Consider the following 54,392-nt stretch of genomic DNA (forward strand, 5'->3'; position numbering starts at 1 on the left):
AAAAACTCTCCTGGTTTCAGCGCCTGCGCGCCGGGCTGGCGCGCACCTCGTCGCAGCTGAGCGGCCAGATCGCCGCACTCTTCACCAAGCGCAAGCTCGACGATCAGACGCTGCAGGATCTGGAGGATTTGCTGATCCAGGCCGATCTCGGCGTCGAGACGGCGATGCGCGTCACCGATACACTGGCCTCCGAGCGCTACGGCAAGGATGTCACCGGCGAAGACGTCGGCCGCATCATGGCGCAGGAAATCGCCAAGGTGCTGAAGCCGGTTGCCAAGCCGCTGCAGCTAGACCTCAGCCACAAGCCGCATGTCATTCTCGTTGTCGGCGTCAACGGCACCGGCAAGACGACGACGATCGGCAAGCTGGCCGCAAAGCTCTCCGGCGCCGGGCTGAAGGTCACAGTCGCCGCCGGCGATACTTTCCGCGCCGCTGCCATTGAGCAGTTGAAGATCTGGGCCGAGCGCACGAAATCGGATTTCATCGGAACCAAGCTCGGCGCGGATGCCGCCGGCCTTGCCTTCGATGCCTTCCAGCAGGCCAAGGCCAACAAGAGCGACGTTTTGATCATCGATACCGCCGGGCGCCTGCAGAACAAGGCGGAGCTAATGGCTGAGCTCGAAAAGATCGTGCGCGTGCTCGGCAAGCTCGATCCGGAAGCGCCGCATACCGTGCTGCAGACGCTGGATGCAACCACCGGCCAGAACGCACTGAACCAGGTGGAAATCTTCCGCAATGTCGCCGGCGTCAACGGATTGATCATGACTAAGCTTGACGGCACGGCCCGCGGCGGCATTCTCGTCGCCATCTCGGCCAAGCATAAGCTGCCGGTCTATTTCATCGGCGTTGGCGAGGGTGTAGATGATCTCGAGCCGTTCGAGGCCGAGGATTTTGCCCACGCCATTGCCGGTACGGGGGCTGTAAACAGCCAATGAATGACAAGAACAAATTCGATGACAAACGTGACGACAGGGAAAGTGCCGCAATGACGACCAGCGACAGCGATCTCACCCCAAGTGCTGCCGACAAACACCACCCCATGCTGAAGCTGGTGCTGGAACTCGGGCCTTTGCTGGTGTTCTTCTTCGGCAATCTGCGCGGCGACTGGCTGGTGCAGCATTTCCCGCAGCTGGCAGCTCTCGGCGGCCCACTCTTCGTCGCCACCGGGCTGTTCATGGCGGCGACGGTAATCTCGCTAATCGTCTCGAAGGTCATGCTCGGTCATCTGCCGCTCATGCCTTTCGTCTCCGGCATCGTGGTGCTGATCTTCGGCGCGCTCGGCATCTACCTGCAGAACGAAACCTTCATCAAGATGAAGCCGACCATCGTCAATGCGCTGTTCGGCATCGTGCTGCTCGGCGGGCTTGCTTTCGGCAAATCGCTGCTCGGCTATGTCTTCAACGCCGCCTTTCAGCTGGATGCCGAAGGTTGGCGCAAGCTGACGCTGCGCTGGGGGATCTTCTTCTTCGTTCTCGCCGTGCTTAACGAAGTCGTCTGGCGCGGCTCGAACTGGCTTTATCTTCCCGATGCCAAGGCCGCAGATAATCTCTGGGTGAATTTCAAGGTCTGGGGAACGATGCCGATCACCATCCTCTTCACCCTGTCGCAGATGCCGCTGATCATGAAGCACACGATCGAACAACCGGCGGAAAACGGTAAATGAGCGAAGCCATCGACGCCCAAAGCCGATACCGGCAACAGAGTTTTTGGTTCATCGCCTGCGCCGTGGTTCTTCTGGTGCAGATCATCACCGAATACATGATGGGCCGCGTGCCGATCTGCACCTGCGGCTACGTGAAGCTGTTCGAGCCGGTGGTGAAATCCAGCGGCAATTCACAGCATATTGCCGACTGGTACACCCCGTCGCACATCATCCATGGCTTTCTCTTCTTCGGGCTCACGCATCTGATCATGCGCGGCAAGCCGCTGTCGATGCGGCTCTTCGTTGCCATGCTGATCGAATCCGGCTGGGAAATCCTTGAAAATTCCCCGATCATCATCAACCGCTACCGCGCCGCGACGATCTCGCTCGATTATGTCGGCGACAGCATTCTCAACTCGTCGATGGATGCGGTGTTCATGGTGGTGGGTTTCCTGTTTGCCTGGCGCGCGCCGGTGGTGGTGACGGTCGTCATCGCCATCTTCTTCGAGCTGCTCACCGGATATTTGATTCGCGATAACCTCACGCTCAACGTGCTGATGCTGGTCTGGCCGGTCGAGGCGGTGAAGACGTGGCAGGGCGGGATCTGATCTTTTAACCCGCGCCCCTGCGGGGTGAGGGTGGCGCGATAGCGCCGGGTGAGGGGGCGTTACCGATCGCTGTCGAACCTCGCCGCTTCACTTCTCGGCCCCCTCATCCGCCCTTCGGGCACCTTCTCCCCGAGGGGAGAAGAAGTTAAAGCGCCGATTTCCCCTGCGCCTTCGCTATTGCTGGATAGAGCCCTTCCTTCAGGCTAGTCGGCGTAAACGGACCGACCTGTTTGTAGAGGATCGTGCCGTCGGGCGAGACGAGATAGGATTCGGGGATGCCGTAGACGCCCCAGTCGATTGCCGCCGAGCCGTTCGGGTCGATGCCGATGGCGTTGTAGGGATTGCCGAGCTCGCCGAGGAAGCGCAGCGCATTCTCGCTCGTATCCTTATAATTGATCGCGACGATATTGAGCTGACCGTCCTTTGCTAGTTCCTTCAGCACGGGATGCTCGTCGCGGCAGGGAATGCACCACGAGGCAAAGACGTTGACGAGTGTCAGCTTGCCCCTGATCGCGTCATCGGTCAGTGCCGGCAGGTTGGAGCCGTCGAGCGGCGCCAGCGCTAATTTCGGTGCCTTGGTGCCGATCAGGGCCGAGGGAATGGCCGATATATCGGTGCCGTGCACTTCCTGGTCGTACATGACCTTGCCGACGGCAAGGGCGATGCAGGCAAAGACGATAAGTGGGACGAGCGCCAGCAGATAGCGTGCGGTGCCGCTGGATTTCGGCTGATCCTTGTTATCGGCATCCGTGGTCATTTCGTCTCGTTTTCCGATGGGCGCTGCGAGCGGCGGCGGATGCCGGAGGCTTCCAATGCGGCAAGTTCGCGGCGGCGCAGGCGTCCGTCGTTCCAAACCCAGGCGATGATGGCGAGGATCATGAAGGCAGCAAAGCCGTAGGAGCCGAAGACGTAGAAGGGATGCGTCATGCTATTCCTCCCGGCTTACCATACGCGCGGCCATACGGCGTTGCGTGGCGATGCGGCGGCGCCAGATCTCGTTGCGGATCGCCATCAGGTGCAGTGTGAAGAACAGCAGCGTGAAGGCGAGCGCCATGGTGAAGAGCGGCCAGAGGAATTCCGCGTCGATGGCAGGACCATCCATGCGCATGATGCTTTCCGACTGATGCAGCGTGTTCCACCAGTCGACAGAGAACTTGATGATAGGGATATTGATGAAGCCGACCAGCGTCAGGATCGAGGCGACGCGAGCGGCCTTCGACGGATCGTCCATGGCGCGGTTGAGCGCAATCAAGCCGAGATACATCAGGAAAAGGATGAAGACCGAGGTCAGGCGCGCATCCCAGACCCAATAGGTGCCCCACATCGGCTTGCCCCAGAGCGAGCCGGTGACCAGCGCGATCAGGGTAAAGGCGGCGCCGAGCGGGGCCGCCGTCTTGCCGGCGACATCGGCCAGCGGATGGCGCCAGACCAGCGTTCCGATCGCCGACATGCTCATGATCGTGTAGCACATCATCGACAGCCAGGCGGCCGGAACGTGAATATACATGATGCGGACGGTATCGCCCTGCTGGTAGTCGCCCTCGGTCGTAAAGGACAGATAGAGGCCGATCGCTAGGAGTATGGCTGTAATCGCCGCCAGCCAGGGAATGATACGCGCCGAAAACGCCAGGAACCGCGTGGGGTTGGCGAGGTCGGAAAATCGGCTGATCGCAGTGATATCGCTCATGCGGCTTGTTTAACCCGATATGGCTTTTCCGGCAATCGACCGCATTGCCTCAGATCGACGAAACAGTATCTCCATCAGAACCTTTCCGCTTTTCTTCGAAATGCGAAAACGCTCTATCCTTTTGATGTTACGCAATTCCGGGCGGAAAACCGCTTCCGACTTTTCCTGGAATTGCTCTGATCAATCCGTCGTGTTCCGCAAGGCAAGGGCGGCGGCCACCGGACCGAGGACGGCGAAGAACAAGGTGAGCGCGATCAGGATCAGGAACGGCGGCAGGAAGGGCTGCGGTCCCTCGACGGCGGCATAGGTGGCGCTGACGCCGAAGATCAGCACGGGAATGGTGAGCGGCAGCACCAGAATGGAGACCAGCAGCCCGCCGCGCGGCAGCGCCACGGCGACGGCGGCACCGACCGCGCCGATGAAGGTGATCGCCGGCGAACCGACGAGCAGGGTCAGGGCCGTCGTGCCGATCGCTGTCTCGTTCATATTCATAAAGAGGCCGAGCAGCGGCGAGGCGATGACAAGCGGCAGGCCGGTCGCCACCCAATGCGCCGTGCATTTGATGAAGACCGTGAGGACCAGCGGCGTTTCCTGCATGACGAGCAGATCGAGCGAGCCGTCGTCACGTTCAGCCTGGAACAGCCGGTCGAGGCCGAGGAGGCTCGCGAGCAGTGCGCCGATCCAGACGATGGCCGGGCCGATGCGCGAGAGAAGCTTCAGGTCAGGCCCGACGCCGAAGGGGATGACGGCGACGACGGTGAGGAAGAAAAGGATGCCGATCAGTGCTCCGCCGCCGGCGCGCACCGAAAGTCTGAGGTCGCGGAGGAAGAGGGCTGTCATGGGGAGACTCTTTCATGCTGAGAGATACCCCGAGTACCCCCCTCTGTCGCTCTCGCGACATCTCCCCCACAAGGGGGGAGATTGGTAACTTGTGGCGTGTACATGCCCCGAACCAATATCGAATGTGTAGAAGCAAAAGCTGGCCTCGCTGGTTTTGCAAGCAGGTGCGGCGAACTCCCAACAATCTCCCCCCTTGTGGGGGAGATGTCCCGAAGGGACAGAGGGGGGTATCGAAGGTGCGGCGTAGGCAAAAGCATCGAACTCACCCCCACACCCCCTCACTCGCCCCGGCAAACCCCGTCATCCGCATCTGCTGTACGTTCTCCAAGCCCAGCGGCTGGTGCGTTGCCGCAAGAACGATGCCGCCGCTCTTCTGATGCGTGGTGATCAGATCGGCGAAGAGCCGGTCGGCGGAGCTGTCGAGCGCTGCCGTCGGTTCGTCGAGGATCCAGATAGGGCGGTAGGCGACCAGAAGTTTGGCGAAGGCGATTCGCCGCTGCTGGCCGGCGGAGAGATAACCGAAGGGCAGATGCGTGATGTCGGCAAGCCCGACGGCATCGGCCGCTTCATCGACATTCAGACGGGAGCCGCCCGGCATATCGTCGAGGAAGGTTTTCCAGAAGATGAGATTTTCGGCCACAGTCAGCTCGGATTTCATCGCATTGCGATGGCCGAGATAGTGGCTGGCTTCGCCCGCCGGCCGGTCCAATTCACCGTTCTTTCCGGTGAATGCGACACGACCCTTTTCCGGCCTGAGAAGGCCTGCCACAACACGCAGCAGCGTCGATTTTCCCGACCCGTTGCGGCCGGTCAGAACGAGTGCATCTCCGCCCGCCAAGTTGAAGGAAACATTCAAGAAAATCAGGTCTTCACCCCGCCTTGCAGCCAGATTTTCAGCGCTTAGATGCATTCGCTCAGGCTTTCCCTATTTTCTTTACCGCAACGCGCAAAAAATTGTCGAAATTTGCGCTTTGTCACTCTGGCAAGTCTTTACGAAATTATCTATAAGACCTGCAACCACGCCAGCGGTCGGCGTGAATTTCATCCTTGCGCCGAACATAAGGTTTTCTGCCTTACGTGCGGACAGCGGAAATGGCCGTACCCGCATCCTGATGTGCATAAAGTGCATAGGCGTTCGCACGACTGTGTTGGCTATCAGAAACGGGGTATCTCGTGTCTAAATCTCTTGACAGTTTCAATTGTCGTTCCACGCTGACCGTGGGCGGAAAAGACTATGTCTATTTCAGCCTGCCCAAGGCTGAGGCGAATGGTCTGCCCGGCGTTTCCAAGTTGCCTTACTCCATGAAGGTGCTTTTGGAAAACCTGCTGCGTTTTGAAGACGGGCAGTCGGTCACGAAAGAACATATCCTTGCCGTCGCCGAATGGCTGACCAACAAGGGCACCGTCGAGAACGAAATCGCCTATCGCCCGGCGCGCGTGCTGATGCAGGACTTCACCGGCGTTCCGGCCGTCGTCGACCTTGCCGCCATGCGCGACGCCATGGTCTCTCTTGGTGGCGATCCGGAAAAGATCAACCCGCTCGTTCCCGTCGACCTCGTCATCGACCACTCCGTCATCGTCGACGAATTCGGCACGCCGCAGGCGTTCGCCAAGAACGTCGAACTGGAATACCAGCGCAACGGCGAGCGCTACCGCTTCCTGAAGTGGGGCCAGCAGGCATTCAAGAACTTCCGCGTCGTCCCTCCCGGCACCGGCATCTGTCACCAGGTGAACCTCGAATATCTCGGCCAGACCGTCTGGACGAAGGAAGAGGACGGCGAAACGATCGCTTATCCCGACACCTGCGTCGGCACCGATTCGCACACGACCATGATCAACGGCCTCGGCGTTCTCGGCTGGGGTGTCGGCGGTATCGAGGCTGAAGCTGCCATGCTCGGCCAGCCGGTCTCCATGCTGCTTCCGGAAGTCATCGGCTTCAAGCTCACCGGCAAGCTCAAGGAAGGCGTTACCGCGACTGACCTCGTGCTGACCGTCGTGCAGATGCTGCGCAAGAAGGGCGTGGTTTCCAAGTTCGTCGAATTCTTCGGCCCCGGCCTCGACAACATGCCGCTCGCCGACCGTGCCACCATCGGCAACATGGGTCCGGAATATGGCGCGACCTGCGGCTTCTTCCCGGTCGACAAGGAAACGCTGAACTACCTCAATATGTCCGGCCGCGCCAAGGACCGTATCGCGCTCGTCGAAGCCTATTCCAAGGCCCAAGGGATGTGGCGCGACAATGACGGTTCCGACCTCGTCTTCACCGACACGCTGGAACTCGACCTTAACGATGTCGTGCCGTCGATGGCTGGCCCCAAGCGCCCGGAAGGCCGTATCGCCCTGGAAAACATCGCTTCCGGCTTCGCGACCTCGCTCGAAACCGAATACAAGAAGCCCGGCCAGCTCTCCAACCGCTATGCGGTCGAAGGCACGGATTTCGACATCGGCCATGGCGACGTTGCCATCGCTGCCATCACCTCCTGCACCAACACCTCCAACCCGTCGGTGCTGATCGCGGCCGGCCTTCTCGCCCGCAACGCCGTTGCCAAGGGTCTGAAGACCAAGCCGTGGGTCAAGACCTCGCTCGCACCGGGATCTCAGGTCGTCGGCGAATATCTTGCCAAGTCCGGCCTGCAGGCAGATCTCGACAAGCTCGGCTTCAACCTGGTCGGCTTCGGCTGCACCACCTGCATCGGCAACTCCGGCCCGCTGCCGGCGCCGATCTCCAAGACGATCAATGACAAGGGCCTGATCGTATCCGGCGTCCTCTCCGGCAACCGCAACTTCGAAGGCCGCATCTCGCCTGACGTCCAGGCGAACTATCTCGCTTCGCCGCCGCTCGTCGTCGCCTACGCGCTCGCCGGCTCGGTGCAGCTCGACCTGACGAAGGAGCCGATCGGCGAAGACCAGAATGGCAAGCCTGTCTATCTCAAGGACATCTGGCCGACCTCGCACGAGGTTCAGGAGTTCATCCAGAAGTACGTCACCCGCGAGCTCTACGAGAGCAAGTATGCCGACGTCTTCAAGGGCGACGCCAACTGGCAGGCCGTGCAGGTTCCTCCGGGCCAGACCTATGCCTGGGACGACAATTCGACCTACGTGCAGAACCCGCCTTACTTCGTGGGTATGGGCAAGAAGGGCGCCGGCGTTTCCGACATCAAGGGCGCCCGCGTTCTCGGCCTGTTCGGCGACAAGATCACCACCGACCACATTTCCCCGGCCGGTTCGATCAAGGCTGCCTCGCCGGCCGGTTCTTACCTCATCGGCCATGGCGTCGGCGTTGCTGACTTCAACCAGTACGGCACGCGCCGCGGCAATCATGAAGTCATGATGCGCGGCACCTTCGCCAACATCCGCATTCGCAACCACATGCTCGGCCCGAACGGCAAGGAAGGTGGCTACACCATCCACTATCCGTCCAAGGAAGAAACGTCGATCTACGATGCGGCCATGCAGTACAAGGCCGAGGGCGTTCCGCTCGTCATCTTCGCCGGTGTCGAATACGGTAACGGCTCGTCGCGCGACTGGGCTGCCAAGGGCACGAACCTGCTCGGCGTGCGCGCCGTGATCGCCCAGTCCTTCGAGCGCATCCACCGCTCGAACCTGGTCGGCATGGGCGTCATCCCGTTCGTCTTCGAGGAAGGCACTACCTGGGCAAGCCTCGGCCTGAAGGGCGACGAACTGGTCACGATCGAAGGCCTGGAAAACATCAAGCCGCGCGAGCGCAAGATCGCCAAGATCACCTATGGCGACGGCTCCGTGAAGGATGTTCCGATCATCTGCCGCATCGATACGCTGGATGAGGTCGTCTACGTCAACAATGGCGGCATCCTGCAGACGGTTCTGCGCGATCTCGCTGCCTGATAGGCATTCAACACTGTTATTGGAGGCCGCCGGAAAACTCTTCCGGCGGCCTCTTGTTTTTCACGGTGATGTGTACGGCGAGACTTCCGCTCACTCCGGCCTCACCCCATCGTGACTTTGCGTCATCGCGTTAAACTATTATCTCTTGTTTCAGATTTTTCGGGCTTGATGTGGCCTGGTCGCCCCAAGAAGCGCGAGTTTTGCAGAGCCCGTATAGGCAGACGGCGCTCGAGATTGGATGCAGAGGTAGAGATAGAAATGCGCCTTCGATTTTTGGTTCCACTTTTGGCAGGCATTGGGCTCGCAAGTTCGCTGCATGCGCAGGAGGCTCCGAAGATCAAGGGCGTCGTCGAACTCTTCACTTCGCAGGGCTGCGCGTCCTGTCCTCCCGCCGACGCGGCCTTTCGCAAGCTGATCCGTCAGGGCGATGTCGTGGCGCTTGCCTACCATGTCGACTATTGGAATTACCTCGGCTGGAACGACACCATGGCGTCAAAGGACAATACGGCGCGCCAGTATGCTTATGCCCGGACGATGGGCCGCAGCGGGGTTTATACGCCACAGGCGATCGTCAATGGCAGGGACCATATGAACGGTGCCGATCTCAGTGGCATCAACGTCAAGCTCGACGAGTTTGAGCGTCTTGGCGAGGGCCTGATGGTTCCGGTCAGTGCCGCCATGAAGGGCGACGAGCTGGAGATCAAGATCGGGGCCGGGCAGGGTAAGGCCAATGTGGTTGCCGTCTATTTCGACAAGGAGCAGATGGTGGCACCTAAGGGCGGCGAAAATACCGGCCAGCAGATTGCCTATATGCATGCCGTCTCCGATGTCGAGACGGTGGGCATGTGGGACGGCAAGGCTATGAGCCTCGTATTGCCCTCTACCGTGCTCGATAAAGCCGGCCGGCGAGGCCTCGCGATTCTGCTGCAGGCATCGACGCCTGCGGGCGATCCGGCCGCCATCCTGGGGGCGACTGTCTTGACTGTGGGCTCGGACGGCTGAGCGGTTTTTCAGCTTCTATTTCTGCTGGGATCGAAAAGGCTTCCTATTTTGGCTAATGCCAAAAAGGGGAGGTGCCCGGCGAGGACGCATTCGGGGCTGGGGTTTAATCGATGCGCCCCGGCCGGGCCGTTTGACGCGGCGGCGCCAAACGGTTCCCTATACTTCTTGTAAATTGGGCGTCGTTTTGGCTGAAATGCGGCGCTGACGAGGTGCTTTCACAGCTGGGAAAGAAATTGTGAGCCGCCAGCCGTCTTGCAATTTGATGTGGCTGAGGCAAACTGTCATTCTCCTGTCATGAGATAGCCCCTGGGGGATTGATGACTGATCAGCCGGATTTGAGACACGGTGAAAGCCGTTCCGTCGAAACCAATTCATCCGTCGTCGTTGATCTCAGAGAATACAAACAGAGCAAGGACCCGCTGCCGGTGACGTTTCATCGCCGGGAGTTGGATGCGATTCTCTGGATCTATGGCCGCATGGTCGGCGAGGGCGAGTGGCGCGACTACGCCATCGACCATTTGAAGGACAAGGCGGTTTTCTCCGTCTTCAAGCGCTCCGGCGAGATGCCGCTCTTCCGTATCGAAAAGAATCCAAAGCTTTCGGCCAAGCAGGGTGCCTTCTCCGTCGTCAATACCAACGGCATGATCCTGAAGCGCGGCCATGAGCTGAGCCAAGTGTTGAAGGTTTTCGACAAGCAGCTGAAGCTGGTGGAGAAGTAGTTTCGCTTCATTGGCTATGTGCTGGTGGATAGTGCGGTACCCCCTCTGTCACTTCGTGACATCTCCCCCACAAGGGGGGAGATTTTTGGGAGTTTGACGTACGCTGCTTGCAAAACAATAGACCACAATTTCAACAGGTCCGATGCCTAGGTGAGGGAGTGCTCTGGGCTGCCGATCTCCCCCCTTGTGGGGGAGATGTCACGAAGTGACGGAGGAGGGTACCAGCGTTTCCGCAGACTGACAGGTCCGATCCTACCCACCGAACAACGTCCCCGGATAAACCGACGGATCCGGATCGGTTTCTGCGCCGTCCCCGAGCGCCTTCTGCATCAGCATCGTATCCAGCCATCGGCCATGCTTGTAGCCGGTGCCTTTCAACAGGCCGGTTTCGGTAAAGCCTGCGGCGCGGTGTACGGCGACGGAGGCGGGATGGGCGCCGCCGATGACGGCGATCATCTGGCGGAAGCCAAGCGTCTGGCAGCTTTCGACGAGCGCATCGAGCAGCAATCGGCCAATGCCGCGCCCTCGAGCCTCCGGCGCCAGATAGATCGAGTCCTCTACCATCCAACGATAGGCTGGCCGCGTGCGGAAGGATGAGGCGTAGGCATAGCCGAGGAACGCGCCGGCATCGTCTTCCGCAACGAGATAGGGATAACCCTTGTCACGGATCGCCTCGAACCTGGCCGTCATTTCCTCCTGGCTCGGCGGCGTGATTTCGTAGCTTGCCGTGCCGTTGAGGACGGAATCTCTGTAGATGGCGGTGATATGGGGAAGGTCGTTTGAGGTTGCACTGCGGAGGCTGACGGACATTGCTTCTATTGCCTGATCTGCGGATTTGTGACAACAGCTATCAAATCGCAAGGCGTGCGATCGAGCAAACAAAAAAGGCGGCTGAAGCCGCCTTTTCATATCTCATTTCACGCTGCGATTAACGGCGGTTGCCCATAAATTGCAGCAGGAACATGAACAGGTTGATGAAGTCCAGGTAGAGCGACAGGGCCCCCATGATCGCCTTGCGGCCAGCCACCGTCGCATCGTCGGCAGTGTAGTACATTTCCTTGATCCGCTGCGTATCGTAGGCGGTGAGGCCTGCGAAGATCAGGACGCCGATCACGGAGATGGCGAACTGCAGGGCGGACGAAGCCAGGAAGATGTTGACGAGCGTAGCGATGATCAGGCCGAAGAGACCCATCATCAGGAACGAGCCCATCGCCGACAGGTCACGCTTGGTCGTGTAGCCGTAGAGCGACAGCGCGCCGAAGGAGGCGGCGGTCACGAAGAAGGTCTGTACGACGCTCTGGCCGGTGTAGATGATGAAGATCGACGACAGCGACAGGCCCACCAGCGCGGCGTAGACCCAGAAGGTCGTCGTCGCGGCGGCCACGCTCATGCGGTTAATCCTGAAGCTCAGGAAGAAGACCATTGCCAGCGGGGCGAGAATGACCACCCACTTCAGCGGGCTGAGATAGATCGCCTGGCCGAAGGCCGTGATCTGTCCGTTTGCGAAAGCGAGCGAGAAGGAGAGATAGGCGGCAACACCCGTGATCGCCAGACCCAGCGCCATCAGGTTATAGACCTTGAGCATATAGGCTCGAAGGCCCTCGTCTATCATCGCACCGGATTGCGCACCGCTCTGCGCCCGGTTTTGGTAATTGCGAAAGTCAGCCATGTTTTCCTCTTTCAAGCTCCGATGTGATTACGGTGTCGGGTCCTTCAGAACCCAGGCGCCGCTGCGGAGCTCCAGCATGCCTGCAGAGAATATGAGGCTTTCGAGCCGCATGCACAAGGGTCAAGCAGCCGGCCCGATGTTAAATCGATGTAACATCGGGCTGTTTTGGCGGCTCTGCGCCGTTGGCGGAGCGGTTAGAGCTCACGCAGAACGGGGGCGGCCTTCTGGCCGAGGATGCGCCAGGTGCCGATGAGGCCAATACCGACCGTCAGCACCAGCGCGATGACGAGCGTCGATAGGGCGACATCGGGCAGGAAGGCCGAGGGCAGGTGCATGATGCGGCTGACGATATACCAGGCGGATGCGGAGCCGGCGATCAGCGCGAAGACGGCGGTCGCCCCACCCAGGATCAGATATTCGTAGCTGAAGGCGCGGATCAGTGTCGCCCGCGTCGCGCCGAGCGTCTTGAGGATGACGGCATCATGCGTGCGAGCGCGGTTTCCGGCGGCGAGCGCGCCGGCCAGCACGAGGATGGATGCGATGAGCGCCACCGAGGCGGCGGAGCGGATGGCAGTGGCAAGCTGTCCCACAAGCGTGTTGACGACATCGAGAGCATCCTTGACGCGGACGCTTGTTATGGTCGGGTAGGTATTCGTGACTTTCCTGAGAATGGCCGCTTCCTGTTCCGAGGTGGCGGACGTGTCGGTCAGGGTCGCGAGCCAGGCATGCGGGGCGCCCTTGAAGGTATTGGGCGAGAAGATCATCACGAAATTGATCGACAGCGACTGCCATTGAACCTTGCGGAAGCTGGCGATCTTGGCGGTGATGTTGCGGCCGAGCACGTTGACGGTGACTTTATCGCCGAGTTTCAGGCCGAGCGCCTTGCCTTCCTCTTCGGAGAAGGAAACCAACGGCTCGCCGCTATAATCCTTGTCCCACCATTTGCCTTCCGTGACCGAGGCATTTTCCGGCACCGTATCGGCATAGGTGATGCCGCGGTCGCCGCGCAGGACCCATTGGCCTGCTGCCGGCACCTTCATCTTGGTGACATCCTCGCCGTTGAAGGCGACGATGCGGCCGCGCAGCATCGGCGCCTCGACGAGCTTGCCCTTGGGGTCGATGTCGAGCACGATCTTGCGAAAGCCTTCCAGCTCCGGCCCCTGAATGTCGACAAAGAAGAAATTCGGCGCCTGTTCGCTCATGCGGCCCATGAGCTCGCGGCGCATATTGCCGTCGATCAGCGTCAGGGTCACCAACAGCGCCAGGCCAAGCCCGAGCGACAGCACGACGGATGAAGTCAGCGCGCCCGGCCGGTGGATATTGCCGATCGCCAGGCGCAGAGCGGGCGAGCGCACGCGCGGGCTGCGGCGGGCAAGCCAGGAAAGCAGGGCCGCCACCAGGCGCAGCACGACGAAGGCGCCGGCGATCGATACGACGAAGACGATGGCGATGAAGCGATCATAGGCGGTGACGATCGCCAAGCCGGCAAGTGCTGCCATCAGCACACCGGCGGCGAGCAGATAAGGCCAGCCGGGAAGGCGTCGCGCTTCGAAGCCCTGCTCGCGAAACAACGCCGTTGCCGGCACTTCGCGGGCATGGCCGAGCGGCGGAATGGCAAAGGCCAGCGTCGTCAGCAGGCCGAAGAGAGTGGCAAGCGTTAGCGCGCCGGGATAGAGCCGCGGTGCGGTGGAAATCGGCAGGAATTCCGCCATGAATTGCGACGCAATCATCGGCGCAATGGCACCGAGGACGAGGCCAATTACTATGCCGGCAAGCGCAATGACAGCGATCTGGATGAGATAGATCAGCACGACGACGAAGGCCGGCGCGCCCAGGCATTTGAAGGTGGCGATGGTCGTGCGTTTCGAATCGAGGAAGGCGCGTACGGCATTGGCAACGCCGACGCCGCCGACGATCAAGGCGGCCAAGCCGACCAGCGTCAGGAATTGCGAGAAACGCGTGACATTGTCGGCGAGCTGGGGAGCAGCGCGATCACTGCTGCGGATCGACCAGCCGGCTTGCGGGAAGGCGGCGTTGGCGCGGTCAGTGAGATTGCGGATGCCGGCTGCGGGGTTGTCCATGCGGATCTTGTAGGATTGCTCGACCAGACTGCCCGTGGTGATCAGGCCGGAGGCGATCAGGGCGTCGCGGCTGGTGAGCAGACGTGGCGCGAAGCCGAAGCCTTCGGAGACGGCGTCCGGCTCGCTTTGGATAGTGCTCGATATGCGCAGCTTCGTATTGCCTAGCAGCAAATCGCTGCCGACCTTGAGGTTCAGGCGTTCCAACAGCAGGGGCGCTACGACGGCGCCATAGGCGCCATCCTTTGCGGCCAGTAACGTCGAGAGCGGCTGATTAGGGTCGGCCTCAAAGGTGCCGTAGAGCGGATAGGCGTCGTCGACGGCCTTCACCTCGACCAGCGCCTGGTCCGAGCCATCGGGCAGCCTCGCCATGGAACGCAGGCCGGTGGAGCGGGAAATTTTGCCCAACCTTTGGAGATAGGCGAATTCTTCCGGTGTCGCCTCGCGATTGCGCAGTTCGAAACGGGCGTCGCCTGATAGCAGCGATTGCCCCTGCGTCGCGATCGCGTCGGTGATCGAACGGGAAACGGAATTGACGGCGGCGATTGCGCCGGTGCCGAGCGCGATGCAGGCGAGGAAGATGTAGAAGCCGCCAAGGCCACCGCGCAATTCGCGCATGGCAAGGCGGAAGGCGAGGGGCAGGCGCAGTCCCGCCGCGCTCATGCAATGGCTGCCTGGTTAGTGCGTGTGCGCATGCTGTCGTTCTCGATTTCGCCGGAACGGACGCGGATCTGCCGCGAGCAGCGGGCGGCAAGTGCGGGATCATGGGTGACGAGGAGCATGGTCGTGCCGCGCTCGGCCTGCTGGGTGAAGAGCAGATCGGCGATCTGCCGGCCGGTATCGGTATCGAGGTTGCCCGTCGGTTCGTCGGCGATCAGGACGGCTGGCGAAGGCGCCAGCGCGCGGGCGATGGCGACACGCTGCTGTTCACCGCCGGAGAGCTGGCCGGGATAGTGCGTGAGCCTCTCGCCCAGCCCCACCGCTTCCAGCTCCCGCCTGGCGATATCGAAGGCATCGCGGACATTCGCAAGTTCCAGCGGCACGGCGACATTTTCGAGCGCCGTCATGTTGGCGATGAGGTGAAAGGATTGGAAGACGATGCCGATGTTGCGGCCGCGGAAATCGGCGATGCGATCTTCACTCAGGCTATGCAGCGGTGTGTCGCGGATCAGAAGTTCGCCGCTGTCGAGCTTTTCGAGGCCGGCCAGCACCATCAGCAAAGTGGACTTGCCGGAACCGGAAGGGCCGACGATGCCCACCGATTCACCCTCCATGATGGTGAGGTCAATGCCCTTCAGCACATGGACTGATGCGGCGGCATTGCCGAGCGTCAAATCCGCCTTCTTCAGCTCGATGATGGTTTTTGCCAATGCGAACGCCCTATATATCAGAGAACATCAGAGACAGTGGCGGGCGCGATTTGGCCCGAGCAGCGAATTTAGGGAATGGATCATGGGTTTTAAAGTTGCCGCGCTTCAATTCGCTGTCATCACTTTCGGTCTTTTGTTTGGCGCGGTTCACTCTGCCAATGCACGGACGATCCAGCTGGTCGGCTTCGGTGACAGCCTGATGGCGGGCTATCAGCTGCCGCCCGGCGACGGATTTCCCGCGAAGCTTGAGGCGGCGCTGAAGGCCAAGGGACTCGATATCGCCGTCGCCGATGCCGGCGTTTCCGGCGATACGACCTCAGGCGGCCTCTCGCGTATCGACTGGTCGGTGCCTGATGGCACTGATGGCGTCATTCTGGAGCTTGGCGCCAACGACGCGCTGCGCGGCATTCCGCCGGAGCAGACCGAAAAGAACCTCGAGACGATGATCGAGCGATTGAAGGGCAGGAATATCCCGATTTTCTTGGTCGGTATGCTGGCGCCGCCGAACATGGGTGGCGACTATGCCGATAAATTCAACCCGATCTACAAGCGGCTGGCCGACAAATATCAGCTTCCGCTCTATCCGTTCTTCCTCGATGGCGTTGCCACCCATGCGGATTTGCAGCTGCCGGACGGCATGCATCCGAACCCCAAGGGGGTCGATGTGATGGTCGAGCATATGTTGCCTGATGTTATGAGTTTTGTAGGGATGATTGACGCAGGTGCGAAATAGATGCTTGCACCGACTGCAAATGCGTGATTCCCTACCTGTACCTGCAAGAGATTCGGGGAGTGCTCGTCATGCCGAGACTTTTTACCGCCCTCGAAATTCCGCGCAATGCGGCCATGAGCCTGTCATTGTTGCGCGGTGGTCTCCCGGGAGCCAGGTGGATCGACGTTGAAAATTATCACATTACCTTGCGCTTCATCGGCGATGTCGATGGCCGCACGGCGGATGAGATCGTCGACCGTCTGGACCGGATAGATCGACCTGAATTCCAGCTTCGGCTGGAGGGCATCGGTTCCTTCGGCTCCAAGAAACCGCATTCGGTTTGGGCCGGGGTCTCGCAGACACCGGATATGTTTGCGCTGCAAGGCGAGATCGAGCGCATCTGCCAGCGGATCGGCCTGCAGCCGGATCCGCGCAAGTTCACGCCGCATGTGACGCTCGCCAGGCTGAAGTCCTCGCGGGTCGACGATGTTGTGCACTATCTCTCCGGCCGCGGCAATTTCTACACCCAGTCCTTCACCGTCGGGCGCTTCGTGCTTCTGTCCTCGCGCGAATCTGTCGGCGGTGGTCCTTATCTCACCGAAGAGATATTCCCGCTTCACGAGCCCCGCAGCGCGTTCCCGACTTTGGGCAACAGCGCGCTGCAGCCGGCCAAGAGCATGGTATAGACAACTTCGAAATCCTCGCGGTCGCCATAGTAGGGATCGGGGATGTCCTTGTTGCTGCCAAGCGCAAGAACATTGAAGAGATGCAGTTTGCCGAGGGAATCGGCGGGCGCTGTCTTGCGCAAGTTCTTCAAATTGTCTTGATCCATTGCCAGGATAAGATCGAACCGGCTGAAATCGGCCGGCTCAATGCGGCGCGCGCGCTGGCCTGAAATATCGATTCCGTGGCCGGCGGCAACCGCAACCGAGCGGCGATCCGGGCGTTCTCCCTGATGCCAGCCGCCGGTGCCGGCCGAATCGATGTCGAACTCGTCGCCACGGCCGGCCTTGCTCACCAGATGCCTGAATATGCCTTCGGCGAGGGGCGAGCGGCAGATATTGCCGGCGCAGACGAAAAGAACCCTGTGACGATCCATGCTATCGTTCAACCGCTGGAGCTTTTCCGCTTGTCTTCGAAATGCGAAAACGCTCCATCCTTTTGCTTTAGAGAGGAGTGATGTGTCATGAAATACGAGAAGCTCGACCGTGCGGCAATCGATGAAAATCTTGCGGAGCTTTCCGGCTGGGCGCTTGCCGCAGACGGGCTTTCCATTTCGAAGACCTTCAAGTTCCGCAACTTCGTCGAAGCCTTCGGCTTCATGACGGAAGCTGCCCTTGCCGCGGAAAAATTCAACCATCACCCGGAATGGTTCAACGTCTATTCCCGCGTCGAGGTGAAGCTGACGACGCATGACGTCGGCGGCCTGACCGATCATGACGTCAAGCTGGCGAAGGCGATGGAGAAGGCAGCCGCCCGCCGGATCGATTGAATCACGCCAGTCGATCACCATATGTTTACACGGCCCGGCCGACAGGCCTCGATTGAGGTGAATGGAATGGATGACATCAAGTATGGGGAAATCCTGATGCCTGGTGACGAAGAGACCCAAAAAGAGCAGGAGAAATCGGTGCGCAGAAAATTCTGGCCGACCTTGCGGAAGGCGGCTCGCCATATCCCGTTTTCACGCGATGTCGTGGCCGCATTCTATTGTGCGCTCGACCCGCAGACGCCGACCCGTGTTCGCGGCATATTGCTGGGCGCGCTCGGCTATTTCGTCATGCCCGTCGATATCATTCCCGATTTCTTTGCCGTCATTGGCTATTCTGACGACGTTGCGGTGCTGACGCTCGCGTTCAGCATGATCAGGGGGCATATCCGCCAGGAGCATTATGATGCCGCCGACCGGGCTCTGCAGAACGAGCCCGAGGCCATGAAGACGGCATAATGGCCGTTTTTCCTGACCGGTTCGAATCTTCTCAGCTTTCCAGAGCTTTATGAGGAGGACCTGATTTTAGCGAGGTCAAATTCTTGCCTGAATCTTTCTGTCTTAAATCGAATCCGTTGGGTGGTACTCCACCATCCGGGTTTTCCAATTCCTTCTTGTGCCTTTCAAGCTTCGTGCGATACCTGGGTTGAAATGACACGGAGCCAGTGGCGGGCGGCTCTCCGTTGACGGTTTGGTAACCTGAATAAAGTCAAAATAAGGCAGCTCACGAGCATAGGCGTGCGTCAAACGATTCGCCATGAGCTCTGGACCGCAAGAAATCGGCAGGAAACCATGTTTGTAAAAAGCTTCGCAATCGCCCTCTCGCTCGTTCTGGCCGGAACCGGCATCGCGTCCGCGCAGACCAAGAAGCAGAAGCAGACGCAGCAGGCACCAGCGGCAGCGGCGGCATCGCCGGCAGCTCCGACGCGCATTCAGCAGTTCGACGCCTGGGGCGCTTACTCTTACCAGTCCGCCGGCGGCAAGGTTTGCTACGTTCTTTCCGTGCCGACGGCCAAGGCGCCGCCGACGGGCATTGACCATGGCGACAATTTCTTCATCGTGTCGCAGCGTCCGGGCCAGAACATCTCGTATGAGCCGCAAGCGATGATGGGGTACCCCCTCAAGGACAACTCCAAGGTCAATGTCACCATCGACAACAAGACCTTCGTCATGTTCACCAAGGAGAAGGCTGCGTGGGTTGAAAACGCCGCGCAGGAGCCGGCATTGGTTGCCGCACTGAAGTCCGGACATTCGCTGAAGGTTTCCGCGACCTCGAAGAAGGGCACCGCGACTTCCTATACCTATTCGTTGAAGGGTGTCAGCGCTGCGCTGAAGCAGATCGAAAACTGCAAATAGTTCGAAGGCCGAGAGATCACGCGAATGTGATCTTCCCGTCGCCGTGACCGTAAGGATGAGGCCGGCCATTATTGACCGGCCTTTTGCTTTTGAAGGCTGGTTTCATGCTTTCGAGGTAAAGGGATGACGCGGGCGGAAATTAATGCTAAAGGCCGCGCCAACGATAGGTGTGCGGCAGATAGATTGCCCCGCCACCGCATGAATCTTCAGATTTCCGTGCCTTGCCCGCATCCGCAGCTTGCGTCAGCTTTTGCGGCATCGCCGATGTGAACCGTTGGAACGATCCTATGTCCGCAACCGATGTCATAACCCCCTCCAGGCTCAAGCCGATGCCCGTGTCGCAGTCCGTCGAGCTTGCGCCGAAGCCGTCGCTCATCGGCATGACGCGCGAAGAAATGGGCGCGGCGCTCAAGGAAAAGGGTGTCGCCGACAAGCAGATCAAGATGCGCGTCAGCCAGCTCTGGAACTGGATCTATGTGCGCGGCGTCTCCGATTTCGATGCCATGGCCAACGTGTCGAAGGACATGCGCGAAATGCTGAAGGCGCATTTCACCATCGCCCGTCCCGAGATCGTCGAGGAGCAGGTCTCCAACGACGGCACCCGCAAGTGGCTACTGCGCTTTCCGCCGCGCGGGGCAGGGCGTCCCGTCGAGATTGAGGCCGTCTACATTCCGGAGGAAGGTCGCGGCACGCTCTGCATTTCCAGCCAGGTCGGCTGTTCGCTCACCTGTTCCTTCTGTCATACCGGAACGCAGCGCCTGGTGCGCAACCTGACGGCGGAAGAGATCCTGTCGCAGCTGCTCTTGGCGCGCGATCGTCTCGGCGATTTCCCGGACCGCGAAGCGCCGCAAGGCACGATCATGCCGGCCGAGGGCCGCAAGGTCAGCAATATCGTCATGATGGGCATGGGCGAGCCGCTCTATAATTTTGACAGCGTCAAAACGGCGCTGCTGATTGCCTCCGACGGCGATGGCCTGTCGCTCTCCAAACGCCGCATCACGCTTTCGACCTCGGGTGTTGTGCCGGAAATCTATCGCACCGGCGACGAGATCGGCGTCATGCTGGCAATCTCGCTGCATGCCGTACGCGATGACCTTCGTGACATGCTGGTGCCGATCAACAAGAAATATCCGCTGAAAGAGCTGATGGACGCCTGCCGTGCCTATCCCGGCCTTTCCAATGCGCGGCGCATCACCTTCGAATATGTGATGCTGAAGGGCGTCAACGACAGCCTCGAGGATGCGAAGGGGCTGATCCAGCTGCTGAAGGGTATTCCGGCCAAGATCAACCTGATCCCCTTCAATCCGTGGCCGGGCACGAACTATCAGTGTTCCGATTGGGAGCAGATCGAAAAGTTCGCCGATTTCATCAATTCGGCCGGCTACGCCTCGCCGATCCGCACGCCGCGTGGGCGGGACATTCTTGCCGCCTGCGGTCAGCTGAAGTCGGAATCCGAGCGCATGCGCAAGACCGAGCGGCTCGCCTTCGAGGCCATGATGATCGCCAATCACGGCGAGGATTGAGATCGATGCTCCTTGGACTGCGCAAGCCGATACGCCTCCTTTGGGGCTATGTCGCCGCTTGCGCTCTAATGGGCTTCGTGCTGGCCTGCGTTGCTGCATGGACCGTGCCGGAGACTGCCGCGCCGGAGCTTTTCGTCCTGACCATTGCTCTGACCAAGGTCGCGATGATCGTCAGTATCCTGCCGTCCTTGGTGGTCATTCCCATTCTCGAATGGCGCGGCATGCGTCGGTGGTATGGCTATGCAATTTTCGGCGCGACCTTGTCGGCGGTCGCGTCCGTCCTGATTTCCGGCGGTATAGAGCGGCCGCAGACGCTCAATCTGATCACTATCGCCGTCTGCTTTGCCTTCCTGGGCGCTGCAAGCGCCACCGTCTATTGGTGGATCGCCGGCCGGTTTGCCGGCCAGTGGTCCACTTTCAACGAGCCTGAGTGAAGAAGATCTTCACCGCGAAGATCGAGAAGACGCCGGCAAAGGCGTAGTCGAGGCCGCGCATTACGCCACGGTTCCTTTGCAGCCAGGACGACAGGCCATCGGCGGCGAGAACGACGAGCGCGTTCACCGGCATGCCGATGACGATGAAGAAGAATCCCAGGAAGAGCAGCTTGTGCGTGACGGCAGGATCACCGGCCGTGACGAATTGCGGAAGAAAGGTCATGAAAAAGATGATGACCTTCGGATTCAGCAGGTTGACCCAGAAACCGTTGGAGATGTTTGCAAGCGGTGTTCCGCCGACGGTATCGACCTTCTTCACCGACAGGCTGGAGCCGAAGCGGATCGCCTGGATGGCGAGCCAGAGCAGATAGGCGGCGCCGCCGGTCTTCAGGACGGTAAAGGCGACAGGCGAGGCGGTGATCAGCGCGGAGATGCCGAAGGCCACGAGGCAGGTATGGACGACAACACCGAGCGTGGTGCCGAGCACGACGAAGAGCGCCGCCTTCTTGCCCTGCGCCAGCGCACGGCTGATCGACAGCGTCATGTCAGGACCTGGCGTCATCGCCAGCAGCAGGCTCGCTGCGGAAAAGGCAAGAAGGGTCGGCAGGTTGGGTATGAAATCCATGAAAGTCGCTCCGAAAGCCGGATGATAGTACTTGGCGTTTTCTTATCCGGCTTTCGGCGGATTGCAAATCAATCCTTCTTTTCGAGGAAGGCCTTGAATTGATCGGCATAGTCCGGGTGCCAGCGCGACAGCGGCGGACGGTTCTCGACGATATCGCCGGCGGCCCAGAGCATGCGGCGTTCATCGACAGGCCTGGCCACGTCGTTGTCGGGGCAGAGAATATAGAAATCGCCGCGTTTCAGGCTTTCCACCATGAAATCGATGGTCTGCTCCGGCGTCCAGGCGCCGGCGGGTTTTTCCCTGCGCTCGCCCTTGGTAAGGCCGGTGAAGACGAAGCCCGGAATGAGGAGGTGAGCCGATATCTTCGCGCCTTGCGTATTGCGCAGCTCATGCTGCAGCGCCTCGGTGAAGACTTTCACGCCGGCCTTCGAGACATTGTAGGCGGGGTTGCCGGGAGGCGTGGTGATGCCCTGCTTCGAACCGGTGTTGATGATGAGGCCGGGTTCACCATGGGCCAACATGCCGGGTCCGAAGGCGCGCGTGCCGTTGATGACGCCGAGCAGGTTGACACCAAGGATGGCATCCCAGCCGGCCTGGGCGCTGAAGATCGAGGTCTCCGGGCCGATGCCGGCATTGTTCATCAAGACATGCACGCGGCCGAAACGCTGCAGGACTGCGCGTTCCAGCGCTTCCAGTGCGTCTTTATTGGCGACATCGGTCTCGATGGCCATGACATGCTCTTCACCTGCGATCGTCTTGAGTTCAGCGCTCGCCTCGGCCAGGCGGTCGCCGCCGAGATCGGCGATAACGACGCTCATGCCGAGCGAAGCGAAATATTTCGCTGCGGCAAAGCCGATGCCGGAAGCGCCTCCGGTGATGACGGCAACATTGGATTTCTTGAAAATGTCTTGAATATCGGTCACGAGCGGCGCCCTCCTGTATTGCATGCTCGCCGCCGAATATGGTGCTTTCAGGAAACCTGTCAAACCGCTTGAGCCGCCGTTGCAGCGCTTCCCCTTGCGCCGCACGATAATCTCGCTAAAAGTTCCGCGATACAGCTTTGCGGGCCTTTCCCCTGGTCCGCCTCGAAACGGAACTTATCATGGCATCACATAAAGACGTGAAGAAAGTCGTCCTCGCCTATTCCGGCGGTCTCGACACCTCGATTATCCTGAAGTGGCTGCAGACGGAGCTTGGCGCCGAAGTCGTCACCTTCACCGCCGATCTCGGCCAGGGCGAAGAGCTGGAGCCGGCGCGCAAGAAGGCCGAAATGCTCGGCATCAAGGAAATCTATATCGAGGACGTGCGCGAGGAATTCGTGCGCGATTTCGTCTTCCCGATGTTCCGTGCCAATGCCGTCTATGAAGGCGTCTACCTGCTCGGCACCTCGATCGCCCGTCCGCTGATCTCCAAGCATCTGATCGAGATCGCCAGGAAGACCGGCGCCGATGCCATCGCGCATGGCGCGACCGGCAAGGGCAACGACCAGGTTCGTTTCGAGCTTTCAGCCTATGCGCTGAACCCGGACATCAAGATCATCGCTCCCTGGCGCGACTGGTCGTTCAAGAGCCGCACCGACCTCCTCGAATTCGCCGAGAAGCACCAGATTCCGGTTGCCAAGGACAAGAAGGGCGAGGCGCCGTTCTCCGTCGATGCCAACCTTCTGCACTCCTCTTCCGAAGGCAAGGTTCTGGAAGACCCCTCGCAGGAAGCCCCGGAATATGTGCACATGCGCACGATTTCCCCGGAAGCTGCTCCCGACAAGGCCACGATCATCAAGGTCGGCTTCGAAAAGGGCGACGCTGTTTCGATCAACGGTAAGCGCCTGAGCCCGGCAACGCTGCTCGCAACCCTCAACGATTACGGTCGCGACAACGGCATCGGCCGTCTCGATCTGGTCGAGAACCGTTTCGTCGGCATGAAGTCGCGCGGCGTCTACGAGACCCCCGGCGGCACGATCCTGCTCGCAGCCCACCGCGCCATCGAATCCATCACGCTCGACCGCGGTGCTGCGCACCTCAAGGACGAGCTGATGCCACGCTATGCCGAGTTGATCTATTACGGCTTCTGGTTCTCGCCAGAGCGCGAAATGCTGCAGGCTCTCATCGACAAGAGCCAGGAGCATGTCGAAGGCGAAGTGACACTGAAGCTCTACAAGGGCAATGTCATGGTCATCGGTCGCGAAAGCCCGAAGTCGCTCTATTCCGACAAGCTCGTGACTTTCGAGGACGACCAGGGCGCATACGACCAGAAGGATGCGGCTGGCTTCATCAAGTTGAACGCGCTGCGCCTGCGCACGCTCGCCAAGCGCAACCTGTCGAAATAATCGACATTTCCAGATGCTGAAAGGCCCGCTTCCGGTCGCCGGAGGCGGGCTTTCTTATGTGGAAAGCGGCGGCCGGAATTAGTCGACCGGCCTCAATTCACGTTCGACTTCGGCAGGTGCTTCGGCCTTCTGCAGATTGCCGCGGAAGGCGCAGAGTGCGTCATGCAGCTGAACTTGAAGGTCATTGTCGAAGCCTTGCGTCGCGTTACGCTCGACTTCGCAGATTTCCCTGTCGATCTGCTTCAGCTTGGCGTCGGCGGATTCCGAAAGCACGATCCGCTTGGCGCGACGATCGAGCGGGTCAGGTTGGCGTTCGATCAAGCCGCGCGCCTGCAGCTTGTCCAGAAAGGCGCTGACCGTCATCGGCTCCAGCCCCATCCGGGAGGCGATGTCAAGCTGGCGACTACCGTTGATGGCAGCCACCTGCATCAGCGTCCGCGCTTCGCCCGCCGTCAGTCCGAGTCCGGCGACAAGAATACGTCGCTCGAAGGCCGCCCTGATCAGTCGGGCGCAGTCGGTCACAAGAAAGGCAAGTGAATCCGTATTAATCCTGCTGCTCATAAGCGCTTCCCTACCTACGCTCTTTAATTTTTGGGCCCCACAACGTTCTTATTGACTTCGTCCTATGAACACAACGACTTCTGTCCGAAAACGCGCTGCTGCTTGACCGGGTTCGGCAGATTGCTACTCTCGCGCGATTCACAGCGGGAACCATTCATCATGACGCAATCGCTTGTTGTCGGCGCTTTTTTGGCCGCGCTTTTCTATGTGCTCATTCCCGGTCCTGCATTCCTGGCGCTGCTCGGCATCGGTGCAGGACAGGGGCGCAAGGCAGGTGCATTCTTCGTCAGCGGCCATCTGTTTGGTGACCTCGTCTGGTCCACGCTTGCATTGGTCGCCATCGTCGGCGCAAAGACCATCGGCACCTTCGTCTTCGATCTGCTGGGATTGCTATGCGGTTTCTACCTTGCCTGGATCGGCTGGAGCGCCGTAACCGCCAAGCCGAAGGGCGACGGAAAATCGCTCGTCAACGTCGAGCGGCCCTTCCGCCGTGGACTGATTTTCGGCGTCACCAATCCGAAGGGATATCCCGTTGCACTGGCGACCTTCACGGCGCTTGTCGCGGGCTCTGCCGGCGCGCTGACCTTCAGCGCCCTGCCGCTGCTGCTGGCGGTTTCCTTTGCAGGTTTCATAACGGCCGACATTATTCTTATCAGCATCATCGGAGCAGGCGCTGTTCGGCGCTTTTATCGCGCGCATGAGCGGTTGATCGTGCGCTGCTCCGGCGTCCTCTTCATGGGCTTTGCGGCGCAAGCGCTCTGGCATGCCACGCCCGGCCTGCTCGGCTGGCGCAAAGCCTGACCGTCCTCGTTCAATTTGTTCGCTCCCCCGCCATACCAATTCGGCGGGAGCAGCCTTATATCGTGCTTCGATCAGATGTCTGTCGAAAGGATGCCTCGCATGTCTTCCCAAACCGCCGTCAATCCTGCGCTCACCGAATGGACCGGACATCAGGGGCTGCCGCGTTTCGATGCGGTGAAGGATACGGATTTTGCGCCTGCCTTCGATGCGGCGCTTGCATCGCATGAAGCCGAGATCGATGCGATTGCTGGCAACCGCGAGGCACCCACCTTTGCTAATACGGTGACGGCGCTGGAGATCGCCGGCGATGAACTCTCGCGCATCTCGGCGCTGTTCTGGAACAAGGCAGGTGCTCATACGAACGAGACCATCCAGGCGCTGGAGCGCGAGATCGCGCCGAAGATGGCGCGGCATTATTCGAAGATCGGGACCAATGCGGCGCTCTTTGCCCGCCTCGATGCGCTTTGGGAGGGCCGCGACGCCCTTGGGCTGACGCTCGAGGAAACCCGCGTGCTGGAACGGCACTGGAAGGGCTTCGTCAAGTCGGGCGCCAAGCTGCCGAAGGCCGAGCAGGAGCGGCTGTCTGCAATCAACGAGAAGCTTGCCGGCCTCGGCGCGCAATTCGGACAGAACGTATTGGCGGATGAAAAGAGCTGGGCGCTGCTCTTGTCGGAGGAGGCCGATCTCGTCGGCCTTCCCGACTACCTGCGCGAGGCGATGGCAGCGGCGGCGCGCGAACGCGGCGAGGAGGGCAAATATGCCGTCACCCTCTCGCGCTCGATCATCGAACCGTTCCTCACCTCGTCCGAGCGCCGTGATCTGCGCGAGCAGGCCTTCAACGCCTGGGTGGCGCGTGGCGCCAATGGCGGCAAGACGGACAATCGTGAGATCGTGAGTGAGACGCTGGCGCTGCGGGCAGAAAAGGCAAAGCTGCTCGGCTATGCCAATTTCGCCGAACTCAAGCTCGACAATACCATGGCGAAGACGCCGGCCGCAGTGAACGATCTCCTGATGACCGTGTGGGGTAAGGCGGCGGCACGCGCGGCAGAGGAAGAAAGGGATATTGCGGCGCTGATTGCCGAAGAAGGCCGTAACCACGAGGTCATGCCCTGGGACTGGCGACACTATGCCGAGAAGATCCGGACGCGGAAGTTCGATTTCTCCGAAACCGAATTGAAGCCCTATCTGCAGCTCGAAAAGATCATCGCTGCCTGCTTCGATGTCGCCGGCCGCCTGTTTGGCATCAAAGCCATCGAGCAGAAGGGCATTCCCGCCTATCATCCCGATGTGCGCGTCTTCGAGATCCGCGACCGCTCCGACAAGCTCGTCGCTCTCTTCCTTGGCGATTACTTTGCCCGCAGCTCCAAGCGCTCCGGCGCCTGGATGAGCTCGTTCCAGTCGCAGCACAAGCTGCCGCTGAAGAACGGCAAGGTCGGCGAGCTGCCGATCATCTACAACGTCTGCAACTTCGCTAAGCCAGCGGAAGGCCGGCCGGCGCTGCTGTCGCTCGACGATGCCCGCACGCTGTTCCACGAGTTCGGCCATGCGCTGCACGGCATGCTGTCCAACGTCACCTATCCCTCGGTTTCGGGCACCGGCGTTTCCCGCGATTTCGTCGAACTGCCGTCGCAGCTTTACGAGCACTGGCTGACGGTTCCTGCCATCCTCAAGGAATATGCCGTGCATTATGAGACCGGCGCTCCGATCCCGCAGGCGCTGCTCGACAAGGTTCTGGCGGCGCGCACCTTCAATGCCGGCTTCAATACGGTCGAATTCACCTCCTCGGCTCTGGTCGACATGGCGTTCCATACCCGCGGCGCGGTTGAGGATCCGATGGCCGTGCAGGCGGAGGTGCTGGCCGAGATCGGCATGCCGAAATCGATCGTCATGCGCCATGCGACGCCGCACTTCCAGCATGTCTTCTCAGGCGACGGCTATTCGGCCGGCTACTATTCCTACATGTGGTCGGAAGTGCTCGATGCTGATGCCTTTGCCGCCTTCGAGGAAACCGGCGATGCCTTCAATCCGGATATGGCCGGAAAATTGAAGGCCAACATCTATTCCGTCGGCGGTTCGATCGATCCGGAGGAGACCTACAAGGCTTTCCGTGGCAAGTTGCCGAGCCCGGATGCGATGCTGAAGAAGAAGGGGCTGGCGGCCTGATCTTGCGTCGGTCCGTGGCAAGAGTCAGTCGCCAAAAGTAAGCTTTGGCCACTGAGCTGATCTTTGCCTGGCAATCAGGATTTCCGCGAAAGCAAAGCCAACAGTTCAGCCAATTGATCGGCCTGTGCATCGTCCAGCTTATCACCCACATGGCGTTGAAGTGCCGCGGCATAGACTGCCCACATGCGGCTGCGCATGGCACTTCCTGCCTCGGTGATAACGACCCAGCGGCCTCGGCCGTCCTCGGAAAATATCTCACGATGAACAAGACCGGCCTTTTCCATCCGGTCGAGCAGGCGCGATAGGTTATGCTGGGCGAGAAGCGTGCGCACCTCGATCTCATAGGGCCGCAACTTCCCTTCTGTGGCTTGCGTCAGCTCCCATAGTACGTCGTACCAGCCGAGTGGCGGTAGGCCGGTCGCCTTCAAGTCCTGCTCGATTGCCGCGAGGGTGATTTGCTGCGCGCGCATGAGGCGCACCCATGCTCGCGTGATGGCGGCAGAGGGCTTTGAAGCGGCGGCATCTGAACAATCGGACATGGATGCAATTACATCTATATTGACCGAGTTTGCAAGTCTGGATATAGATGCAATTACATCTATCTTAAACGAAGACCCAGGAGATTTGATCATGTCCGACGCTAAGCTGGTGCTTGTCAGCCATTACCTTTGCCCCTACGTCCAGCGAGCCGCCATCACGCTTGCTGAAAAGGCCGTGCCATTTGAGGTCCGCTATGTCGATCTATCGGCAAAGCCCGACTGGTTTCTTGCCATTTCTCCGCTCGGCAAAGTGCCTCTCCTGATCGTGCGACAGGACGATGGAGTGGAAACGGTTTTGTTCGAGAGCGCCGTGATCTGCGAATATCTCGAGGAAACCCAATCCGGTGTTCGGCTCCACCCGGCCGATCCGCTGGCGCGTGCCCGGCATCGCGGCTGGATGGAGTTCGGTTCTTCCATCCTTTCAGACTTATGGGGATTCGAGACCGCCAAGGACGAAGAAACCCATGAGGCCAAGCGCAAGGCGCTAATCGATAAATTTGCTCGTATCGAGGCGGAGTTGAGAAACGGTCCCTTTTTTGCCGGAGAGGCGTTCAGCCTGGTCGATGCAGTTTTTGCGCCGATCTTCCGTTACTTCGATGTGTTCGACACCATCACATCGACGGGCGTTTTTGATGGGCTCCCGCGCGTCAAGGCATGGCGCACGAAGTTGGCGTCGCGGCAAAGCGTGCGAGACGCGGTGACCCACGACTATTCCGAGCGCCTCAAAGCCTTCCTGGTCAATCATGACGCGTTCTTACTGAAGCATGCTGCTTGACGGAGCTGTGCAAATTCCGATTGAGGTGATCGTGTGCATCTGAATTGGCGATGCGCCAGAAGAGAGCTCGCTGTCCAGGCGTGTAAGACTGAGGCGTGAGGCACGAAAAGCCGGCATTCAGCTCCTTTCTTGCCTCCCCCCTTTCGCATTCGCGAAAAAAAGGGTATGAGCGCGCCAAATGCAATTGGCGTGTTTACCAAACACTGCGCCCCAGCCTCAGAGATTAAGACATATGGCACTTCGCAACATCGCGATCATCGCGCACGTTGACCATGGGAAAACCACCCTCGTCGACGAGCTCCTGAAGCAGTCCGGCTCGTTCCGCGAGAACCAGCGCGTTGCCGAACGCGTCATGGATTCCAACGATCTGGAAAAGGAGCGCGGCATCACCATTCTCGCCAAGGCGACCTCGGTCGTCTGGAAGGATACGCGCATCAACATCGTCGACACCCCCGGCCACGCCGACTTCGGTGGTGAAGTCGAGCGTATCCTGTCGATGGTGGACGGTGCGATCGTTCTGGTCGATGCCGCCGAAGGCCCGATGCCGCAGACGAAGTTCGTCGTCGGCAAGGCGCTGAAGGTCGGCCTGCGCCCGATCGTAGCGATCAACAAGATCGACCGTCCGGACGCTCGCCACGAAGAAGTCATCAACGAAGTGTTCGACCTCTTCGCCAATCTCGACGCCACCGACGAGCAGCTCGACTTCCCGATCCTCTACGGTTCCGGCCGTAACGGCTGGATGAACTATTCGCCTGAGGGTCCGAAGGAAGAAGGCCTCGGCCCGCTTCTCGATCTCGTCGTCAAGCATGTTCCCGAGCCGACCGTCGGCGAAGGCCCGTTCCGTATGATCGGCACGATCCTGGAAGCAAACCCCTTCCTCGGCCGCATCATCACCGGCCGCATCCATTCCGGCTCGATCAAGCCGAACCAGGCCGTCAAGGTTCTGGGTGCCGACGGCAACCTCATCGAAACCGGCCGTATCTCGAAGATCCTCGCCTTCCGCGGCATCGAGCGCCAGCCGATCGAAGAAGCGCAGGCAGGCGACATCGTCGCCATCGCCGGCCTTTCCAAGGGCACGGTTGCCGATACCTTCTGCGACCCGCAGGTCAGCGAGCCGCTGGTCGCGCAGCCGATCGACCCGCCGACCGTCACCATGTCTTTCATCGTCAACGACAGCCCCTATGCAGGCACCGAAGGCGACAAGGTCACCTCGCGCGTCATCCGCGATCGCCTCTTCAAGGAAGCCGAAGGCAACGTTGCGCTGAAGATCGAAGAAGCTGAAGGCAAGGATTCGTTCTACGTGTCCGGCCGCGGCGAATTGCAGCTCGCAGTTCTGATCGAGACCATGCGCCGCGAAGGCTTCGAGCTTGCCGTGTCGCGTCCGCGCGTCGTCATGCACAAGGACGAGAGCGGCCAGCTGCTCGAGCCGATCGAAGAAGTCGTCATCGACGTCGATGAAGAGCATTCCGGCATCGTCGTGCAGAAGATGTCCGAGCGTAAGGCTGAAATGGTCGAGCTGCGTCCTTCGGGTGGCAACCGCGTCCGTCTGGTCTTCTGGGCGCCGACCCGCGGCCTCATCGGCTACCAGTCTGAACTTTTGACCGATACGCGCGGCACGGCCGTCATGAACCGTCTGTTCCATGACTACCAGCCATACAAGGGCGAAATCGGCGGCCGCGTGAACGGCGTGCTGCTCGCCAATGAAGCCGGCGAAGCCGTGGCCTACGCCCTGTTCAACCTCGAAGACCGCGGCCCGATGATCATCGATGCCGGCGAGAAGGTCTATGCCGGCATGATCATCGGCATCCACTCGCGCGACAACGACCTCGAAGTCAACGTGCTGAAGGGCAAGAAGCTCACCAACATCCGCGCCGCCGGCAAGGATGAAGCCGTGAAGCTGACCCCGCCGATCCGCATGACGCTCGACCGTGCTCTTTCCTGGATTCAGGACGACGAGCTGGTGGAAGTGACGCCGAAGTCGATCCGCCTCCGCAAGATGTATCTCGATCCGAACGAGCGCAAGCGTTACGAGAAGGCCCGTCTGGCCTGATCATCCTAACCGAGCGATGCAATACGACCCCGGCCTTCGTGCCGGGGTTTTTAATTGCATGTTCGGTTTTTGAGCCCTTGTCCAAGAGGTTAAAAAGTCGTTAATTTTTGTTAACGATCCACGGATAAAGCCTGTGGGCAAGTTCGCCATCTTTATGAATGAGGATGGTTAATTCGCGTTGGTAAGATCAGAGTAGACGTTATGAAGACGTTGTCGATTGATGTTCGGCGGGCAGAACCCCATGATGCCCGAGCCATTTCGGAGGTGCACCGCCAATCCTGGCAGTACACCTATGCCGGCATCATTCCGCATCGTGCCCTCGGTCAGATGATCGAGCGTCGCGGCGAAGCCTGGTGGCGCAAGGCGACCAGTGGTCCGGCAACGCTGCTGGTTCTGGATGTTGCAGGCGAGATCGCAGGCTATGCCACGCTCGGCCTCAATCGCGCCCGTGCGCTGCCGCAGGAAGGCGAGATTTACGAACTCTATCTGCGCCCGCAATATCAGGGTCTCGGCCTCGGGCGCATGCTGTTCGGCGAGGCACGCCGGCTGTTGAAGTCGCTCGGCTGCAAGGGGCTGGTCGTCTGGTGCCTTGAGGAAAACGAGAATGCCTACCGCTTCTATCGCGGGCAGGGCGGCGCCGATTTCTGCGAGGGCATCGAAACCTTCGATCACAGGCAGCTGCGCAAGATCGGCTTCGTCTGGCCCTGAGCGGCGCTGTCGCGCTCTAAATCTGCTGTATAATTTTTCCCTAAATCGATTCCGATTTCAGGAATCATGCAGTAAATCCGCCTGTTTCCCGATGCGTTGTTGCCTTGCGGGATGAATCCTATTATTTGGCTGGCGGCAACCATCCTTATCTAGGGGACAAGTATGCGTATCGACGCGATTTCCATTGGCAAGAACCCGCCCGAAGACGTCAACGTCATCGTTGAAGTGCCGGTCGGCGGTCATCCGATCAAGTACGAAATGGACAAGGAGGCCGGTACGCTGGTCGTCGACCGTTTCCTCTACACGCCGATGACCTATCCGGGCAATTACGGCTTTGTCCCGCACACGCTCTCCGAAGACGGCGACCCGATCGACGTTCTGATCGCCAGCACCCGTCCGCTGGTCCCGGGCTGCGTCATCAATGTTCGCCCGATCGGCGTGCTGAAGATGGAAGACAATTCCGGCAAGGACGAGAAGATTATTGCCGTTCCCTCGCCGAAGCTGACGCTGCGCTACGAAAAGGTCAAGGAATATACCGACCTGCCGGAGATCACGCTGAAGCAGATCGAGCACTTCTTCGAGCACTACAAGGATCTCGAGCCCGGCAAGTGGGTGAAGATCTTTGGCTGGGGTGGCTCCAAGGAAGCCGGCGAACTGATCATCGAAGCCATCGCCCGCGCCAAGAAGGAAAAGGCCTGATCAACCCTTCGTAATGACGTTTAATTTCTCCATCAAATCCTCCGGCTCGCCCTCGATCCGGAGGATTTTTTTGCGCGCCGTGTCGCCGCTGATGATGCTAAGCGTGGATTTGGAAATACCGAGGCTCTTTGAAAGCAGGGCGATCAGCGCCTTATTGGCCTTGCCCTTTTCCGGCGCCACTGAAACACGCGCCTTCAGATAGCATTCGCCGTCGCTTACGGTTTCGAGCCCATCGATCGCGTCACGCCCGCCATTGGGCGTGAGCCGTACGGAAAGCCTGACGTGATCCGGAAAGGCCTGCCAGGCCTTGTTCACCGCAGGAACATGGGGACGATCGAATTCCACATCAGCGAGCGGATGAAGAAGATGATCAGGAGCAGGATGACCGGCGAAATGTCGATGCCGCCGAGATCCGGCAGGATGCGGCGGATCGGTCGCAGGGCAGGTTCCGTGACCGCATAAAGGAAGTTGCCGACGGAGCTGACGAATTGATTGCTCGAATTGATGACGTTGAAAGCATATAGCCACGAAAAGATGGCGCTGGCGATCAATATCCAGGTATAAAGATTCAAAGCCAGATCAATGGTTTGAAATAAGGCGAGCATGTCCGTCTCCAATTCGCAGTTGACAGACATGTAGACATTGGCGACTAAACGGGCAAGTCCCATGCTCCGAAGCATGTTGAATCATGTCTAAAAGGCCCGTCTTGGCGCCAGCGGCCCCATCGGAAAGTCTCGTCCCATGTCGTTCTCTGCCAGCGGAGACCGGTTTGCCGCCTTCAGGCACATTGCCTATACCTATTTCTTCTTCGCGCGGTTTTTGACGGCCTTTGCCACGCAGGTCGTCAGCGTCTCTGTCGGCTGGCAGATGTATGAGCACACCGGCCAGCCGATCTATCTCGGTCTGATCGGTCTGGTGCAGTTCCTGCCGTCGCTGCTGCTGATCCTTGTGACGGGCACGGCTGCGGACCGTTACAACAGGCGCCTGATTTCCGCGATCTGCATTTTCGTCGGCACTCTCTGCACCGCTGGGCTGCTATTCCTGACCATATCGGGCACTTTCGCGCCGCTGCCGGTATTTCTGATCCTCACGGTCTTCGGCATCGAGCGCGCTTTCATGACGCCGGCCATGCAATCGCTGGCGCCCAACCTGATCCCGCCCGAGGACCTGACGAACGCCATCACCTGGAACTCGATGTCATGGGATGCCGCCGCCATCCTTGGCCCCGTGGCCGGTGGCCTGCTTTACGGCGTCGGGGCCAATGTCGCCTATTCCGTGGCCGTGTTTTTCTTCGCGGCCGGTTCTGTGCTGACCTTCCTGATCCCCAAGCCGCAGCAGCGCACCGCGCATGAGCGGCGTAGCCTCAACGAGATGCTCGCCGGCTTCCGTCTCATCTGGTCGGAAAAAGTGGTGCTCGGTGCCGTCTCGCTCGATCTTTTCGCCGTGCTGCTCGGCGGCGCAGTCGCGCTGATGCCCATCTATGCGCGCGATATCCTGACGCTTGGGCCCTGGGGCCTCGGCATGCTGCGCGCTGCGCCAAGCTTCGGCGCAATCGCCATGGGCCTGTTTCTGGCGACTTATCCTATCCGGAACCGCGCCGGCATCTGCATGTTTGCCGGGGTTGCCATGTTCGGCGTGGGCACACTTGTCTTCGGCATCTCGCATACGCCGTGGCTGTCGATAGTGGCTCTCGCCGTCATGGGCGCTTCCGACTTGATCTCGGTCTATGTCCGCGAAACTCTGATCACGCTCTGGACGCCGGATCACGTGCGCGGCCGCGTCAATGCCGTCAACATGGTCTTCGTTGGCGCGTCGAACGAGCTTGGCGAGTTCCGCGCCGGCACCATGGCGCATTATTTCGGCGCGATCCCCGCTGTCGTCATCGGAGGCTTGGGCACGCTGACGGTCGCCCTCCTCTGGGCCACCGGTTTCCCGCAGCTACGCCGGATCGACAGTCTCAATGCACCAGATCGTAACGGCGAGCCGCAGGCGGTTTGAGGAATGGCGAGGTTGCCGGATCGATACAATTCGTTTTCGGCGCTTCGTGAGCATGAGATCGAGGGCGTCGACTATCGCATCCGCGTGGAGAGCCGATCATCACCCGTCGCGATCATCGCTCCGCATGCCGGCTTTATCGAACCTGCCACATCAGAGATAGCGCTGGCGATCGCGGATGGGAGGTTCTCGCTTTACCGCTTCGAAGGGCTCGATTCGGCGCGGCTCCATCATGAGCTGCACGTCACTTCCGAAAATTTCGATGAGCCGATTGCAAACGATCTGATCGCCGGTTCGCTGATCGTTGTCGCCATTCATGGTCGAATGGATCGCGACGATCCGCAGTCAAGCTGGATCGGTGGCCTCGACATATTGCTTCGCGACCGGATCGTAGAGGCGCTTCGTCGCGATGGATTTGCTGCCGTTGCGAGAAAGAAGGGGGAGGCGCTCGCGGGAGCTTCGGCCGGCAATATCTGCAATCGCGGCCAGCGGCAGGTTGGGGTGCAGCTTGAGATTCCGAGAGGCGTCAGAGATGCCCTCATGGCCGATGCGGAGAAGCTCAAGCAATATGCGTCTACCATCCGTGGGGCGATCGATGAATTCTACCGCGCGCTTTCGTCAGGCGAAGACCTTTAGAGCACTTTCGCTTTTCTTCGAATCGCGAAAACGCTCTATCTTTTTGTCTTTACGCAGTTCCGGACGCAAAACCGCTTCGCACTTTTGCGGGAACTGCTTTAGGCCGCCATCGCCTGCTTGCCTTCGAAGACGAGATCGAGGAATTCCGACAGCCAGGCCTTCAGTGCCGCGTCGAAGATCATGCGGCCTTCCAGATGCTCGCGGCCCTGCTGGGCGTTCGGCATGCAGAAGCGATGTTCGCCATGCACGACCCAACGCTGCATCATGGCGCGGGTGAGCTCGGCATGGAATTGCAGGCCCCAGGCGTTAGTGCCGTAACGATAAGCCTGGTTTGGGTAGGTCTCCGCCGTTGCCAGGAGGTCGGCGCCGTGCGGCAGCTCGAAGCCCTCGCGATGGAAATGGTAGACCATCTGCGGCCAGCGCATCAGCAGGCGACCCTTTTCCGTCGGCTGCAACGGATACCAGCCGATCTCGGTCTTGCCGTCATCGCGCGCCTTTACCTTGGCGCCGAGATGGCGGGCGAGCAGCTGCGCGCCGAGGCAGATGCCAAGATAGGGGCGGTTTTCCTTAAGCGGCACCTTCAGCCAGTCGGTCTCGGCCTTGATGAAGTCGTCGGGGTCGTTGGCGCTCATCGGGCCACCGAAGACCACGGCGCCGGCATGAGCCTCCAGTGTCGAGGGCAGGGGGTCACCGAGAACCGGGCGGCGGATATCGAGATCGAAGCCCTTCTCCAGCATCATCTGGCCGACGCGGCCCGGGCTGGAGCGCTCCTGATGCAGGACGATCAATATCGGGCGCCCGGCGCTCTTCGGCGCTTCAATCATCATTGCCCGTCTCCACCCTGAAACCGGGCGCGCGTGCGGCAGCTTCCTGGCGTTTCATGATGCGCTCGCGATCGGAAATGCCCATGAGGTCGGCGATCCGCCAGATGGCATGATCTTCCATCTCGCTGCGCTCGCCGTCGGCATAGACGATATCCCAGAGGATGCCGAGCAGTTCGAGCCGTTGCGTGCTGTCGAGATGACGCTTCAGGTCCGAGGTGAAGCGATAATAGTCGACCGCTTCGCTTTCCGCTTCCTCGCCGGCCGCGATCAGCTGATCGAGCTTGCGGCCATCAAGACCATACTGCTCCTTCAAGAGCTTGCGCAGCCGCTTCTTCTCGCTGTTCTCGATCTTGCCGTCCGCCTCCATCACCTGGATGCAGAGAGCTGCCACGGCGACACGCGGGTCGTCAGGTGCGAAACCGGATCGGGGATGGTCTTGTGTCAGGTTATGAAGAAATTCCTGAAAGCGTTCGAACATGCGTCTCCATTCTCAAAACGGGCAGAGCAGGGTTCTTGGGGCACCATGCTCCATCTTTTTGTCTTCCGGAATTCCAGACGCAAGGCCGCTGCGCGCTGTTGCCGGAATTGCTCTAGAACAACTTGAGCCGCGTCTTGGGTTCCGGTTCAAGTTTATGATCTTTGACGCCCGGATCATCAGGCGCGCCACCGAAGAAGGGCCGGGGCTCCGCATCCTGCGGCACCGGTTTGGGCGCTGCCTCGGACACGCTCGGCGCGGACTTTGCCACGGCGGGTTCCAACTCCATGACATAGGCATTGCTGGCTGGCGATGCAACTTTTGGTGAATTTGTCGCCTCCGCTGCGGTTGCGCCAGCCGCCTCGCGCACCGGCGGCAGCGATTTCAGCGCGGCATCGACAGAAACCGCGGAACCCTCTTCGACCGGACCTTCGATCTGGCCGAAGGGCGCCTTCCACTCGAAGGCGTCGAGGCGGCCGGTGACCGGCGACAGCGGCAGCCATTTTTCCGAGACGAAACCATCGGCGACCCAGGCTGGATCGCGCGGGGCGCGTAGCGCCTGCGCCATCCAGTGGCGGACGCGGCCCTGATCACCGGTTTCCGCCTCTTCGATATCGGCGAGAAGCAGGAAGGCGCCCTCGCGCGCATCGATCCGTGCGGCGGCTTCCGCCTTGGCACGGGCCTTGCCGAAATCGCCCGCGTCCATTGCCGCCTTTGCGGTCAACAGCAGGGCTTCGACATTGTTCGGGCGGATCGCCTCCAGCCGTTCGGCGCGTTTCAGGCGATCGAGAACGGAATCGCCACTGCGGGCCCGCACATAGGCTTTGCCGATTTCGGGATGCGGCCGGGCTTTCCAGACCTGCTCGAGGATGGAGGCAGCCTTGCGCACCTTGTCTTCACGGAACAAGGCTTTGGCGGCGATCAGCGCGGCGGGAACGAAATCATCCACGAGCTTTAATGCCGCCAGCGCATCGTCGCGTGCGCCGACGGGATCGCTTTCCAATTTCTCGTCGGCGCGCGCCGTCAGGAGTACGGCGCGTTGACGGTTGGCGGTTGCCTTATCGACGACATGGGCAACCTTCTGCTGGTCGAGCAGCTTGATGGCATCGTCCCAGCGGCCGGCTTGGCTGCGATATTCCAGCGTCGCCTGTGCCGCCCAGGGCAGGTAGGGCGCCTGGTCGGCCGCCTTCTCGGCATATTGCCGCGCCGCTTCATGCGCCCCGAGGCGCTTGGCTTCGAGATAGAGGCCACGCAGGCCGAGTTCGCGCGTTTCCGGATCATTGGCCATCTGCTCGAACTTCTGGCGCGCCTCGTCATGCTTGCCTTCGATCAAGGCGGCCTGAGCCTCAAGCAGGTTGATGAGCGGCTCCTGATCGGCGCGGATGAGGCCGCGGGTGCGAGCCGCCATCTTGCGGGCGAGCAGGGCATTGCCGGCGCCCGCGGCGATGAGGCCGGTGGAGAGCGCCTGATAGCCGCGGTCGCGCTTGCGGGCGCGGAAATAGCGGGTGACGGAGTGCGGCGAATTCCAGATCAAGCGCACGAACCACCAGACGATCATCACGGCGGCCACGATCGCAATCAGGATCGCGGCGGCGACGATCAGCTTCGTCTGGTAAAGCTGGCCTTCCCAGACCAGCGAGAGATCGCCGGGCCGATCCGCGAGCCAGGAAAAACCATAGCCGAGAGCCAGGACGAGAATGGCGAAGATAAGCAGTCTGATCATTGCTACACTCCGTCCTTAGTTCTGTTTGCCGGTATTGGCGATCGCTTTCGAGAGGGCGTCGCTTACCAGATCCTCGACGCGGATGCGGGCCTCCAGCGATTGCTTGAAGGCGGCCGATGCGGATTTCGCGGCATCGGGCAGGCTGTTCCACTCGGTCACCGCACCCGGAAGATCGCCATTCCTGACCTTGTCCTCAAAACGGGCGGCGACGGCATCGATGCTGTCGCCAGAGACATTGCCGACGGGGCGGACCTGCACCAGCGACTTGGCGCCGGATACCAGGCGGCTGCTCCAGCTTTGGTTCGGATCATCGGTCTGCGCCGTTGCGACGATTGCCGTTGCGACATTCGAAACCTGGCGGATCAGGTCGGCCCGAGAGGGAACGCCGGTCTGGGCGAAATTCTTGAGGGCGGCAACGGCCGGATCGTCCGGCGCGACATTGGCGAAGGTGTCGAGCTCAGGCTGGAAGGGACCGCCGCGGTCGATTGCTGCCTTCAACGCCGCCGCCGCGATGGCGCGAGCCACAGCGCTCTCCTGGCTCGGTCCGCTCAGCTTCTTTTCGGCGTCATCAAGACGCTTGCTGACCTCGGCGTCGGAGGTTGCCTGGCTCTGCGTCGTCTTGCTGAGATCCGATTTCAGCTGCTCGACCTCTCTGGTGAGCGAAGCGATCTTCTGATCGGAAGCGGGGTTTGCGGTGCCACCCGAGCCATTTGTCAAAGCGCCGTTGGCAGCGCTCGTCTCAAGCGCTGCGACGCGGGCCGTCAGCGCTTCGTCCGGCTTTGCGGCTGGCGCGGCGGCGAGATTGGCGATGCTCTGCTTGAGACTGTCGATCTCCGTATTCAGCGTTGCGATCTGGGTAGAGCTGTCTTTGCCTGCGCCACCACCAGGCAGGAAGCCGGCATATTGCAAGGCGCCGGCGCCGATGAGGGCGATCAAGCCGCCGACGATGCCGGCCGCGATCAGCCCCGAGGTTGAACCTGCGTGCGACTGCGAACGCTCGGTATGGGGCGCTTGTTCGGCCTGGGAGGGCGGAGAATCGGCCTGTTGTGCTGATGCACCTTGCGGCTCTTGCGGTGCGGCGTCGAAGATCGACTCCTGAGCCTCCTCGCGAAGCGGCTCCTTCTCCGTTTCCAGCGGCATTTCCACTTTATCTGCCGAGGAGCCGCCAAGCTCGCCATGGCTGCGCTCGGTCAAATCTTCGGGAGCTGCGTCCTGCGCAGTCTTTTCGGCTTCCAGGTCGATCGTGACCGGTTCGTCGTTGGGCTTCGAATGGTTAGGCGTTTTTCGCGATACCATGAGGTCCTCTTTTCATGCGCTGCAACGAAGTTAGACAGACAAGGCGATTATGAAAAGGCCTTACATCAAAATTGCGGCCTTACGCCCGGATCAGAAGCGCCAGAAGTCGGTCTTCATTCGGCATGTCGGCGATATCGACATGGGATTGCAGCATCTCCGGAACCGCGCCCGCCACGGCTTCGCTCAAACAAAGAAACCGCGTTTCCGCAAAAAGCTCCATGTTGTGGCCGACGAAAGACAGGCTGAGAAAGCGTCTGGCGGTTTCGTGAGAATAAAGCAGCACGGCATCCGCGCGAGCGTCGGAAAAAAACCGGCGAAGAGTGACGTCGTCAGGAATGATATCCCGCATTCGGTAGCATTCGACGGTCAGGAAAGGCAGGTGCAGCTCCGCCAATCCGGCTTCGAAACCGGCCGCCCGGGGAAAGCCCGCGAGATAGAGGAGGGGCGCGGCATTCCTGCCGCCAGAATGGCGTGAAATCAGAGCGGCAAGCTCGGCGCCGGCGCCTTCGGAGACTGCGATATTGCTGAAGCCGAGCTCCGCTGCCTCTCTAGCCGTTGCCTTACCCACCGCAAAGAGCGGTCGTCCGAGATGGGGCTCGATATCGGAGCCTAGCACCGCCAGCACGCGCAACGCCTCGGCGCTGGTGACGGCGACGGCGCCCTGCGTGGTCAGGAGCGCTCGTCTTGCTTCCTCGATATGATGGACGGGTTCGGCCAGCGGCAGCAGCAGGGGTTCATGCCCCATTTGCGTCAGCCGCCGCATGGTGCGTTCACCCGAATGCCGAGGGCGGGTGACGACGACGCGCATCCTTTGTCAGGTCCAGTCTTCGAAGAAGGTGCTGCCGGCCTCGGCGCGGATCGCCTGACCGGCATTGATCCCCAGCGCCTCGGCATCGCGCCGGTGGCCTTCGATGGTCGTCGTGTGCACTTGGCGGCCATCCGGGGTGAGGATCATGCCGAAGAAGCGCAGATGATCGCCTTCGCAAATTGCGTAGCCGGCTATCGGTGTGCGACAGGAGCCGTCGAGCGCCGCCAGGAAGGCACGTTCGCAGGATACGGCGTCGAAAGTCGGCGCATCATTGACGGCGGCGAGCAGGTCGTTCATCTGCTGATCGTCGATCCGGCTCTCGATGGCGATTGCGCCTTGTGCCGGCGCTGGAGGGAATTCATCAGGATCGAGAATGTCGGTGATGACCTCGACCATGCCAAGCCGCTTCAGGCCTGCAAGCGCCAGCAAGGTGGCGTCGGCCTGCCCCTCTTCCAGCTTGCGCAGGCGCGTCTGAACCGAACCGCGGAAGGTAATGACGTTGATATCCGGGCGCAGGCGACGGATCAGCGCCTGGCGGCGCAGCGACGCAGAGCCGACGGTAGCGCCATGCGGCAGCTCGATCAGTTTCGGCGCGGTGCGGCCGATGACCGAATCGCGGATATCTTCGCGCGGTAGATAAGCTGTGAGCGCCAGGCCTTGGGGCAGCTTCGTCGCCATATCCTTGGCCGAATGCACGGCGAGGTCGAGTTCGCCTGAGGTCAGCTTCTCTTCCAGCTCTTCCGTGAACAGGCCCTTGCCGCCGATTGCCGCGAGCGAGCGGTCGGTGATGCGGTCGCCCTTGGTGGTCAGAACGACGATTTCGAACATCTCCTCCGGAAGGCCATGGGCCGCCATCAGGCGGTCGCGCGCTTCTCGCGCCTGGGCGAGCGCCAGCGGGCTGCCGCGCGTGCCGATCCGGAAAGGTTTTGTTTGCATCCGCTTTGATCCGTTGTTACCGACAGTTCCCGTAACCATATTTCCGCTTTATCGCAATCGACCTGTAGGCAACGAACTTTCTCCATGACATCCGTTCTTCGTATTCTCGGCATCGAAACAAGCTGCGACGAAACCGCTGCAGCTATTGTCGAGCGCCGGGATGACGGCACGCCAACGGTTTGTTCCGATGTCGTCCTCAGCCAGCTGGACGAGCATAGCGCCTATGGCGGCGTCGTGCCGGAAATTGCTGCGCGGGCACACGTCGAAGCGCTCGATACGCTGATCGACGAGGCATTGAAACGCGCCAATGTGTCGCTCTCGGACGTCGATGCCATTGCCGCTACATCCGGACCGGGCCTTATCGGCGGCCTGCTCGTCGGCCTGATGACAGGCAAGGCAATTTCGCGTGCCACCGGCAAGCCACTATACGCCATCAACCATCTGGAAGGCCATGCCCTGACGGCGCGGCTGACGGACGGTCTTGCCTTCCCCTATCTCATGCTGCTCGTGTCCGGCGGCCACACCCAGCTGATCCTGGTGCGCGGCGTCGGCCAATATGAGCGCTGGGGGACGACCATCGACGATGCGCTCGGCGAAGCCTTCGACAAGACGGCCAAGCTCCTGGGACTTCCCTATCCCGGCGGCCCGGCTGTGGAGGCAGCCGCCAAAAACGGCAATCCGGACCGCTTCGATCTTCCGCGTCCCCTGGTCGGCGAAACGCGCCTCGATTTTTCCTTTTCCGGCCTGAAGACAGCGGTACGACAGGCGGCGACGGCAATTGCGCCTGTCACCGAGCAGGATATCGCCGATATCTGCGCCTCCTTCCAGAAGGCGATCTCGCGCACGCTGAAGGACCGGATCGGCCGCGGCCTGCAGCGCTTCAAGACGGAGTTTCCGAAGACTGAGGAAAAGCCGTCGCTTGTGGTGGCCGGGGGCGTTGCCGCCAATCTCGAGCTGCGCCGCACGCTGCAGGAGCTTTGCGACGCCAATGGTTTCCGCTTCATCGCGCCGCCATTGAGATTGTGTACGGATAATGCCGTCATGATCGCCTGGGCTGGACTGGAACGCATGGCGACGGGCGCCGCACCTGACGATCTCGATGTGCAGCCGCGCTCGCGCTGGCCGTTGGATCAGAAGGCGGAAACTCTGCTCGGACATGGCAAACGAGGAGCGAAGGCATGAGCGGCAATGAGCGGATCGCAGTCATCGGCGCCGGCGCTTTCGGCACGGCGCTTGCCGCCGTCATCGCGCTGACCGGTCGTGCCGATGTGGTGCTCGTCGGACGCAACGCAGGGCTGATGACTGACCTTGCCGCCGACCGCATGCATGATGCCGTCCTGCCCGGTATCGACCTTCCGGATTCGCTGCAGTTTTCGGCCGTGCCGGATGCAATTTCCAATGCCGGCATCGTTCTTTTTGCCATGCCCTCACAGGCGCAGGCCGATGCTGCCCGTCATTATGGCCCTTATCTCGCCAAGGATGCGGTCGTCGTTACGTGCGCGAAAGGTATCGACAAGGTCTCCGGCGATCTGCTGACCGATATGCTGGAGCGGGAGTTGCCGCAGCATGCGATCGCCGTGCTCTCAGGCCCGGGCTTTGCCGCCGACATTGCCAAGGGACTGCCGACGGCCATGGCGATCGCCGCGGCCGACATGACTGTCGCCGAAAGGCTAGCCCAGGCGATTTCCGGCCCGACGTTTCGCCTCTACGCCTCGGATGACCGCATCGGCGTGCAGCTTGGCGGTGCCTTGAAGAATGTCCTCGCGATTGCCTGCGGCATCGTCGAGGGCCGGGGTATCGGTGATTCCGCACGCGCGGCGCTGATCAGCCGTGGTCTTGCCGAGATGTCGCGCTTCGTTGCAGCGAAGGGGGGCAAGGCTGAAACCGTGCGCGGCCTATCGGGTCTTGGCGACCTCGTGCTGACGGCCACCAGCCATCAATCCCGCAACCTGCGATTCGGCATTGCGCTGGGTGAGGGCGAGGCTGCCGATCCGACGCATGGCACGCTGGTCGAGGGCGCCTATGCCGCTTCCATCGCCGCGCGGCTTGCTCACAAACTCGGCGTCGACATGCCGATCACCGACGCGGTGTCCGCCATCATCGACGGCAAGCTCGACATAGCCACAGCCATCGGGCAATTGATGACGCGGCCGATCACTACGGAATAGTTTGGATATTCGAAGGAGACTAATCATGCTGTTCGCCTTTGTCTGCAAGGACAAGCCCGGTCATCTGAATGTTCGCATGGAGACGCGCCCGGCGCATCTGGAGCATCTGAACAAGCTCAATGCCGAAGGCACGTTGAAGATGGCCGGTCCATTCCTGGATGCGGACGGCAAGCCGAACGGCAGCCTGGTGGTCGTCAATGCCGAAAGCATCGAGGCCGCCAAGGCGATTGCCGATGCGGATCCCTATACGAAGGCCGGTCTGTTCGAGAGCGTCGAGATCAAGCCGTTCAACTGGGTCTTCAACAATCCGGAGGCATGAGAGATGGCGCATTGGCTTTATAAATCCGAGCCGTCCTCCTGGTCCTGGCAGCAGCAGAAGGATGCCGGCGCAAAAGGCACCGAATGGACCGGCGTGCGCAACTATCTCGCCCGAAACAACATGCGGGCCATGCAGATCGGCGACAAGGGTTTCTTCTATCACTCCAATGACGGGCTGGAGGTCGTCGGCATCGTCGAGGTCTGCGCGCTGGCGCATCCGGATTCGACCGCCAAGGACGATCCGCGCTGGGAATGTGTCGACATCCGCGCCGTCCGCGATATGCCGAATCCGGTGACCCTCAAGGACATCAAGGCCAATCCGAAGCTTTCGCAGATGGCGCTCGTCACCTCCATGCGGCTTTCGGTGCAGCCGGTGACGGATGATGAATGGTTCGAGGTCTGCCGCATGGGTGGTCTGGACAATCCGCCGGCCTGATCCGGCCTTGTTCGGTGGGTAGGAGATTCATTGAAAACCGATCCGGAAAGCTTCATCCGTGCCAATACCAGCCTGATGGCGTCGCCGCATGTGCCGGAAATCCGGCTGCATCTGGCAAGCGAAGCACATGAACTGTGGCTGAAGACGGAAGAAGAGCTGGAAGAGATCGGCCTGCCGCCGCCCTTCTGGGCCTTTGCCTGGGCGGGTGGGCAGGGTCTGGCGCGCTATATCCTCGATCATCCGGGGATCGTTGCCGGCAAAACCGTGCTGGATTTTGCCACCGGCTCCGGGCTCGTCGCGATTGCGGCGAAGCGTGCGGGTGCGGCTCATGTGCTTGCCGTCGATATCGATCCATGGGCGGGCACGGCAATCCGGCTCAATGCCCTTGAAAACGGCGTCACCATCGATTTCTCCAGCAATGACATTATCGGCCGCACCGTGGATGCGGGCGTTATTCTTGCCGGCGATGTCTTCTATGATCGCGATTTTGCCGCGAGCCTCGTTCCCTGGCTAAGACGCATGGCGGGCGAGGGGAAGACGGTTCTCGTCGGCGATCCCGGCAGGGCCTATCTTCCCAAGGATCGTCTGGAAGTGCAGGCCACCTATCAAGTGCCGGTGACGCGGGCGCTCGAGGATAGCGAGATCAAGAAGACGACGGTCTGGCGATTTCTCGCCGATTGAGAAACGTCAGTGCCTGATGACGCAGACGCCTGCTTCATACGAGCAGGGATTGCCGGCATAGCGGACATCGATGACCTTCGCTTTCGGCCTCAGCTGTACTGTGGCAGGCTGAGCGTAGGGATTGTAGCCGCCATAGCCGATGACATAGGTGCCGCCATCGGCCCGATAGACATCGGCCGAGCCGGCATAGCTGCCGGCCTTTGCTGCGTCGCGCCGTTCCATGATGACGATCCGGGCAGGTTGCTGCTCGCGCCTCTGGGGCTGGGAGATCTGGCTCAGATGCACCAAGCCGGAGCGATCGTGATGATGCCAGTGGCGGTAGTCGCCCGCCGATGCCGGGGCGAAGGAAAGGGTGGCTGCCGTCAAAACGAGCGCTGCTGCCTTGAAAAGATGCGGCTTCATGATTCGACTCGCTTCGATCGGTTAATGAAATCTTAACGGCAGATTGCCCCAAGAGCCGCGCGAAGTCCACGTCTGGGTTGCCGAAATGGTAAACGGCCGGGGAATGGGAAGTCCGTGCTTGCATGCTCGCTAAAGTGCAGCCCGACCCGAATCGATTAAATTCGATGCAGGCATCAATTGTGCTTGTGGATGGGCGTCTCTGTGATTATTGGTCGCAATGATGCAACGCACACTGCACGTCTCTGCGCGCGCGTTGCCCCGGATCACCGGGTTCTAAGCGTATCGTAACGCCGCGAGGTTCTGATGGCGAACGTCACACAAAACCGGCCTCTGTCGCCGCATCTGCAAATCTACAAACCCATTCCCACCATGGTCATGTCGATCCTCCACCGCATCACCGGGGGCGCGCTCTATTTCGGCACGCTGCTGGTCGCCTGGTGGCTGATCGCCGCGGCGACCGGTCAGGGCTATTTCGATCTGGTCAACTGGATCATGGGCACGATCATCGGTCGCATCATCCTGCTTGGCTACACCTGGGCGCTGCTGCACCACATGCTTGGCGGCCTGCGCCACTTCGTGTGGGATCTCGGGCATGGTTTCGATCCCGCCGTTTCGACCAGAATGGCCAAGGCCACGCTCATCGGCTCGATCGGTCTGACCGCGCTGGTCTGGATCATCGGCATCGTCATCCGGCTGGGTTGATTGGCATGATCGCTCCCGGAAGCGCTTGGGCGCATTTCGGGATCATGCTTTAAAGGATATTTCTCATGGATATGCGCACTCCTCTGGGCAAAGTCCGCGGTCTCGGTTCCGCAAAGGAAGGTACCGATCATTTCTGGCGTCAGCGCCTGACCGCCGTTGCCAATGTTCCGCTCTTTCTCTTCTTCGTCATCTTCCTGATGATCTATGCCGGCGCGCCTTATGCGGAAGTCGTGCACGCGATCTCGAACCCGATCGTGGCCGTCATCTTCGGTCTGATGGTGATCTCCGGCATCATTCACATGAAGCTCGGCATGCAGGTCATCATCGAGGACTATGTCCACGGCGAATTCAGCAAGATCGTCCTTCTCATGCTCAACACGTTCTTCGCGATCGTCATGGCGGGGCTCTGTCTTTTCGCCATTCTGAAGATCGCGTTCGTAGGATAATTGCATCATGGCACCGAACTCATCCGCTCAGAATGGGGCTGCCCAGAACGGGAAAGCCTATAAATACATCGATCACTCCTATGACGTGATCGTGGTTGGCGCCGGCGGCGCCGGCCTGCGCGCCACGCTCGGCATGGCCGAACAGGGTTTCCGTACCGCCTGCATCACCAAGGTGTTCCCGACCCGCTCGCACACCGTCGCAGCTCAGGGCGGCATTGCCGCTTCGCTGCAGAACATGACGCCGGACAGCTGGCAGTGGCACCTCTACGATACCGTCAAGGGCTCCGACTGGCTCGGCGATGTCGATGCCATGCAGTACATGGTCATGGAAGCGCCGAAGGCCGTTTATGAGCTTGAGCATTACGGCGTGCCCTTCTCGCGCAACGAAGAAGGCAAGATCTACCAGCGCCCGTTCGGCGGCCACATGCAGAATTTCGGCGAGGGACCGCCGGTGCAGCGCACCTGTGCTGCCGCCGACCGTACGGGCCACGCGATCCTGCACACGCTCTATGGCCAGTCGCTGCGCAACAACGCTGAATTCTTCATCGAATATTTCGCGCTCGACCTCATCATGTCCGACGATGGCAGCCGCTGTACCGGCGTCGTCGCCTGGTGCCTGGATGATGGCACGATCCATCGCTTCGCCGCCAAGATGGTTGTGCTGGCGACCGGCGGCTACGGCCGCGCCTATTTCTCGGCCACGTCTGCCCATACCTGCACCGGCGATGGCGGCGGTATGGTGGCTCGCGCCGGCCTGCCGCTGCAGGACATGGAGTTCGTTCAGTTCCATCCGACCGGCATCTACGGTTCGGGCTGCCTCATCACCGAAGGTGCCCGCGGCGAAGGCGGTTATCTGGTCAATTCCGAGGGCGAGCGCTTCATGGAACGCTATGCGCCTTCGGCGAAGGACCTTGCCTCGCGTGACGTCGTTTCACGTTGCATGACGCTTGAGATCCGTGAGGGTCGCGGCGTCGGCAAGAACAAGGATCACATCTTCCTGCATCTCGACCACCTTGATCCGGCCGTGCTGCATGAGCGCCTGCCGGGCATTTCCGAGAGCGCCCGCATCTTCGCCGGCGTCGATGTGACCCGTGACCCGATCCCCGTCCTGCCGACCGTTCACTACAACATGGGCGGCATTCCGACGAACTATTGGGGCGAAGTGCTGAATGCCGACAGCAACAATCCCGAGCGCGTGCTGCCGGGCCTGATGGCTGTCGGCGAAGCAGGCTGCGCGTCGGTGCATGGCGCCAACCGCCTCGGCTCGAATTCGCTGATCGACCTCGTGGTCTTCGGCCGCGCCGCCGCCATCCGCGCCGGCCAGGTCATCGACCGCGTCGGTCCGGTTCCTCCGGTCAACGTCGCGGCCTGCGACAAGATCATGGAACGCTTCGATCGCTTGCGTCACGCCAGCGGCTCGACGCCGACGGCAGCGCTGCGCGAAAAGATGCAACGCGCCATGCAGGAAGATGCGGCCGTGTTCCGCACCCAGGAATCGCTGGAATCCGGCTGCCGCCGTCTTTCGGAAATCTGGGGTGAAATGTCCGACATCAAGGTCACCGACCGTTCGCTGATCTGGAATTCCGACCTCGTCGAGACGCTGGAACTCCACAATCTGATGGCCAACGCCATCACGACGATCTACGGCGCCGAGGCCCGCAAGGAAAGCCGCGGCTCGCATGCTCGCGAAGACTATACCGAGGGTAAGTTCGCCGGCCGCGACGACGAAAACTGGCGCAAGCATACGCTTGCCTGGGTTAACGAGGCAGGCGACGTGAAGCTCGACTATCGTCCGGTTCACACCGACCTGATCGCCGAAGGCATCGATCCGCACAAGATCGAGCCGAAGGCACGCGTGTACTGATCTGAGAGGAACTGACCATGGTTGAACTCGCTCTCCCCAAGAACTCTCAGATGCGCGAAGGCAAGGTCTGGCCGAAGCCGGTCGGTGCCAAGAATACGCGCGAATTCCGCGTCTATCGATGGAGCCCGGATGACGGCCAGAACCCGAGCATCGATACCTACTATATCGATATCGATGATTGCGGCCCGATGGTGCTCGATGGTCTGCTCTACATCAAGAACAACATCGACCCGACGCTGACCCTGCGCCGCTCCTGTCGCGAAGGCATTTGCGGCTCCTGCGCGATGAACATCGACGGCACCAACACGCTCGCCTGCACCAAGGGTCTGGACGAGATCAAGGGCACGGTGAAGGTCTATCCGCTGCCGCACATGCCCGTTGTCAAGGACCTCGTGCCGGATCTGACGAATTTTTATGCGCAGCACCGCTCGATCGAGCCTTGGCTGAAGACGGTATCGCCGCCGCCGGCCAAGGAATGGAAGCAGAGCCATGAAGACCGCCTGAAGCTCGACGGTCTTTACGAGTGCATCCTGTGCGCCTGCTGCTCAACCTCCTGTCCGAGCTACTGGTGGAACGGCGACCGTTACCTCGGTCCGGCGGTTCTGCTGCAGGCCTATCGCTGGCTGATCGATTCCAGAGACGAAGCCAAGGGCGAGCGTCTCGACAATCTCGAGGATCCGTTCCGCCTTTATCGCTGCCATACGATCATGAATTGCGCCCAGACCTGCCCGAAGGGTCTGAACCCGGCCAAGGCGATCGCCGAAATCAAGAAGATGATGGTCGAGCGGCGGGTCTAACCCGCCGGCGCTCATTCGCTGACTCCGGTGACGAGGACGATGTTCGTATGATGATGGAAGGCTTCGCGCCGGAGGCTGTGGCCGAAATTCGTTCACGGCTTGCTTCGGTCAAGGCCGAGGGTATTCGGATCGGCTTTGCCATCGAAAGCGGCAGCCGTGCATGGGGTTTTCCCTCGCCCGACAGCGATTACGATTGTCGCTTCGTCTATGTCAGGCCGAAGCGACATCATCTGACCTTGTTCCCGCATCGCGATGTCATCGAATTTTCGATCGTCGGTGATATTGATACCGGTGGATGGGACCTGCGTAAGGCTCTCCTGTTGGCGCTCAAGGGTAACGCTGTCCTTGTCGAATGGTTGAAGTCGCCGATCGTCTATGAGGAGGAGGCCGGCTTTCGTAGCCGTCTTGGTACTTTGCTTGATGTGATCATGGTGCCGGAGAAGGTTGCTCGGCACTATATTGGGCTTATGAAGCAGCATCAGCCAGATGATGAGGCTGCGCCCATCCGTCTGAAGAAGCTGCTCTATTCCATCCGTCCGGCGATAGCGCTGGAATGGATGCGGCAAACGGACTTTGCCAAGTTGCCGCCGATGAACATGCTCGAATGTTTGGCGGATATCGATATCGCCCAAGACATTCGGACCAGCATTATGCAATTGGTGGAAGTCAAGAAAGAGACGCGTGAAATGGGAGAAGGCGTGCCGCCATCGCCCATCACGGCGTTTTTATCAGCCTCGCTCGTACGCTATTCCAACTTTTCAGGCGTGTTCCGGGAAGAGCAAGCACGCGACAAAAGCATGCAGGAATTTGCCGACCGTTTCTATCGGGACGAGGTTCGGCGGGCGACGCCTTGAAACCACCCGATTCTTGTCCAGCTATCGCCTACGACAATTTGTAGCGGTATCGACTTGATTAACCAAAGTGAAATACGATAATTCGGACATCATTAAATATCACTTTGCAGATGTCAGCGGTGGACAATCATTTAGGAGTGTGATGATGCAGTTTAGATATGCAGTGACGGCTGCGGCGATTGGCCTGTCGCTTGCCGGTTGCCAGCGCACGGCATACAACAACGACAGTTATTCTTCTCCGCCGCCACTGCAGGCTCAGCCTGTTCCTTCGGTACAATCCAGCCAGCTTCCGCCCGCAGGCGCCGGCAACGGTTCGCAGTTCCCGGCCGCTCCTGCGAGCGCGCCAAATGCAGCCAATCCTGCACAGCAGCAGGCGATGGCGGCGTCCGCCATGGATGTCACGAAGGAATCGATGGTCGGCAGCTGGAAGGTCAGCAACGGCGGATCGAGCTGCGACATGTTCCTGACGTTGACGAACCTTGGCAGCGGCTCGCGCGGTGGCACCCGCGGTTGTGCTGGCGAGCTGACCTCGATGGGTTCGTGGGAGGTTTCCGGCAAGCAGGTCCTGTTGAAGAATCGTGACGGCTCAACGATCGGTACGGTCTACAAGACGGCCGCTTCACGCTTTGACGGTTCGACCGCCTCCGGTCAACCGCTCAGCCTCAGCCGATAAGCTTATTTGAAAGGGGCGGCATCCTCTGGATGCGCCCCATTTGCACAGGCGGATATTTCCCCATGCAGCCCATGCCAGATTACTCGATCAGCGTCTGCGAACAGCTGAAGGCGCTGACGGCGTCCGGATCCCTTCAGGTGGATTCGGCGCAGATCGATGTGGCGAAAAAGCTGGACCGTGTGCTTGCCGATCTCAAGCGGAAACGGCCCGCGGCAAAGTCCAGCGCGCTGGGGTGGATGTTTGCCGCGCGCAAGAAATCGACCGAGACGATCAAGGGCCTCTATATTCACGGGAGCGTCGGCCGCGGCAAGACCATGTTGATGGACATGTTCTTCGCGATGGCGCCATGCCCGAAGAAGCGCCGTGCGCATTTTTTCGAGTTCATGAACGATGTGCACAACCGGATTGCGGCGCAGCGGCTGAAATTCAAGAACGGCGAGACAAAGCAGACCGACCCCATACCACCTGTTGCCGCCGATCTCTATGCCGAAGCCGAACTGCTGTGCTTCGATGAGTTCACGGTCACCGACATTGCCGATGCGATGATCCTCTCGCGGCTGTTTTCCGAGCTGTTTTCGCTCGGCTGCGTGCTGATCGCCACCTCGAATGTCGAGCCGGACAATCTCTATCGTGATGGGCTCAATCGTGGCCTTTTCCTGCCCTTCATCGATCTCTTGAAGAAGCATGTCGATATCGTGACGCTGGATTCGCCGACCGATTACCGCATGGAGAAGCTGAATAGCCAGCCGGTCTATCTCACTCCGCTTGACCAGCGTACCGACATGGCGATGGATGCCTCCTGGATGCAGGGGCTGCATGGACGCAAGGCACAGCCGACGGAGATCCCGATGAAGGGGCGCTCCATCCATGTCCCGCTCGCCGTCGATCGCATGGCGCGTTTCTCCTTCGCCGATCTTTGCGACGCGCCGCTGGGGCCTGCTGATTTCCTCGCCATCGCCGAGCGTTTCGATACGATCTTTCTCGATCACGTGCCGAAGCTTGGTCCGGACAAGCGGAACCAAACGAAGCGTTTCATCATTTTGATCGATACGCTCTATGATCATAATATTCGGCTTTACGTCTCCGCAGCCGCGATGCCGGAAGAGCTGCTCGTGGAGCGCCGGGGCACCGAAGGCTTCGAATTCGACCGGACCGCATCTCGGCTTTTCGAAATGCGCAGCGCCGAATATCTCGCCCAGACTCCGACAAGGCGCGCCGCCGAGTAACAAATCGGTGACGGATTGACTTACGTTTACGTAAGAATTTTTCGATCTAACCGATTGAAATTCCTGATCTCAAAATAATCAATTGCCAATTTCCGCCTTTGGGTCTATGCGAGTTGCGGCATAGGTGGATGCCTTGCAGGTGTCCCGCCACGGATTTTGATCGCAAAGGATACACCGAAATGGCGCGCAACAAGATCGCACTTATTGGTTCTGGCATGATTGGTGGCACGCTGGCGCATCTCGCCGGCCTGAAGGAACTGGGCGACATCGTCCTGTTCGACATCGCGGACGGCATTCCTCAGGGCAAGGGCCTCGATATCGCCCAGTCCTCTCCCGTCGAAGGCTTCGACGCCAACCTTACGGGCGCCAGCGACTATTCTGCGATCGAAGGCGCTGACGTCTGCATCGTCACCGCTGGCGTTCCCCGCAAGCCGGGCATGAGCCGCGACGATCTTCTCGGCATCAACCTCAAGGTCATGGAACAGGTCGGCGCCGGCATCAAGAAGTATGCCCCGAACGCTTTCGTGATCTGCATCACCAATCCGCTCGACGCCATGGTCTGGGCGCTGCAGAAGTTCTCGGGCCTGCCGACCAACAAGGTCGTCGGCATGGCCGGCGTGCTCGATAGCTCGCGCTTCCGCCTCTTCCTCGCCAAGGAATTCAACGTATCGGTCGAAGACGTCACGGCTTTCGTTCTCGGGGGCCACGGCGATTCGATGGTGCCGCTCGCTCGCTACTCCACCGTTGCCGGCATCCCGCTGACGGACCTCGTCACCATGGGCTGGCTCACTGCCGAGCGCCTCGAAGAAATCATCCAGCGCACCCGTGACGGCGGCGCCGAGATCGTCGGCCTGCTCAAGACCGGTTCCGCTTATTACGCCCCGGCTGCTTCCGCCATCGCGATGGCCGAATCCTACCTCAAGGACAAGAAGCGCGTCCTGCCCTGCGCCGCTCACCTCGACGGCCAGTATGGCGTCAAGGACATGTATGTCGGCGTTCCGACCGTCATTGGTGCCGGCGGCATCGAGCGCGTGATCGAGATCGATCTGAACAAGGCCGAAAAAGAAGCCTTCGACAAGTCGGTCGCAGCTGTTGCGGGTCTTTGCGAAGCCTGCGCCACGATCGCGCCGTCGCTGAAATAATCTAGCCGTTCCAACAGGGATAGACCCATGAACATTCATGAATACCAGGCCAAGGCGCTGTTGAAGAGCTATGGCGCACCCGTCGCGGACGGCGTTGCCATCTTCTCCGCCGATGAAGCCGCTGCCGCCGCCAAGCGGCTCCCAGGCCCGCTCTACGTCGTCAAGAGCCAGATCCATGCTGGCGGCCGCGGCAAGGGCAAGTTCAAGGAACTCGGCCCCGACGCCAAGGGCGGCGTTCGTCTCGCCAAGTCCGTTGACGACGTGGTCGCCAACGCCAAGGACATGCTCGGCAACACGCTGGTGACCAAGCAGACCGGCCCAGTCGGCAAGCAGGTCAACCGCCTCTACATCGAAGACGGCGCGGACATCGACCGCGAACTCTACCTCTCGATCCTGGTCGACCGCTCCGTCGGTCAGGTCGCTTTCGTCGTTTCGACCGAAGGCGGCATGGACATCGAGACCGTTGCGCACGACACGCCGGAAAAGATCATCACCGTCGCCATCGACCCGTCGACGGGTGTGACGGCTGCCAATACGGCTGCTCTTTCCGACGCGCTGAAGCTCGAGGGTGCTGCCCGCGAAGATGCCGCCAAGCTCTTCCCGATCCTCTACAAGGCCTTCGTCGAGAAGGATATGGCGCTGCTGGAAGTCAACCCGCTGATCGTCATGACCAACGGCCGTCTGCGCGTTCTCGACGCCAAGGTTTCCTTCGACGGCAACGCTCTCTTCCGTCACGAAGACGTCCGCGCGCTGCGCGACACGTCCGAAGAAGACGAGAAGGAAATCCAGGCGCATGAATACGACCTCGCCTATGTCGCCCTCGACGGCAACATCGGCTGCATGGTCAACGGCGCCGGCCTTGCCATGGCAACCATGGATATCATCAAGCTCTACGGCGCTGAGCCGGCGAACTTCCTCGATGTCGGCGGTGGCGCCACCAAGGAAAAGGTTACGGCCGCCTTCAAGATCATCACTGCCGATCCGGCTGTCCAGGGCATTCTGGTCAACATCTTCGGCGGCATCATGAAGTGCGACGTCATTGCCGAAGGCGTGCTCGCAGCCGTCAAGGAAGTCGGTCTGAAGGTTCCGCTCGTCGTTCGCCTCGAAGGCACCAATGTCGAGCTCGGCAAGAAGATCATCAACGAATCCGGTCTCAACGTCATCTCCGCAGATGACCTGGACGATGCCGCCCAGAAGATCGTGAAGGCAGTCAAGGGCTGATCGGGATGGCTGCTTCCTTCGCTCCAACGGCTGCTCATCTTCGCCTCGGTGCCTTTGCCGGCACCTGGGAAGGGGAAGAGCGTGTCGCGGCTTCGGCCTGGACGAAGGAAGGCACGGCAACTGCGCAGCTCACGGCTGAGTGTCTGTTCGGCGGATTTTTCGTCGAACAGCGCTACGTGCAGACGCGGGACGGCAGCCCCTCGTTCGAAGCCCGGAACATTCTCGGCTTCGACGCTGCGGATCAGGCCTACAAGCTCTATCAGTTCGATACGGTGGGCTTTACGCCCGCCGCGCCGGCCTCCGGCGAATGGATCGACGACAAGCTTGTCCTGACCAAGGTCTCGCCGCGCGGTCAGCAACGCACTCTCTTCCAGTTCGAAAATGAAGACTGCTACCGCATGGGCGTCACGTTCTCGCCCGCCGGCAGCGATACATGGCAGGAGGTCGTCAGCGGCTTATATCGCCGCGTTGCCTCCGCGTCTTCCAACCTCTCGTAACAAAGGCCTCGCATGTCTATTCTCATCAACAA

61 protein-coding genes (1 of these 61 running past the window's edge) are annotated in these 54,392 nt (G+C 60.4%); 38 read left to right on the top strand and 23 right to left on the bottom strand.

The features are described 5' to 3' along the window. The 3 genes from ftsY to AC13QE_RS30440 form a co-directional block, all read left to right on the top strand. On the top strand, positions 1-935 hold a 935-nt coding region (gene ftsY / locus AC13QE_RS30430), incomplete at its 5' end, for a signal recognition particle-docking protein FtsY (protein ID WP_488486560.1). Continuing rightward, the gene (locus AC13QE_RS30435; RefSeq protein ID WP_488486561.1) at positions 932-1,663 is read left to right on the top strand and encodes a septation protein A; all 732 of its coding nucleotides are present in this window, start codon (positions 932-934) and stop codon (positions 1,661-1,663) included. The genes ftsY and AC13QE_RS30435, both read left to right, overlap by 4 nt. Then, complete coding sequence (locus AC13QE_RS30440; RefSeq protein ID WP_488486562.1) at positions 1,660-2,250, top strand: DUF2585 domain-containing protein; 591 nt, start codon at positions 1,660-1,662, stop codon at positions 2,248-2,250. Before AC13QE_RS30435 ends, AC13QE_RS30440 begins: the two co-directional genes overlap by 4 nt. Positions 2,251-2,395: 145 nt before the next feature. Here AC13QE_RS30440 and AC13QE_RS30445 read toward each other — a convergent pair whose 3' ends face one another. From AC13QE_RS30445 to ccmA, 5 genes are all read right to left on the bottom strand, one after another. Next, positions 2,396-3,007, bottom strand: coding sequence for a DsbE family thiol:disulfide interchange protein (locus AC13QE_RS30445; RefSeq protein WP_488486563.1), 612 nt, complete (start codon positions 3,005-3,007; stop codon positions 2,396-2,398). Beyond that, positions 3,004-3,177 (bottom strand): heme exporter protein CcmD, encoded by a 174-nt coding sequence (ccmD, locus tag AC13QE_RS30450; protein WP_488486564.1) that lies wholly within the window; start codon positions 3,175-3,177, stop codon positions 3,004-3,006. The genes AC13QE_RS30445 and ccmD overlap by 4 nt, the downstream gene beginning before the upstream one ends. 1 nt (position 3,178) lies before the next feature. Next, positions 3,179-3,937, bottom strand: coding sequence for a heme ABC transporter permease (locus AC13QE_RS30455; RefSeq protein ID WP_488486565.1), 759 nt, complete (start codon positions 3,935-3,937; stop codon positions 3,179-3,181). 180 nt (positions 3,938-4,117) lie between these two features. Next, positions 4,118-4,777, bottom strand: coding sequence for a heme exporter protein CcmB (ccmB, locus tag AC13QE_RS30460; protein ID WP_488486566.1), 660 nt, complete (start codon positions 4,775-4,777; stop codon positions 4,118-4,120). Positions 4,778-5,039: 262 nt separating this feature from the next. Beyond that, positions 5,040-5,687, bottom strand: a complete 648-nt coding sequence (gene ccmA / locus AC13QE_RS30465) for a heme ABC exporter ATP-binding protein CcmA (RefSeq protein WP_488486567.1) — start codon at positions 5,685-5,687, stop codon at positions 5,040-5,042. Between the two features lie 263 nt (positions 5,688-5,950). Between ccmA and acnA the strand changes: the two genes are divergently transcribed. The 3 genes from acnA to AC13QE_RS30480 all read left to right on the top strand — a co-directional run bounded on the left by acnA (position 5,951) and on the right by AC13QE_RS30480 (position 10,362). After that, the gene (gene acnA, locus AC13QE_RS30470) at positions 5,951-8,641 is read left to right on the top strand and encodes an aconitate hydratase AcnA (protein ID WP_015341460.1); all 2,691 of its coding nucleotides are present in this window, start codon (positions 5,951-5,953) and stop codon (positions 8,639-8,641) included. 258 nt (positions 8,642-8,899) lie between these two features. Continuing rightward, a complete protein-coding gene (locus AC13QE_RS30475; RefSeq protein WP_488486568.1) occupies positions 8,900-9,643 on the top strand; it encodes a DUF1223 domain-containing protein in 744 nt (247 codons plus the stop codon). A gap of 317 nt (positions 9,644-9,960) precedes the next feature. Continuing rightward, positions 9,961-10,362 (top strand): DUF2794 domain-containing protein, encoded by a 402-nt coding sequence (locus AC13QE_RS30480; RefSeq protein ID WP_132720040.1) that lies wholly within the window; start codon positions 9,961-9,963, stop codon positions 10,360-10,362. A gap of 252 nt (positions 10,363-10,614) precedes the next feature. On the opposite strand, the gene AC13QE_RS30485 is transcribed toward AC13QE_RS30480, so the two are convergent. The 4 genes from AC13QE_RS30485 to AC13QE_RS30500 form a co-directional block, all read right to left on the bottom strand. After that, complete coding sequence (locus AC13QE_RS30485; protein WP_488486569.1) at positions 10,615-11,172, bottom strand: GNAT family N-acetyltransferase; 558 nt, start codon at positions 11,170-11,172, stop codon at positions 10,615-10,617. 118 nt (positions 11,173-11,290) lie between these two features. After that, positions 11,291-12,031 carry a Bax inhibitor-1/YccA family protein gene (locus AC13QE_RS30490; RefSeq protein WP_075853634.1) on the bottom strand — a complete coding sequence of 247 codons (741 nt, stop codon included), beginning with the start codon at positions 12,029-12,031 and terminating at the stop codon, positions 11,291-11,293. A gap of 194 nt (positions 12,032-12,225) precedes the next feature. Next, entirely contained in the window at positions 12,226-14,772 is a 2,547-nt protein-coding gene (locus AC13QE_RS30495) for an ABC transporter permease (RefSeq protein WP_488486570.1), read from the bottom strand. Next, positions 14,769-15,479 carry an ABC transporter ATP-binding protein gene (locus AC13QE_RS30500; protein ID WP_488486571.1) on the bottom strand — a complete coding sequence of 237 codons (711 nt, stop codon included), beginning with the start codon at positions 15,477-15,479 and terminating at the stop codon, positions 14,769-14,771. Before AC13QE_RS30500 ends, AC13QE_RS30495 begins: the two co-directional genes overlap by 4 nt. 82 nt (positions 15,480-15,561) lie before the next feature. Between AC13QE_RS30500 and AC13QE_RS30505 the strand changes: the two genes are divergently transcribed. Both AC13QE_RS30505 and thpR read left to right on the top strand, forming a co-directional pair. Next, positions 15,562-16,212, top strand: a complete 651-nt coding sequence (locus tag AC13QE_RS30505; RefSeq protein WP_488486572.1) for an arylesterase — start codon at positions 15,562-15,564, stop codon at positions 16,210-16,212. 68 nt (positions 16,213-16,280) lie between these two features. Beyond that, positions 16,281-16,877: an RNA 2',3'-cyclic phosphodiesterase gene (gene thpR / locus AC13QE_RS30510; protein WP_488486573.1), complete on the top strand. Its 597-nt coding sequence runs from the start codon at positions 16,281-16,283 to the stop codon at positions 16,875-16,877. Here the strand turns inward: thpR and AC13QE_RS30515 are convergent. Beyond that, positions 16,808-17,290: a low molecular weight protein-tyrosine-phosphatase gene (locus tag AC13QE_RS30515; protein WP_488486574.1), complete on the bottom strand. Its 483-nt coding sequence runs from the start codon at positions 17,288-17,290 to the stop codon at positions 16,808-16,810. The two genes, thpR and AC13QE_RS30515, sit on opposite strands and share 70 nt — an antisense overlap. Before the next feature lie 87 nt (positions 17,291-17,377). Here AC13QE_RS30515 and AC13QE_RS30520 point away from each other — a divergent pair, with 87 nt between their 5' ends. The 5 genes from AC13QE_RS30520 to AC13QE_RS30540 all read left to right on the top strand — a co-directional run bounded on the left by AC13QE_RS30520 (position 17,378) and on the right by AC13QE_RS30540 (position 20,993). Beyond that, complete coding sequence (locus AC13QE_RS30520; RefSeq protein ID WP_488486575.1) at positions 17,378-17,683, top strand: 4a-hydroxytetrahydrobiopterin dehydratase; 306 nt, start codon at positions 17,378-17,380, stop codon at positions 17,681-17,683. A gap of 66 nt (positions 17,684-17,749) precedes the next feature. Beyond that, on the top strand, positions 17,750-18,139 hold the full coding sequence (locus AC13QE_RS30525) for a YkvA family protein (RefSeq protein ID WP_112336333.1): 390 nt from the start codon (positions 17,750-17,752) through the stop codon (positions 18,137-18,139). A gap of 333 nt (positions 18,140-18,472) precedes the next feature. Beyond that, positions 18,473-19,036: an invasion associated locus B family protein gene (locus tag AC13QE_RS30530; RefSeq protein ID WP_132720047.1), complete on the top strand. Its 564-nt coding sequence runs from the start codon at positions 18,473-18,475 to the stop codon at positions 19,034-19,036. Positions 19,037-19,323: 287 nt separating this feature from the next. Continuing rightward, positions 19,324-20,559, top strand: coding sequence for a dual-specificity RNA methyltransferase RlmN (rlmN, locus tag AC13QE_RS30535; protein ID WP_488486576.1), 1,236 nt, complete (start codon positions 19,324-19,326; stop codon positions 20,557-20,559). A gap of 5 nt (positions 20,560-20,564) precedes the next feature. Then, positions 20,565-20,993, top strand: coding sequence for a hypothetical protein (locus AC13QE_RS30540; protein WP_132720049.1), 429 nt, complete (start codon positions 20,565-20,567; stop codon positions 20,991-20,993). On the opposite strand, the gene AC13QE_RS30545 is transcribed toward AC13QE_RS30540, so the two are convergent. After that, a complete protein-coding gene (locus AC13QE_RS30545) occupies positions 20,977-21,618 on the bottom strand; it encodes a LysE family translocator (protein WP_488486577.1) in 642 nt (213 codons plus the stop codon). The genes AC13QE_RS30540 and AC13QE_RS30545 overlap by 17 nt on opposite strands. 68 nt (positions 21,619-21,686) lie before the next feature. Next, positions 21,687-22,541 carry an SDR family NAD(P)-dependent oxidoreductase gene (locus AC13QE_RS30550; protein ID WP_488486578.1) on the bottom strand — a complete coding sequence of 285 codons (855 nt, stop codon included), beginning with the start codon at positions 22,539-22,541 and terminating at the stop codon, positions 21,687-21,689. A gap of 179 nt (positions 22,542-22,720) precedes the next feature. Here AC13QE_RS30550 and AC13QE_RS30555 point away from each other — a divergent pair, with 179 nt between their 5' ends. Further along, positions 22,721-23,944, top strand: coding sequence for an argininosuccinate synthase (locus AC13QE_RS30555; protein ID WP_488486579.1), 1,224 nt, complete (start codon positions 22,721-22,723; stop codon positions 23,942-23,944). Positions 23,945-24,022: 78 nt separating this feature from the next. Here the strand turns inward: AC13QE_RS30555 and AC13QE_RS30560 are convergent, their stop codons facing one another. Continuing rightward, positions 24,023-24,505, bottom strand: a complete 483-nt coding sequence (locus tag AC13QE_RS30560) for a MarR family winged helix-turn-helix transcriptional regulator (protein ID WP_015341442.1) — start codon at positions 24,503-24,505, stop codon at positions 24,023-24,025. A 159-nt stretch (positions 24,506-24,664) separates the two neighbouring features. On the opposite strand from AC13QE_RS30560, the gene AC13QE_RS30565 reads away from it, so the two are divergent. After that, a complete protein-coding gene (locus tag AC13QE_RS30565; protein ID WP_488486580.1) occupies positions 24,665-25,306 on the top strand; it encodes a LysE family translocator in 642 nt (213 codons plus the stop codon). 99 nt (positions 25,307-25,405) lie between these two features. Next, a complete protein-coding gene (locus AC13QE_RS30570) occupies positions 25,406-27,469 on the top strand; it encodes a M3 family metallopeptidase (RefSeq protein ID WP_488486581.1) in 2,064 nt (687 codons plus the stop codon). 74 nt (positions 27,470-27,543) lie between these two features. Here AC13QE_RS30570 and AC13QE_RS30575 read toward each other — a convergent pair whose 3' ends face one another. After that, positions 27,544-28,008 carry a MarR family winged helix-turn-helix transcriptional regulator gene (locus AC13QE_RS30575; RefSeq protein ID WP_488486582.1) on the bottom strand — a complete coding sequence of 155 codons (465 nt, stop codon included), beginning with the start codon at positions 28,006-28,008 and terminating at the stop codon, positions 27,544-27,546. 91 nt (positions 28,009-28,099) lie between these two features. Here AC13QE_RS30575 and AC13QE_RS30580 point away from each other — a divergent pair, with 91 nt between their 5' ends. The 4 genes from AC13QE_RS30580 (at position 28,100) to ppa (ending at position 32,240) form a co-directional block, all read left to right on the top strand. Then, a complete protein-coding gene (locus tag AC13QE_RS30580; RefSeq protein WP_488486603.1) occupies positions 28,100-28,783 on the top strand; it encodes a glutathione S-transferase family protein in 684 nt (227 codons plus the stop codon). Positions 28,784-29,015: 232 nt separating this feature from the next. Next, positions 29,016-30,833 carry a translational GTPase TypA gene (gene typA, locus AC13QE_RS30585; RefSeq protein WP_132720056.1) on the top strand — a complete coding sequence of 606 codons (1,818 nt, stop codon included), beginning with the start codon at positions 29,016-29,018 and terminating at the stop codon, positions 30,831-30,833. A 201-nt stretch (positions 30,834-31,034) separates the two neighbouring features. Continuing rightward, complete coding sequence (locus AC13QE_RS30590) at positions 31,035-31,541, top strand: GNAT family N-acetyltransferase (protein ID WP_069613362.1); 507 nt, start codon at positions 31,035-31,037, stop codon at positions 31,539-31,541. A gap of 162 nt (positions 31,542-31,703) precedes the next feature. Next, a complete protein-coding gene (gene ppa, locus AC13QE_RS30595) occupies positions 31,704-32,240 on the top strand; it encodes an inorganic diphosphatase (protein ID WP_015341435.1) in 537 nt (178 codons plus the stop codon). Here the strand turns inward: ppa and AC13QE_RS30600 are convergent, their stop codons facing one another. Beyond that, positions 32,241-32,555 (bottom strand): DUF167 domain-containing protein, encoded by a 315-nt coding sequence (locus tag AC13QE_RS30600; RefSeq protein WP_132720057.1) that lies wholly within the window; start codon positions 32,553-32,555, stop codon positions 32,241-32,243. Beyond that, a complete protein-coding gene (locus tag AC13QE_RS30605) occupies positions 32,552-32,875 on the bottom strand; it encodes a YggT family protein (RefSeq protein WP_132720080.1) in 324 nt (107 codons plus the stop codon). Before AC13QE_RS30605 ends, AC13QE_RS30600 begins: the two co-directional genes overlap by 4 nt. A 106-nt stretch (positions 32,876-32,981) precedes the next feature. Between AC13QE_RS30605 and AC13QE_RS30610 the strand changes: the two genes are divergently transcribed. Further along, positions 32,982-34,238: an MFS transporter gene (locus AC13QE_RS30610; RefSeq protein WP_488486583.1), complete on the top strand. Its 1,257-nt coding sequence runs from the start codon at positions 32,982-32,984 to the stop codon at positions 34,236-34,238. 3 nt (positions 34,239-34,241) lie between these two features. Beyond that, on the top strand, positions 34,242-34,871 hold the full coding sequence (locus AC13QE_RS30615) for a poly-gamma-glutamate hydrolase family protein (protein ID WP_488486584.1): 630 nt from the start codon (positions 34,242-34,244) through the stop codon (positions 34,869-34,871). A 98-nt stretch (positions 34,872-34,969) separates the two neighbouring features. On the opposite strand, the gene AC13QE_RS30620 is transcribed toward AC13QE_RS30615, so the two are convergent. The 6 genes from AC13QE_RS30620 to hemC form a co-directional block, all read right to left on the bottom strand. Further along, on the bottom strand, positions 34,970-35,695 hold the full coding sequence (locus AC13QE_RS30620) for a glutamine amidotransferase (protein WP_488486604.1): 726 nt from the start codon (positions 35,693-35,695) through the stop codon (positions 34,970-34,972). Further along, on the bottom strand, positions 35,688-36,173 hold the full coding sequence (locus tag AC13QE_RS30625) for a tellurite resistance TerB family protein (RefSeq protein WP_132720602.1): 486 nt from the start codon (positions 36,171-36,173) through the stop codon (positions 35,688-35,690). Before AC13QE_RS30625 ends, AC13QE_RS30620 begins: the two co-directional genes overlap by 8 nt. Positions 36,174-36,285: 112 nt before the next feature. Further along, the gene (locus AC13QE_RS30630) at positions 36,286-37,893 is read right to left on the bottom strand and encodes a heme biosynthesis protein HemY (RefSeq protein WP_132720603.1); all 1,608 of its coding nucleotides are present in this window, start codon (positions 37,891-37,893) and stop codon (positions 36,286-36,288) included. A gap of 15 nt (positions 37,894-37,908) precedes the next feature. Beyond that, positions 37,909-39,189 carry a COG4223 family protein gene (locus AC13QE_RS30635; protein ID WP_488486585.1) on the bottom strand — a complete coding sequence of 427 codons (1,281 nt, stop codon included), beginning with the start codon at positions 39,187-39,189 and terminating at the stop codon, positions 37,909-37,911. Between the two features lie 79 nt (positions 39,190-39,268). Further along, a complete protein-coding gene (locus AC13QE_RS30640) occupies positions 39,269-39,997 on the bottom strand; it encodes a uroporphyrinogen-III synthase (RefSeq protein ID WP_488486586.1) in 729 nt (242 codons plus the stop codon). Positions 39,998-40,003: 6 nt separating this feature from the next. Next, complete coding sequence (gene hemC, locus AC13QE_RS30645; RefSeq protein WP_132720606.1) at positions 40,004-40,933, bottom strand: hydroxymethylbilane synthase; 930 nt, start codon at positions 40,931-40,933, stop codon at positions 40,004-40,006. An 84-nt stretch (positions 40,934-41,017) separates the two neighbouring features. On the opposite strand from hemC, the gene tsaD reads away from it, so the two are divergent. From tsaD to AC13QE_RS30670, 5 genes are read left to right on the top strand one after another with little or no spacing between them, the layout of a single operon-like run. Continuing rightward, positions 41,018-42,115: a tRNA (adenosine(37)-N6)-threonylcarbamoyltransferase complex transferase subunit TsaD gene (gene tsaD, locus AC13QE_RS30650; RefSeq protein ID WP_015341424.1), complete on the top strand. Its 1,098-nt coding sequence runs from the start codon at positions 41,018-41,020 to the stop codon at positions 42,113-42,115. Continuing rightward, entirely contained in the window at positions 42,112-43,101 is a 990-nt protein-coding gene (locus tag AC13QE_RS30655; RefSeq protein ID WP_488486587.1) for an NAD(P)H-dependent glycerol-3-phosphate dehydrogenase, read from the top strand. The genes tsaD and AC13QE_RS30655 overlap by 4 nt, the downstream gene beginning before the upstream one ends. Before the next feature lie 25 nt (positions 43,102-43,126). Further along, on the top strand, positions 43,127-43,420 hold the full coding sequence (locus AC13QE_RS30660; RefSeq protein ID WP_112336355.1) for a YciI-like protein: 294 nt from the start codon (positions 43,127-43,129) through the stop codon (positions 43,418-43,420). 3 nt (positions 43,421-43,423) lie between these two features. Further along, positions 43,424-43,855 carry an EVE domain-containing protein gene (locus AC13QE_RS30665; RefSeq protein ID WP_488486588.1) on the top strand — a complete coding sequence of 144 codons (432 nt, stop codon included), beginning with the start codon at positions 43,424-43,426 and terminating at the stop codon, positions 43,853-43,855. Between the two features lie 30 nt (positions 43,856-43,885). Next, on the top strand, positions 43,886-44,536 hold the full coding sequence (locus tag AC13QE_RS30670) for a class I SAM-dependent methyltransferase (RefSeq protein WP_488486589.1): 651 nt from the start codon (positions 43,886-43,888) through the stop codon (positions 44,534-44,536). A gap of 6 nt (positions 44,537-44,542) precedes the next feature. Here the strand turns inward: AC13QE_RS30670 and AC13QE_RS30675 are convergent, their stop codons facing one another. Next, positions 44,543-44,938, bottom strand: a complete 396-nt coding sequence (locus AC13QE_RS30675) for a hypothetical protein (RefSeq protein WP_488486590.1) — start codon at positions 44,936-44,938, stop codon at positions 44,543-44,545. A 303-nt stretch (positions 44,939-45,241) separates the two neighbouring features. On the opposite strand from AC13QE_RS30675, the gene sdhC reads away from it, so the two are divergent. The 11 genes from sdhC to sucD all read left to right on the top strand — a co-directional run. Beyond that, positions 45,242-45,640, top strand: coding sequence for a succinate dehydrogenase, cytochrome b556 subunit (sdhC, locus tag AC13QE_RS30680; RefSeq protein WP_488486591.1), 399 nt, complete (start codon positions 45,242-45,244; stop codon positions 45,638-45,640). Between the two features lie 65 nt (positions 45,641-45,705). After that, on the top strand, positions 45,706-46,086 hold the full coding sequence (gene sdhD / locus AC13QE_RS30685; RefSeq protein ID WP_132720614.1) for a succinate dehydrogenase, hydrophobic membrane anchor protein: 381 nt from the start codon (positions 45,706-45,708) through the stop codon (positions 46,084-46,086). 7 nt (positions 46,087-46,093) lie between these two features. Further along, positions 46,094-47,950, top strand: coding sequence for a succinate dehydrogenase flavoprotein subunit (gene sdhA, locus AC13QE_RS30690; RefSeq protein WP_015341416.1), 1,857 nt, complete (start codon positions 46,094-46,096; stop codon positions 47,948-47,950). 17 nt (positions 47,951-47,967) lie between these two features. Continuing rightward, positions 47,968-48,747 (top strand): succinate dehydrogenase iron-sulfur subunit, encoded by a 780-nt coding sequence (locus AC13QE_RS30695; protein ID WP_015341415.1) that lies wholly within the window; start codon positions 47,968-47,970, stop codon positions 48,745-48,747. Further along, complete coding sequence (locus AC13QE_RS30700; RefSeq protein WP_488486592.1) at positions 48,663-49,601, top strand: nucleotidyltransferase domain-containing protein; 939 nt, start codon at positions 48,663-48,665, stop codon at positions 49,599-49,601. The genes AC13QE_RS30695 and AC13QE_RS30700 overlap by 85 nt, the downstream gene beginning before the upstream one ends. A gap of 145 nt (positions 49,602-49,746) precedes the next feature. Continuing rightward, complete coding sequence (locus tag AC13QE_RS30705) at positions 49,747-50,274, top strand: protease inhibitor Inh/omp19 family protein (RefSeq protein WP_015341413.1); 528 nt, start codon at positions 49,747-49,749, stop codon at positions 50,272-50,274. Between the two features lie 62 nt (positions 50,275-50,336). Beyond that, entirely contained in the window at positions 50,337-51,500 is a 1,164-nt protein-coding gene (gene zapE, locus AC13QE_RS30710) for a cell division protein ZapE (protein ID WP_488486593.1), read from the top strand. A 179-nt stretch (positions 51,501-51,679) separates the two neighbouring features. Further along, complete coding sequence (gene mdh, locus AC13QE_RS30715; protein WP_015341411.1) at positions 51,680-52,642, top strand: malate dehydrogenase; 963 nt, start codon at positions 51,680-51,682, stop codon at positions 52,640-52,642. Positions 52,643-52,669: 27 nt separating this feature from the next. Then, complete coding sequence (gene sucC / locus AC13QE_RS30720) at positions 52,670-53,863, top strand: ADP-forming succinate--CoA ligase subunit beta (RefSeq protein ID WP_488486594.1); 1,194 nt, start codon at positions 52,670-52,672, stop codon at positions 53,861-53,863. Positions 53,864-53,868: 5 nt separating this feature from the next. Beyond that, a complete protein-coding gene (locus AC13QE_RS30725; protein WP_488486595.1) occupies positions 53,869-54,360 on the top strand; it encodes a DUF1579 family protein in 492 nt (163 codons plus the stop codon). Between the two features lie 12 nt (positions 54,361-54,372). Further along, on the top strand, positions 54,373-54,392 hold the start of the coding sequence (gene sucD / locus AC13QE_RS30730; RefSeq protein ID WP_068388874.1) for a succinate--CoA ligase subunit alpha. 883 nt of this gene lie beyond the right edge of the window; only the first 20 of its 903 coding nucleotides appear in the window; the start codon lies at positions 54,373-54,375; its stop codon lies beyond the right edge, outside the window.

This window comes from Martinezella sp. CNPSo 3957, assembly GCF_057784395.1.

What these genes read in the sequence shown, in the direction of transcription:
- ppa (WP_015341435.1), top strand. Translation starts at nt 31,704, where the DNA reads ATGCGTATCGACGCGATTTCCATTGGCAAGAACCCGCCCGAAGACGTC.
- zapE (WP_488486593.1), top strand. Translation starts at nt 50,337, where the DNA reads ATGCAGCCCATGCCAGATTACTCGATCAGCGTCTGCGAACAGCTGAAG.
- rlmN (WP_488486576.1), top strand. Translation starts at nt 19,324, where the DNA reads ATGTCCGCAACCGATGTCATAACCCCCTCCAGGCTCAAGCCGATGCCC.
- AC13QE_RS30655 (WP_488486587.1), top strand. Translation starts at nt 42,112, where the DNA reads ATGAGCGGCAATGAGCGGATCGCAGTCATCGGCGCCGGCGCTTTCGGC.
- mdh (WP_015341411.1), top strand. Translation starts at nt 51,680, where the DNA reads ATGGCGCGCAACAAGATCGCACTTATTGGTTCTGGCATGATTGGTGGC.
- tsaD (WP_015341424.1), top strand. Translation starts at nt 41,018, where the DNA reads ATGACATCCGTTCTTCGTATTCTCGGCATCGAAACAAGCTGCGACGAA.
- AC13QE_RS30540 (WP_132720049.1), top strand. Translation starts at nt 20,565, where the DNA reads ATGCTCCTTGGACTGCGCAAGCCGATACGCCTCCTTTGGGGCTATGTC.
- AC13QE_RS30590 (WP_069613362.1), top strand. Translation starts at nt 31,035, where the DNA reads ATGAAGACGTTGTCGATTGATGTTCGGCGGGCAGAACCCCATGATGCC.
- AC13QE_RS30525 (WP_112336333.1), top strand. Translation starts at nt 17,750, where the DNA reads ATGGATGACATCAAGTATGGGGAAATCCTGATGCCTGGTGACGAAGAG.
- AC13QE_RS30580 (WP_488486603.1), top strand. Translation starts at nt 28,100, where the DNA reads ATGTCCGACGCTAAGCTGGTGCTTGTCAGCCATTACCTTTGCCCCTAC.
- AC13QE_RS30640 (WP_488486586.1), bottom strand. Translation starts at nt 39,997, where the DNA reads ATGCGCGTCGTCGTCACCCGCCCTCGGCATTCGGGTGAACGCACCATG.
- thpR (WP_488486573.1), top strand. Translation starts at nt 16,281, where the DNA reads ATGCCGAGACTTTTTACCGCCCTCGAAATTCCGCGCAATGCGGCCATG.
- sdhD (WP_132720614.1), top strand. Translation starts at nt 45,706, where the DNA reads ATGGATATGCGCACTCCTCTGGGCAAAGTCCGCGGTCTCGGTTCCGCA.
- AC13QE_RS30695 (WP_015341415.1), top strand. Translation starts at nt 47,968, where the DNA reads ATGGTTGAACTCGCTCTCCCCAAGAACTCTCAGATGCGCGAAGGCAAG.
- AC13QE_RS30675 (WP_488486590.1), bottom strand. Translation starts at nt 44,938, where the DNA reads ATGAAGCCGCATCTTTTCAAGGCAGCAGCGCTCGTTTTGACGGCAGCC.
- AC13QE_RS30630 (WP_132720603.1), bottom strand. Translation starts at nt 37,893, where the DNA reads ATGATCAGACTGCTTATCTTCGCCATTCTCGTCCTGGCTCTCGGCTAT.
- ccmB (WP_488486566.1), bottom strand. Translation starts at nt 4,777, where the DNA reads ATGACAGCCCTCTTCCTCCGCGACCTCAGACTTTCGGTGCGCGCCGGC.
- sdhA (WP_015341416.1), top strand. Translation starts at nt 46,094, where the DNA reads ATGGCACCGAACTCATCCGCTCAGAATGGGGCTGCCCAGAACGGGAAA.
- AC13QE_RS30545 (WP_488486577.1), bottom strand. Translation starts at nt 21,618, where the DNA reads ATGGATTTCATACCCAACCTGCCGACCCTTCTTGCCTTTTCCGCAGCG.
- ccmD (WP_488486564.1), bottom strand. Translation starts at nt 3,177, where the DNA reads ATGACGCATCCCTTCTACGTCTTCGGCTCCTACGGCTTTGCTGCCTTC.
- sucC (WP_488486594.1), top strand. Translation starts at nt 52,670, where the DNA reads ATGAACATTCATGAATACCAGGCCAAGGCGCTGTTGAAGAGCTATGGC.
- AC13QE_RS30610 (WP_488486583.1), top strand. Translation starts at nt 32,982, where the DNA reads ATGTCGTTCTCTGCCAGCGGAGACCGGTTTGCCGCCTTCAGGCACATT.
- AC13QE_RS30505 (WP_488486572.1), top strand. Translation starts at nt 15,562, where the DNA reads ATGGGTTTTAAAGTTGCCGCGCTTCAATTCGCTGTCATCACTTTCGGT.
- typA (WP_132720056.1), top strand. Translation starts at nt 29,016, where the DNA reads ATGGCACTTCGCAACATCGCGATCATCGCGCACGTTGACCATGGGAAA.
- AC13QE_RS30480 (WP_132720040.1), top strand. Translation starts at nt 9,961, where the DNA reads ATGACTGATCAGCCGGATTTGAGACACGGTGAAAGCCGTTCCGTCGAA.
- sdhC (WP_488486591.1), top strand. Translation starts at nt 45,242, where the DNA reads ATGGCGAACGTCACACAAAACCGGCCTCTGTCGCCGCATCTGCAAATC.
- ccmA (WP_488486567.1), bottom strand. Translation starts at nt 5,687, where the DNA reads ATGCATCTAAGCGCTGAAAATCTGGCTGCAAGGCGGGGTGAAGACCTG.
- AC13QE_RS30635 (WP_488486585.1), bottom strand. Translation starts at nt 39,189, where the DNA reads ATGGTATCGCGAAAAACGCCTAACCATTCGAAGCCCAACGACGAACCG.
- AC13QE_RS30570 (WP_488486581.1), top strand. Translation starts at nt 25,406, where the DNA reads ATGTCTTCCCAAACCGCCGTCAATCCTGCGCTCACCGAATGGACCGGA.
- AC13QE_RS30530 (WP_132720047.1), top strand. Translation starts at nt 18,473, where the DNA reads ATGTTTGTAAAAAGCTTCGCAATCGCCCTCTCGCTCGTTCTGGCCGGA.
- AC13QE_RS30560 (WP_015341442.1), bottom strand. Translation starts at nt 24,505, where the DNA reads ATGAGCAGCAGGATTAATACGGATTCACTTGCCTTTCTTGTGACCGAC.
- AC13QE_RS30565 (WP_488486580.1), top strand. Translation starts at nt 24,665, where the DNA reads ATGACGCAATCGCTTGTTGTCGGCGCTTTTTTGGCCGCGCTTTTCTAT.
- AC13QE_RS30490 (WP_075853634.1), bottom strand. Translation starts at nt 12,031, where the DNA reads ATGGCTGACTTTCGCAATTACCAAAACCGGGCGCAGAGCGGTGCGCAA.
- AC13QE_RS30455 (WP_488486565.1), bottom strand. Translation starts at nt 3,937, where the DNA reads ATGAGCGATATCACTGCGATCAGCCGATTTTCCGACCTCGCCAACCCC.
- AC13QE_RS30445 (WP_488486563.1), bottom strand. Translation starts at nt 3,007, where the DNA reads ATGACCACGGATGCCGATAACAAGGATCAGCCGAAATCCAGCGGCACC.
- AC13QE_RS30555 (WP_488486579.1), top strand. Translation starts at nt 22,721, where the DNA reads ATGGCATCACATAAAGACGTGAAGAAAGTCGTCCTCGCCTATTCCGGC.
- AC13QE_RS30485 (WP_488486569.1), bottom strand. Translation starts at nt 11,172, where the DNA reads ATGTCCGTCAGCCTCCGCAGTGCAACCTCAAACGACCTTCCCCATATC.
- AC13QE_RS30725 (WP_488486595.1), top strand. Translation starts at nt 53,869, where the DNA reads ATGGCTGCTTCCTTCGCTCCAACGGCTGCTCATCTTCGCCTCGGTGCC.
- AC13QE_RS30625 (WP_132720602.1), bottom strand. Translation starts at nt 36,173, where the DNA reads ATGTTCGAACGCTTTCAGGAATTTCTTCATAACCTGACACAAGACCAT.
- AC13QE_RS30495 (WP_488486570.1), bottom strand. Translation starts at nt 14,772, where the DNA reads ATGAGCGCGGCGGGACTGCGCCTGCCCCTCGCCTTCCGCCTTGCCATG.
- AC13QE_RS30520 (WP_488486575.1), top strand. Translation starts at nt 17,378, where the DNA reads ATGAAATACGAGAAGCTCGACCGTGCGGCAATCGATGAAAATCTTGCG.
- AC13QE_RS30660 (WP_112336355.1), top strand. Translation starts at nt 43,127, where the DNA reads ATGCTGTTCGCCTTTGTCTGCAAGGACAAGCCCGGTCATCTGAATGTT.
- AC13QE_RS30620 (WP_488486604.1), bottom strand. Translation starts at nt 35,695, where the DNA reads ATGATTGAAGCGCCGAAGAGCGCCGGGCGCCCGATATTGATCGTCCTG.
- AC13QE_RS30440 (WP_488486562.1), top strand. Translation starts at nt 1,660, where the DNA reads ATGAGCGAAGCCATCGACGCCCAAAGCCGATACCGGCAACAGAGTTTT.
- hemC (WP_132720606.1), bottom strand. Translation starts at nt 40,933, where the DNA reads ATGCAAACAAAACCTTTCCGGATCGGCACGCGCGGCAGCCCGCTGGCG.
- AC13QE_RS30665 (WP_488486588.1), top strand. Translation starts at nt 43,424, where the DNA reads ATGGCGCATTGGCTTTATAAATCCGAGCCGTCCTCCTGGTCCTGGCAG.
- AC13QE_RS30615 (WP_488486584.1), top strand. Translation starts at nt 34,242, where the DNA reads ATGGCGAGGTTGCCGGATCGATACAATTCGTTTTCGGCGCTTCGTGAG.
- AC13QE_RS30605 (WP_132720080.1), bottom strand. Translation starts at nt 32,875, where the DNA reads ATGTCTGTCAACTGCGAATTGGAGACGGACATGCTCGCCTTATTTCAA.
- AC13QE_RS30435 (WP_488486561.1), top strand. Translation starts at nt 932, where the DNA reads ATGAATGACAAGAACAAATTCGATGACAAACGTGACGACAGGGAAAGT.
- AC13QE_RS30575 (WP_488486582.1), bottom strand. Translation starts at nt 28,008, where the DNA reads ATGTCCGATTGTTCAGATGCCGCCGCTTCAAAGCCCTCTGCCGCCATC.
- AC13QE_RS30475 (WP_488486568.1), top strand. Translation starts at nt 8,900, where the DNA reads ATGCGCCTTCGATTTTTGGTTCCACTTTTGGCAGGCATTGGGCTCGCA.
- AC13QE_RS30515 (WP_488486574.1), bottom strand. Translation starts at nt 17,290, where the DNA reads ATGGATCGTCACAGGGTTCTTTTCGTCTGCGCCGGCAATATCTGCCGC.
- AC13QE_RS30705 (WP_015341413.1), top strand. Translation starts at nt 49,747, where the DNA reads ATGCAGTTTAGATATGCAGTGACGGCTGCGGCGATTGGCCTGTCGCTT.